Below are 57,671 nucleotides of genomic sequence, written 5' to 3' on the forward strand. Positions count from 1 at the left end.
CGTGTGTCCCATAAAGGGGATGTGGTGGGTAAAGTGATTGAAGGAGCGTATGAGGTACTCGATACGTTTGAGCAGGTCGCTGAAAAACGCGAAAGGATGCAGTCTTTATTGCTACCTCCACCCGCCCAGCAAGCCTTTGCTGAAGCGGCTTTGACCTACCGCTTTGGTGAAGAATTCCAGCCCGTCACGCGAGACTAAATTCTACAGCCTCGACGCTTTGAAGATAAGAAAGAAGACCTTTGGACGGTATACCAGCGTTTACAAGAAAACCTGATTAAAGGAGGATTATCAGGCAGAACCGCAAAAGGAAAACATGCCCGCACTCGTTCGGTGAATGGGATTGATGGCGATATCAAACTCAATAAAGCCCTGTGGGTGATGGCGGATACTTTATTTAACCAACTTGCCCCCCGCCAACCCAACTAATTTTCCCGCCCTGACAGGTTGTGTCATTACGCCTTACTTTCTTATTGTTCAAATAAAAAGCATAACGTTATTTATCAATTAATTACTTATAGTTATTTTTCATTAAAATGCCTAATGAGAATTTTTCCCAACAGACATAACCTGTCAATTCCCTAAGTTAAACTCCCTCACTTCTTAATTTCCTAACGTCTGTTATTGAGAGCAATACGTTATGTTTCAGACCAACCGAAAATATGACCGCATGGCTGTGCGACTCTCTGCGCTGATTGCCCGCTTAATGGCAGGAGAAAGCCTTGTGCTCTCATGTTTAGCCCAAGAGTTCAATGTTTCTGAACGCACGTTACAACGGGATTTACGTGAACGCTTGGCTTATTTGGGTGTAGAAGGTCGGCAAGGTTGTTATCGCTTGCCCATCAATACGCTAAAAGCTTACAGAGACAAAGATGTTCTTACCTTTGTGAAACAGATTGGAATGACGCGATTGTTTCCGGGGCTAGACAGCCGCTTACTGGGATTACTGTTAACCCAACAACCCCATGCGCCTTGTTTGATTTGGCACCACGCCCATAAGATTTCGGCTTTACATGCCGACCATTTCTATCAATTGGTGTATGCCATTACCAGTAAGCAATCTATTAGCTTACTTACGCCTGAGCGTCGCTTTAATCCACTACAACCTTATCAACTGATTTACTGTGAGGGTCAGTGGTATTTACTGGCTGAATACCACCAGCAAGTGCATGTCTTGTTGTTAGAGGATATCCAGCAAGTTCAACCGCTCAATACCCCCTTCACACCGAAACACGCAGTAACGCAACTGTCACAACAAAACAGTTTTATCGCAGCATTACCTCATTTTCGATTGATATCACAATTACTTACCTCTCTTCCATCACACAAAGAAAGGAGCCGACCATGACGTTATTAACCCCACTAGCATCGCATCCAACACATTGCCCTCACTGTTCTTCTGAGCAAGACATCATTGCATGGGGCGCGGGGTGGATGTGCCGCGATTGCGGTCACGAATGGATCATGCCTATTCAAAATCACCCTCATACCGTGAATTCATCATCACATAAGGAAGCTTAAAAATATGAACACCGTTTCACACTTACAACTGGGTTTAGAACGCATCGCTATCGTTATCAGTATCTTGTTATGCCTTTGGATCACAGGGGTATTACTAACACATTTCCAGCTTATCGCCCTCATCATGAACCCATATGGGATCACATTGATGTACTTCGTTTTATATCTTTTGGCTTTGGTTATCCCACAACTCTTGGCGCAATTGGGCTTATGGGTTTTGAGTGCCTTTAAGGGGATTGATTATAAAATCCATTTCAACCCCAAATTAATTGTCATTATCTCGTCCATCATTATCGGATTAGCCCTCTCTAGTCTACTGATTATCATGTCATCCAGTTGGCTATACGGTTTTACTGAAGGTATCGCCACCACGATATTGCTAGTTGATTTGCTGATCGCCACTGGTATTGCCTTTTATCTTCATCGACGAATTCGTCACTGGCTTTCAATGCGACTAAACCGTCAACCATTACATTAAACATGATCAGCAATTCTTGTTGTGGATACCTTATTCACCATTCACCAGATAACCACCGAATACGCCATATCAGGGAAAACCAAGCACCCATTAGACGGTGTTCATCAAGCGTCAATCTGACGTTTCTATTTATGTTGATAGGAATTTATAATGAAAAAATATGTATTTGTAGCTGTATTAGCCTCACTGTGGTTGATGACATCACCCGCCTCTGCCACCAGCCAGCCCCCTAAAAATACTATTTGGGAATATAAAGGCGATGGTGATAAAACTTTATGGCAAGTATGTGGGAGCCAAAACAGCAGCTGTAGGATTGTAGGCTCAACCAAGCATTATGTTGCTGTACTGAATCATAAATCCGCGTCAGGTTGTGCATTTGGTGATTTTTATATCGTGGCAAAAACTGACGGAAACTGGCAACAACGCGATACGGGCACTTGTAGCCCTAACGCCTATATCCAAAAAGGGACGATTAATAATGGTCAGTACTCTTCGGTCGATGTTGGTGTTGGCGGGACGATTGTAGCTCGTTACCCCATTGGGTATTGGAGTATGCAAAAAGAGTTCTCAGGCAAGAACCGACCACGCTGGAAAGAAAAAGACCGTACTAAAGGCGGATTGCAAACCAACCAACAATAAAAAACATTCTCGCTACCGTTACTTGTGGTAGCGAGGACGATACAAGATAACAAAAGGAAATGTAATGAATGAGATAAAAAGTGTATTTGCGATAGGATTATTGGCATTCAGTGCATTTAGCTTGGCTGAAGAACAACAGCGTTATGCAAGCATCACACATACTAGCTCAAATTTTATTAATCAAGGCTACTGTGGTTATTCATTTACCCTCGATAATGGCGGTAACCATATGGTTCTAGACCACGCGGAGTTTGGTGCGCTTGAACTCACGCTGCGAATGAAAGATGGGCAAGGAAAAGTATTAAGAGATACGGTACTGGAAGTGGAACCTTTTGGCGATTCTAGCGCAACTCGTGCCACTTTTGCAGGATTGGAAATTCCGTGTGAGGATGTCGCTGAGTTTGAAGTCGTTAAAGCAGCGGAAGATCAGAACGGGCGTAAGGTTGAATTGCCGCTATCTATCTTTCAAGCCAATAATCCAGAGTTGGCGAAGATGTCGGTACATAAAAGTAAGTAGTGATTTATCGTAAAATAGCCTACTAAAATACCAATTTATAAAGAAAAATCTAAATTTAATAGTAGTGTATACTATTAAATATGGAATCCTTTTACTTTTTGAAATCCTTATAATTTATGGTCTTGTTATGATGTTGCACTTTATTTTGTCTGAACGTATCATTACAGGGCTTTATGTGTAGTCATAAAGGTTTATAACAGATTGTCAATGTATTTGTTCTTCCGTCGGAAGAACACGCACATCGTCATGAAGCGTAAGATTAATAAGGTTATCATAATCATATAATTCTCCTCGCAGATTATATTATAAATCATTTCTAATAGTACGCGGTGAGTGCTCTTTAAGAGCCAGATGATTGGTTAGGCCAGTTAGTTAAAGCCCAAGAGAAAACTACGGAATGGCCGCATATCCACTTCTCTTGGGTTTTGCTAGAGTTATGATGAAAAAATCAGAACTACCATCATGGTACAAAAAAAGAAATTATCTTCATTTTGATGAAGCAATTAGTGCTAAAAAAGCTAGCAGCATAGTAACTAACAAAAAAATTGTAGCATCACATGCTTTTTTCCCTTTTATATCATACGAATTTAGCCTTAATAAATTGGATAGAGATTTAGCTACCGGATGTTTGTATAGAAAACCGAAGCAACGAGAAGTTGCTTATTCATCCCACATTGATAGCCATATTTATGCATATTATTCAGAAAAGTTATCTGAATTATATGAAGAAAAGTTAGTTAAAAAAGGGTTAGATAAATCAATACTTGCTTTTAGAAAACTTGATGGAAAAAGTAATATCCATTTTTCTAATGATGCATTTAATTATATTAGATCTAAAGGTGAATGCACTGCTGTTGCGTTAGACTTCTCAAAATTCTTTGATACTTTAGATCATGAAATTCTTAAACAAGAATGGTGTAATTTATTAGAAGAAAAGTTCCTTCCTAATGATCATTATAATGTATTTAAATCATTAACCAAGTTCACAAAAGTAGATAGAGGATTATTATTTCAGGAGTTCAGTATATCTCCATATACACCAAAAGCTAATGGAAGATGTCGAGTATGCTCATCTCAAGATTTTAGAACAATAGTAAGAAAGAAAGGTTTTATTCAATCAAATCCGAATGGTAAAGCAGGTATACCACAAGGATCTCCAATTAGTGCTTTGCTTTCAAATATCTATATGCTTTCATTTGATGAAAAAATGAAAAATTATGTTGATTCTATTAATGGTATATATTTTCGCTACTGCGATGATATGTTATTTATTGTTCCAAGCTCTGAACGAAATAATGTTGAAATGTATGCAATTAAAGAAATAGGATCTTTGGTTGTTAAAATTAATAATGAAAAGACAGAAATCCGTGATTTCAAATATCAAAATGGAAAACTCTGCTCATATGAAGATGGAAAGATTAAACCACTTCAATACTTAGGTTTTTTATTTGATGGAAATTCTATTTATTTAAGGTCTGCTGCCCTTGCCAGATATTCAGAAAAAATGAAAGGTGGTGTGAAATTAGCTAAAAGCACTATGAATAGAAAAAATAAAATAAGAGCAAAAAATGGCGAATTAGAACAAACTATACTATATAAGCGTAAGCTACATCGGCTTTATTCTTATAGAGGAAAGCGTAATTTTTTATCCTATGGTTATAGGGCTGCAACAATAATGAACTCGAAGAGTATAAAAAAGCAGTTAAAGCCATTATGGGCACGTCTTAAAGATGAAATTGATAAATGATAACATTAGTGTCTTATCTTGAATGAATAGCTTAAAGTAAATTGAACAGAATTTCATTTGTTGGTACATATGTTGGTATAAATAAATTTATACTTTTATATTTTAATTTAGATCATTAGGTTAAGTGTTATGTGCGAGTCCGGCCTTCGCCCCAAAAATCAGACGTTAAAAGCGTCTTTTTTTATGCCTGAAATTTATGGTTTGTGGGGTGTTACCTACCTTCCAGTTATTCAAATTACCTCCATTTGAACGTAAAGTGATATAGGGGATTTAAATATTCTCATTGCAGATCAAAAATGTGTTCCCCCTTCATTTAGTGCCTTTAAGCCGATAAACCATTAAGATCTTAAAACAGGTCTATCAATTCAGCGGTAATCACGATCTGATCTTTATAGGCGATCATAATTCAAGAAAACCAATGAGTGAAAACACGGTAAACAACGCATTACGTGTGATGGGCTATGATACTAAGACGGAAGTTTGTGGGCATGGTTTTAGAACAATGGCGTGTAGTTCGCTGATTGAGTCAGGCTTGTGGTCGAAGGATACTGTAGAAAGGCAGATGGGCCACCAAGAACGTAACTCAGTGCGGGCGGCTTATATTCATAAGGCAGAGCATATTGAGGAAAGAAGATTAATGGTGCAGTGGTGGGCGGATTATTTGGATGTGAATAGGGCGAAAGAGATTTCGCCTTTTAGTTTTGCAAAATTAAATAATTGAGAAAGACCACTTTAGTCTCTTTTACTGAATTGGCTTTGATTAGGCCCTGCGTTTCTTTAGACGAGGTTTTTTGTATAAAAAATAACCATTATGGAATTAATGATATTATTGTTTTATAATCAAAAAGTCATCTAACCTATCATTCTGTTTTATTGGGTTGTATTAGGCTAAGGACTGCCTTTTATTTTTTATGTTGTAGCTGTACATGACCAGTAAATAAAAGTTTATTTTAATAGAATGTTGGTCAGCTATCGAGAGGCTATTTTTTGGTAGTTATGAAATAACTTATTTATAAGCTTGTTAAGTTAATTTATAGCATTAAACTCATCTGAAAAATGTAACCATAGATAGAAAATAAATGGTTCAGGTGCTATTTTTTAATTAAAAATTAGTCAACTGCGCCTGTCTTAACTAGGTTTTTAATGAATGCCAAAATCTATAGTGAGAGAGTTATTGTAAATGTTATGTAATCTTAAAAATAATAAAAAATCATACATAGATCTCTTTTCTGGATGTGGAGGGCTTTCCTTGGGATTAGGGAAAGCCGGCTGGGAGGGCGTTTTTGCTGCCGAAAAAGATGAGATGGCTTTCAAAACCTTTGCGCATAATCTCATTGAAAATGAAACGTCACACTTCAATTGGCCAAAGTGGTTACCGAAAGAAGCAACTACAATACAAGATTTGATTTCTAATTATTCAAAAGAGCTTTTGCAGTTGAAAGGTAGAGTTGATTTAATTGCAGGTGGCCCTCCATGCCAAGGATTTTCATTAGCGGGGCGTCGTAATGTAAAAGATCCTCGTAATATGCTGTTTAATGAATATCTTAAGATGGTAAAGATCATCGAGCCTAAATACGTACTTCTTGAAAATGTTAGAGGCTTTAATTCGTCTTTTAAACCCAGTCATGGCGAAAAGGCTAGGCAACCTTACTCAATGATAGTCAAAAAAAAGTTACAGAAGCTAGGATATATTGTTTATTTTGATTTTGTATGTAGTGCTAAATTTGGGGTCCCACAAAATAGAACTCGATTCATTATGATTGGGATAAAAAAAAATAAAATCAATAAAGAGATGAATAACCCATTTGAATTACTTGCAAATTTACGGGTAGATTTTTTAAGGGAAAACAAGCTACCTTTAGAACCTATTAAAGTGAGTGATGCCATTGATGATCTTCTGCTTAGTAAAAATAACATCATTTATCATTCAGGTACAAAAGAAAAAGGATTTAAGAAAATTGATTATGCTATACCAGATGAACAAAGCTTATATTTGAAGTACCTTAGAAAAGGCGATGAGAGAAAAAAACCGAATAGTCTCAGGCTTGCGAGGCATAAAGCTAAGACTATCGAAAAATTCAAGCTTATACAGAGTATTTGTAAGCCAGGAATAAGTTTGGACGATGAAATGAGACTTTTAGTTGGTACAAAGAAACAGGCTATTACTGTTTTGAATGCGAATGAACCTTCGAAAACATTAACTACTTTACCTGATGATCTATTGCATTATAGTGAACCACGAATATTAACTGTTAGAGAAATGGCTAGGATACAATCATTTCCAGATAGTTTTGATATTTTAGGTAAATATACTACGGGTGGAACTAGACGAACACAGGAATGTCCAAGATATACTCAGGTTGGAAATGCAGTTCCTCCTTTACTTGGTGAAGCTCTTGGATATCTAATAAAAAAAATAGATTCCACAATTAAGGGCTAATTATGATAGGACCTGATAATACGATTGAGCAGGAGCTCATAAAGAATATTAGTGAGGGACTGCATCAGTCTACAAAATTAGAAACTGATGATAAAGTTCTGGCAAGAGTTACAGATGGTATTTATAGGCTTCCAGGTTCAGCAATAAGAGAATTAATCTCAAATGCTTATGATGCTGATGCGGAGAATGTTTATGTTGAAACTGATGTTCCTCGATTTAATTCTATGACTATCAGAGATGATGGAAGCGGAATGTCTATTGATACCTTGGTTAACATGTTACGACATATTGGGGGAAGTGCAAAAAGAACTAATAGGGGTATTACGCTTAAGGTAACTGATAGTGTTGATACATCTATAAGCGCTATTAAAAAAAGAAAATTGATAGGCAAAATTGGTATTGGGCTATTCAGTGTTGCTCAATTGACTAGAGATTTTGAAATCATTACCAAGCAGAAAGGTAACGATTTCTATCTTAGGGCTAAAGTCCAACTCTTTAACTACTCAGATGAAATACCAACACAAGAAAAATTAGATGGAGAAAGAGGGAAAAGTTTTCAAACTGGTAATGTAGATATATGGACTGAAAAAACTGAAAATATTGATGCTCACGGTACAGATATTTTACTACATAATATAAAAAAGAGTGCACGGGATCAATTAAGAAGCGTAGATATTTGGGGCCAAACGGAAAATGAAACCATAGCTGATGAGCATCAAGATGATGTTCTTGATTCATCAAAGGCTATATTACCAGATTTTCATGTCGGATATCTTTCCAATGACAAAGATGGCACTGCAACTTATACCAGTAATTCAGATAGAAAACCTTCACTTCCTTGGGATGAATCAACACACCCAGATACAAAATTTTTAAATCTATATGAAGGGATTTTAAATAAGACAAAAAATGCCGTCAGTCCAAAATTAAATTTTATTTTAGATAATTATCTAAATATGATATGGACTCTTGGATTATCTATTCCTCTAGAATATATTGAGAAACATCCATTTGAATTAAATAAAAATGAAATTTCTGACATCTATGCTTTGAGTAACAAAAATAGAGGTCAGGCAGAAGATTTATTCGATAAAATAGAAGGTAATATATCTATAGGTGACGCACTAGAATTTAAAACACATAAAATAAAATATGATTTTAATGTTTATATTGATGGTCTGAAATTATTTAGACCAATTAAGTATACTGACCTCCCACAATCAAAAGCGATGGTGAAAAAACCAATTATGTTTGTTGGTAAGTATAGACCAAATTTGGGTGGAGTTGATGTAACAGACTCGGGAGGAGACTTAGAATTTGAAGCATATGTTTTTTGGACACCTAAAGTTAGTCCTAGAGATCACAATGGCTCTCTAATAAGAATACACAATGCGTCAGGTATTCTCTTTGATGAAACATTTATGAAACATCAAGTTGCAGAATATACTATAAAAAGTCAATTAATAGCTGAAATATTTGTTAGTAGAGGTTTGGAGTCAGCTTTAAATATTGATAGGGAATCTTTTAATATAGCCCATCCACATTACCAAATAGTAATGAGATGGCTCCATGGTGCCATAAGACAAGTAGTTAATAAGTATAAACAAATTAAAAAAAACACTCAGTCAAATATAAATATAGATATAGAAGATGCTTTTACCTCTTCGCTAAATAAGATTGTTGAACGCTCTTATAAAAGTAATCTTAAGGACCCGCTAGAGAGATCAAACTTAGTATTGATCGATGATGATAATAATATAATAGATGATAGTAATAATATTGAAATTTTGAATAATGAAAATATAGTGGATGAGCAATTTACTCAGTCTTTAGATGAAGTCTATGATAGTTTTATTGTGACTAAATCAAAATTAGATGAAGTGTTATTTCCTATAAAAAAGCAAAAAAGTAAAAAAAGAAATCTTATTTCTAGATCTCAGGCAATACTGCAAATTCTTGAGTCTTATAATTTATTAGAGAACTTAACAGTTGAAAAACAAGAGCGTTTAGTTTTAGATTTGATAGAAGTCCTTAGTGTGGAGATATAATATGAACCTCTTTGATTCTGATGATTCATTATTTGATGTAGAGGATATTACTGGTAAAGTTTCTCACTCCACGAAGAATGAGTTTATGCCTTGGCACAAACCGAGAAAACAATATATTCGAGATAAGCAATGGCTTGAACACTTAATTCGCCTTATTCGTTGCAATCAATTTCGTCATGTTGATACAATTAATTATTTTGGTTTACCCGGTGGGGATCTACTAGATATCAATTTTATACATAAAGGATTGCATCGTACTTCTAAGTATATCGGAAAAAAATTAGGTTTTCATGGGATTATAGATAGTGTTGATGATTATAATAAAGCTCAAGGTGAATTTACGAAACTTTTAGATATGGATGATATATCTAACGAGTCTCGGTTAGATAATTTTAATTTTGAAGACCTTAATAAACTGGACTCTGTAGCATGGGCGAGGATAAAAAATTTTGGAACTTATCATTTTATTAATTTAGATTTTTGTAATAATGTTCTAACAAACAAAACTCTACCTTCGTTGCTCTATCTTCTACAATATCAAATGCAAAAGGCAATAGGAGTACCTTGGCTGCTTTGTATCACAACAAGATTGAATAAAGATAGTGCGAATGCAGATATCATTGGAAAGTTTCAAAGCGTCATTGAAGAGATTGTTCAGGGAGGTGAGCTTAGTGAGAAAATTAAAGCTTGTTTTAACGAAGCATATGAATGTATGTGTACTTTAGATGATTTGAATAACTCAGATGATAAACTGCTAGTGAACCAAATATTGCAAATTTGTTTAGTTTTATGGGTTTTAAAATCAGCAGTTTCTCTGAATAATAAAATTGAATTGAAAAGTAGTTTCAAGTATTCAGTAGATCTCTTTAATAGAGATGCTGATATGCATTCATTTGTATTTTTTTTCGAAAAGCCTGAAGTGTTAATTCCTGATTGTACCGGTATTGTTTCTATAGAAAAAACAAAAAATATTGATATTAATTACGATAATTTAGCTTTATCTGCAATTGACAAACTTAGTGGTACTCTTGACGTTGATGCATACTTAGATTCGAGGCCTGAAGAGCTTGATAAATATGCAAATGAAATGATGGAGTTACTGAGTAACTGTGGTTATAACGTCTCTCAATATAAGAAAACCATGAATGAACATTATGGTTATAATGTTTAGTTTAGTTTGAATGTATTTTTAGGAGTGTTAGAAATTTTATAACTTTCGTAATGTAAGCATTAGCATATGCTAATGCTTACATTAGTGCTTTGGATTATTCTAGATAGCTAAGTTCATCTTTATATGGCATTAGAGGCTCGTATAGTTGATGATAGGCTTTTCCAATAGCCCCTCGAAATTGAATTAATTTAGGCGGTTTTTCACCTATTGAGACAATATGTTGGATAGTGTCCACTTCCCCTAAAATAAGACAGCTATAATTAGATTTTCTGCCCCTAAAATTGCAGAGGTCATCATGAAAAAAGCGCGTTTTACTGAAACTCAAATCGTTAATATTTTAAAGCTCGCCGATTCTGGTATGAAAGTATAAGATATTTGTCGTCAAAATGGGATCAGTAATGCCACTTATTATAATTGGAAATCTAAATAGAGTGGTATGGAAGCCAATGATGTTAAACGATTAAAAGAGTTAGAACAAGAAAATACAAAACTTAAAAAGATGTTTGCGGAAGTGAGTCTTGAAAACCATGCCATGAAGGCGCTTTTCGCAAAAAAGGGTTGGTGATGACCGAGAAAAAATCAAGTGCACTATCGCTTATTCAAGCGGGATTGTCGGTCATAAAAGCGTGCAGATTAACCTCGTTATCTCGAGCTACTTTTTATCGAAAAACGCAAAATTGGCGTGAGAAGGACAAAATCGTCATCGATGCTATTCAAGCGGTGCTCGCTAAATCGCCTCAATCGGACTTCTGGAAATGTTATTTTCGACTACAATATCAAGGCTATCTATTTAATTAAAAACGAGTTTATCGTGTTTATTGTCGCTTAGGGTTAAATTTAAAGCATCGAGTTAAGAAAAGACTTCCAATGCGTGAAAAAAGGCCATTAGACGTTGAGAAAATGCCGAAGATTCAATGGGCATTAGATTTTGTGCATGACAGTTTATATTGCGGTAAGCAATTTAGAACATTGAATATAATTGATGAAGGTACACACGAATGTCTGGCTATTGAAGTCGATACATCGTTGCCAGCAGAGCGCGTGATTAGAGTGCTAGAACGTTTAAAAATAGACAGAGGATTACCAAAACAAATACGGGTGGATAATGGACTGGAGCTAATATCAGTTAATTTATTGAATTACTGTGAAAATAATGACATTAAATTATGCCATATTCAGCCTGGTAAGCCACAACAAAACGGATTTATCGAACGCTTTAATGGGGCTTTTCGCCGAGAGTTTTTAAATGCTTATTTATTTAAATCACTCAGTCAGGTCAGAGAAATGGTGTGGTTTTGGCAGCAAGATTATAACCAAAACCGAACGCACGAAAGTTTAAATAATCTCCCACCTGAGGACTATCGAAAACAGTTAGAAAACTCTAATTTGGTTTGTCTTAATTAATGGGGAGTGGACAGGAGCTATTCATACCCATAAGGCACAACATGTTACGATAATTCTACTTCTACATTTCAACAATTTCTTATTCGGATAAACCCACATTAACAATATAATCCCTACTAAATTCTTTTGAGGCAACAATCATGCTTGGATATGTAGCACCACCAATAGTTATTTTTATCGTTCCAGTATTTGTCGGGGTTCCATATAGTTCCACGCAATTATAATCACGAGTTATAGTGTCAGTATTACCTGCGGTAGAAGATCTCGGGCGTTCACAATTACGAAGGAAAAGGCCTGAATTATTGGGGGAGATAAAGCCAATATTTCTGTGCACACCACCAATAACTGGTCCTCCTAATATAGTAATCTTTTGATAATAAGGTACTCCAACCATGGCGTCATTTAATATCTCATTATCAGGAAGATAAGTTATTTTATTGCCTGATAAACGGCATGAGGTCAGTAAGGGAAAAATTAATATAAAAAATAATCGTCTAATAATCATAGCTATGAAGAAAAATAAGTAAGTTATTGATTAATATATCGTGACATTATAAACCTTGTCGATTTTTTACCTAAATACATAATCTCTAAGGATGAGCTAAATACAGAGATCGTAATAACATCTTTTTATAGACTGTAATATCATGAAAATCGTTATTTTTTAAACTTCATCTCTCCATTTTTAATAAGAAATGTTGATTCACTATAACTATTTGATATGTCAACAATATTATTATCGCTGCATCAACCATTATTACTCATAATCTACGGCCTAAAATCTATATAAAACGTATTTTTATTGCTGATCTTCTTATCTTCTGGAGGTGCAGTAAATATTGTTTCTTTAATAATTTCAATGCCAGCATCACAAAGTGCTTGATCATTTTTTTCATTTCTATCATCTACAACAGCTGAAATTAACTCCCCATCATTAGATAGTGTCACCTTAATCATGCACTCTTTACCTTTATAGCTTTCTGAACCATGAAAATTAGCACTAACTGATTTTTGGGTTTTTTCTACAAAATTTATTATAGGGCTATTATCGATAGAAGAGGCGTTTAAAGATCCAGAGAAAAAGAGACTAAAAAGTAGAATAAGTTTCTTCATATCAATTAACTTCCTTTTAAATTATGTTGTTATCTGTTTTTGGGATTGATTTTATTTTTATAATTATAAGCATCAATTAGAAGATTATATCTAATTAATAACTTGCTTACTGTGTTGCTAATAAAATAACGCCATTAAATCTAATTTAATGGCGTTATTAATCTGTGAGTTTAATTTTTAACTTGGCTTGCTTATCGTGTATTTGTTTAATTAAACTCCAACACAAAGTTTGCAGAAGCACTGAGCTTGCCGGGTTTTACCTCATCGCCATAACGATAATATTCAGCTTTTAACGGAACGTTATTGATACCGCTGGCTAAATCTGCAATTTTTACAAATTCATTATTAATTAACACAGTATCGTTGCTTGCAGGGGCTGAGACGACAAATCCCACCCCTTTGGCATTATTATTATCACCTTCGTTATCAGGTTTGATAATTGTTTTTTGCCCATCGTAACTCGTGGTGTTATGTGCTATTAGCTTAATTTTAGCGGAGGCATTACCTGTACAGTTTATTCTAAGATTATCTTCAGCATATGGGTTATCACGTGGAAATCCGATGCTAGAAAATGCAGTAATAGGCATCTTAGGTAAGTTCATTTCAAGATCCGTATTTTCTGCACTACACGATGTTGGCGCACTGATAATATTCACAGATAGGCGATAACTAAAGCCAACGGCTGTTGTTCCACCACTAGGATTAAAGCGATTAATTAATATTGAGCCAATGTATTGAGTCGTAAAACGGTGTGATTTAGGGTTATCTTTAGTGGCGTAAACAATAACAGTAGCGTCTCTAGTATTAAGCTTGGGAGCATTGACAGGCACCTCTTGTCCTGGCTGACTTCTAAATGAAAGGCCAGACTGATTCTCGATAAGAACATAAGCATAATCGTCTAAGCCTACCGTAGGACCATTGCGTACAACATAATATGCAGGTCTACCATCAATATCTCCATAATATGTTGGCATTACACCACTACCTTCGCTATATGTTGCATAAGCGTAGAACTCTGCACCATCAGGGCAATCAGCAACTGCAACATCAGAGCCATCACGTTTAAAGCTAAAACGTGCAACTTCTTGATTCTTTGTAATCATGCCTTTTAATTCAATTGTGCCACCTCTGGCATCCATCGTTCCATGCTTAATACCGCCGTTATTTACGCAATCAGGTGCGGCTTGGCTATAAAAAGAGAGAGAGGATAAACTAAGAATAAAAATTAGAAATAATAATTTATTCATTTTATTTTTTAAATTAGCCATTTTATTTCCTTATTTACACTCAGTATCTAAAATATATAAGCCATTAACCGGTGCTTTATTGTCACTGTCATAAGTTGCATAACAGGATTTGTGCTCTCCATTTATTATCCACGAAACTTGAATGTGACCTTGAGGTTTATTGGCAACGAAATAGAGTTGATGAAAACTGGCAATTAATTGAGTTTCATCATTATTAATCACGGCTTTAGCGCCCATCGGAATGGTGCTTTTATCAGGTGTTTGTAATGTCAGCAAAAATTTGAATCCTTTTTTAGCCTCGAAATCAGCAAGTACTAATGCACCTTTTGTCGGAATAATATTACTAATAATATTATTCGAAATTTCAGTGTTATCTGGAATAGAGCGAGTATCAATACGGATATTGTTTTTCTGGTAAGGTGACATGCCAGAAACAACGGCTAATCCACTATGATTGGTTTTAATAGACTGACCATTAATCACTTCTACACCTGAGGTATCTTTTGTCAGTATTAATGCATTGGTTTGTTGCAATGAAGGGGTAAACACAGCACCGTATTGTGTTGCAACTAATGCACCACTTACACCGTAGTTAACATTTTGCTTATCTTGAGTATACGAATAACCCGCATTAATAATGGCACTTTGTGCTTTATAAGAGCCATTTAAACCACCATTGTAATTTACACCTTTGTTGCCATATCCTTGGTAAATATCCCAATTAGCTTGGTTTTTATCACCATAGGTTCCACTTAGACGTGCAGTTTGTAATACTTGGTTATCATTGTTTGTTGATATACCGTAATTAGCCCAAACGTAATTTTCATTCCATGAAAATGGAATGCTGATATTCATACTGACATCATGACTGTTTTTATTTTTATCGTTATAACGACTACCATCGTAATAAGTATAATAAACGCTGTAGTTAACTTTATTTATTGCGCTATTAAAACCTGCATTATAGGAATGAACCGTTTTACCATCGACATATTTATAGATAATAGAGTTAACGTTTATTGATGCGGCGTTAGAAAATAAAGGTTGATTTATCGAGAGTGTATATTCATTTTTTAATCCGTTGGCAGGATTGTATTTTTTATCTTTATGCTCCATTGCCTGATTAAAATTAAGAAAATTAGCATCAAAATGACGATAACCAACCAACGAAAGGCTGGTATCTGTGACTGAAATATTTTTAGAATAGTTGACTCTAAATGCATTGCCATGTAATGCGTCATTGCCATTATTAGTCGAAGAGTTTGCATACAGTAAATCGGTTGTGATGGCACCATAGCTACCTAAATTTACGCCAGTACCAATACCGACAGACTGGTATTTTTCACCTGCAAGCACGCCACCATAAAGTGTTACATAATCGGTTAAACCATAGAAAGCTTCAGCTTGAACGACGTAGTTACCATCAGCATTGTTGTTACTGTCATATTTACCAGTTGAAACGCTATATTTTATTTCACCTTTTCTTTCTAGGTTGGCAATAGAAGAAAAAGGCACAATGAAATTCTTTTCAGAGCCATCGGCTTCCGTCACAGTGACATATAAGTTACCGCCACTGTTCATTGGGTAATAATCGGTGATATTAAAAGGCCCCGCAGGTACACTGCGCTTATAAATGACTTGTCCATTTTGGGTAATCGTAACAATAGATTCTGAGTTTGCGATACCCGAAACGCTTGGGGCATACGTTCTATTTTGTGTTGGTGTCATTAGTCTATCAGTAACTAATTTAATACCTCTAAACTTTACTGAATCAAAGAGTTGTGAAGAAGAATAGAGATCACCAATCATTAATTCACTATTAATTTGAGTTATTGCTCTGGAAAGCACATTGCTTAATGTGTTCCATTTTTTATCACCATTTTCATTTTTAGACCATGTTGAATAGTTATTGAAACGCCAAGGTCCTAAATTAACTTGGGTTTGAATGTTGCCATAATAACTATCAGTCGTATTACCGTGACTACGACTATTAAATGAAGATAATGCGTAATTAACGAGTAATGCTGGAATACCTGAATCCCAGTTTTTTATTTCATTTTCTTTAAGTCGGTCTTCATTTACATATAACTGTGGTAAGGTTAAAACATACTGCTTTCTATTTAAATCTAAATAACCACTCGCATTATCGATATCGTTGAGATTAATAAAATCATTATTTTTGTTTTTATTAATCACATCATAAGGAAGATCAACTCCTGCGTTATACCACTCTTCAGGCGAAAGACGAGGCGCTAATATATTATTATTATCCCCATCTTTCATTAAAATAAAGTCGAATTCACGAGTCAATACTCGATTGTCGTTGATAAAAAGTGCAACTGTATAGATGCCGGGTGCAATAGTATTTTCTCTAAAGACATTAAGATCTTCATTAGTGACTTGCTGAGAGCTTCCTTCAATAGTTAATAAATTAGCAGGATAATAATCATTTGCTGATATATTGAATGAAGTAAATAAAGCGCCAGCAATAAATAAATAAAGTGGCGATTTATTGAAGTAATTATCCATTTTCTTTTTCATATTGAATAACAACGCTTATTATAATGAGAATTCAATTGGAAGGCTTTTACCAAAGTCGTCGATATAAAATAATTTTATCTTTTCTTTACCAGAAAACGTTTTATTTATATTGATGGTTGTTTCTGATTTTGGTGAAAGAAAACTAGGTACTTTTTCAATCTCTTTTTCATCAATAATCAGTTTTCCAATGTTAATAAAATAAGGTGAGTTATTTGATACCATAAGGCTATTGTTTTTTACATTCCACTTTAACTCTTTGATTTTATCTTCAATGTTGGTGTTATTTAAAGATTGTGGTCTGTAAATAAGTTTGATTCTATTAGTCATGGAATAGCGAAGAACATTTTCTAAATTTTCATTACTTGGTGAGACAAACTTAACGTTGACCCAATACATAGATTCGATATCATTGGGCAAAGTTGTGTTTTTAGTCACTTGTAAGGTATTTTTTTGTTGTGCAATTAATTTAATTAATGGAGGCGTAATAACAAAATCTTGGGTCAGTTTTCCATTGAGATCTTCAACCCAAGATTGTAATAAGTAATTGGTGTTTTTATCACTATTAAATGCAACAAAACCTTCATTATTATTTGTTTCATTATATATAACACGCGTTGTTTCTAAACCAAATCCAGCAAAGCTTGATGTGATTGAGCTAATTATTAAGCCTAATCCTAAAAGTGTTTTTTTTAAAATCATCAGAAATCACCTTGTTAATAGATGCAGGTTAAATAAATATTAACCTGCATTTTTTATTATTGATAAGTCAGAGTATAATTCAGTGTTGCATCAGCACGACCTGCTTCAACTTCATCATCAGTACTGACATACTTAGCAATAAAAGAAAGTGTTTTTGATTTGATATCACCAGTATCTTTAATTTCATATTCTTCAGTAAAATTTATTGTATAAGGTGTTTCTAAATCATACTCATCATAAATATGGATACCGACATTTTTTGCCGTATTTGAATCATTAGGATTATCTAGCGCTAAAATTTGATTAGAACTACTGTCTGTTTTGCCTTCTAATTTTAATTTAACTTTACCTTGAGGTGGGCAATTAATTAAAGAGATATCTAACTTTCCATTACCGCTACTACCACCGACTTCACTACCTGAACCACTAAATTCACTGGTTGCATAGCGTCCCATATTAACGTTACCGTCAGAGCCGGTACCATTAATATCAATAGTGCATGTTGATGAATAAATTAAACCTGTAAAAGAAATTTGTCCTGTTTGTTCTTCAGCTGAAACAGTGGTACTTGCCGTTATTGCAGAAATAACGAAAGCTAATGGAAGTAATTTTTTTGTTAAAGTAGGCATGTTGACCCCTAGATATTGATATAAATAATTTTTTAATGAGAAAGAATTAAGGCTATTTACTTTGGTATATGTTTGTTATTCCTATCGGAAAATTAGTTTAAATGATTAACCTCTATCAGCACTTAAAATAGATAAACCAAATAACAAAATAAATCTTAGATAAAATAGCTCGTTAGTATTAATCATAAAAATAGGTAGTCACTTTGTACTATTCTATTTTTTATGATTAATGCTAATTTTCACATAGCAATTGGTTTTACTTTTGCGTGAATGGATTTTATGCAGTTTATTTCTTTGTGTCCTATGTACTGTGTTACAAAATTTCCTTATGAAATATAATAATTTCATTAATAAGATAATGAAAATTAAATAATTTATTCTTTCTTTTCAATTGGTTAATTTCTGGTGTGGTATAAGGAAGAAGAAGAGATAGTTTAAATTTACTTTATGGAAAATATATTTTGTTACAAATAGCATTAAATTTAAAATATCATAATGACAATACTTTATAAAAAACCATCATTAAAAGAAGCGTTTCTAATAATCTAGATAAAATAATGAGTAGAAATAATTCTTATTAAAGTTTTTGTATCAATTTAAATCTATTGATTAAATTATTAATATTTAAAAATACATCTTAAATACTCTTTATTGTGCTTTCATTTTTCTATATAAGGTAGCGATACTTATCCCTAAAATTTCTGCCGCTTTTTTCTTTCCTTCTAATGTTGTTCCTGTTTTTTCTAATACACCGATAATGGTTTGATATTCGGATGTTAGGCTCAGAGTTTTTAATCGCTCTCGTGTGCCTAAGGATTGAGTTTGATGCTCATTATTTATTTTGGTTTCTACATAGAGACTATTGAAATTTTCTTTTTCTAACAGTTCATAATGCGGCGCTTCTAACAGATAGGGTGGAAGGTGGCTAAGGTTTAAATCGACGGTATCGCCTTGCATAACATACATATATTCAATCACATTGCGTAACTCTCTGATATTGCCGGGCCAATCATAAGAATATAAGTAATTAATAATAACGTTGGGGATCTTTGTGGAAGGTCTTTGATAGGTTAAAGCCAGATCATCAGCAAAGAATTGTGCAAGCTCTGCAATATCTTCTCGGTGATCACGCAAAGCGGGGGCATGAATAGGCACCACATTAAGGCGATAAAAAAGATCTTCTCGAAACAGCCCTTTATTCACCATTTCGCGCAGATCTTTATTTGTGGCGGCAATAATGCGTACATCAATATTAATTATGTTATTAGAGCCAACACGGGTAATGCTTTTTTCTTGAAGTACACGTAAAAGCTTGGCTTGTAAATGTAATGGCATATCACCAATCTCATCAAGAAATAAGCTACCACTATGTGCTAATTCAAATTTACCAATACGCCCTTTAGGATCCGCGCCACTAAAGGCACCGCGAACATAACCAAAAAGCTCGCTTTCTAGTAGTTGCTCAGGAATAGCTGCGCAGTTAATGGTAATAAAAGGCTGTTTTGCTCGTAGGCTTTGTTGGTGAATAGTGTAAGCAACCACCTCTTTACCTGAACCACTTTCTCCTGTAATGAGAACACTGGCATGGCTAACAGCCACTTTACTTAACATGCTTTTTAATTGAAGCATATTTTGTGAATTACCAATTAAAGGTGAGTGAGGATTTTCATCAACAGATAAGGTATTTACCTGTGTCATATAATCGCGGGCATCATGAAAAATAACCATTGTCAGTTGATCATTATCAACCGATGAAAAAGTAATTTTTTTACATAACACATGATAGCGTTGTTGATTTAGTATTAACCATGCTTCTTCATCACCATAAAGAATATCCCCCGTCATATCGATATCGAGAGATTGCCCAATCAATTCACAATCAAAAAAGCGCAAAGCAGAAAGATTGGCGTGCCAAATCTTACCTTGGCGATCAACCGCAATAACACCTCTGTCCATCACATCAATTAAATTTCGAAAAGTACCAAATCGCTCTTGTTCTTTAAGCCTTTCAAGGCACTCAAAAATACGACTTGAAATCATCTCTGAAAATTGTTCGATAAAGGTGATAAAAGCTTGTTTTTGTTTCATCAAAAACATTTTTTGCTCTCGGTTAGAACAGATAATTCCAATGACACCAATAACTTGGTTATTCAGAAAAATAGGGGCATTAAGATCAAGCTCTTCCGTACAAGTTAAGCGATTTTGACAGAGTTGGCAGAGGCTATTTTCTTTCGGATCTTCAATCAAAATCGTTTTTTGTACTTGCAGTACATGGCGATAAATATGCCCATTATTAGAGACATCTTGATTAAGCATATAACGGTAACGGCCCGTACCCGCAATACGAATTAAGTTGTTATCAATAATTTCAACATCGGTACCTGTGATGCCTGCAATAGCGTCAGTGTATTTGCTTATTTCATCTTGTAGCGTACTAAGTAACGAGTGCATCACATTCTCACCTTGGAATTATCAATATTGATAATAAATTATCATTATCTATTTTTAATTAAATATTTAATTGTTATTTATTAGTTAGTTATTTGTTTTTTGTATAAAGCTCACACAGTTTCTTATTATTGATAATTTATCACTTAAATAAAACCGACGTGATCACAGCTTTTCTACATGATTCATTTCTTCTTTTCGTTTTCATTAAAATAAATAGATTTAAAATCAGTTTGTTATGTGTCTTTTAATTCATTTTTTTGGGAGTTGGCATACATATTGCCCTATAGGGGATAACCCTATGTGTTCCGATTCATCGCGATATTGGGTTATCGCGAATTTTAAAGTGTGATTAAGAGGTAATTCCATGCAGGAGCAATTGCAGTATCTGATTAACCAAAGTTCATTTACACGAAAACCAACCGCGTCGCTGGCTCCTTTTCGTTATGAAGAGTTAGCCAAAGCGTTAGATTTTCACCGAACTATTCCAGGATACGCACCTACACCGTTATTCCATTTATCCCAACTGGCTAAAACGTTAGGGGTTGGCGAGTTATATCTCAAAGATGAGTCTTTCCGTTTTGGTTTAAAAGCATTTAAAGCGTTAGGTGGAGCTTATGCGATGGCGCGCCATATTGCTGATTTCCTCGAAATGGACATAAGTGAATTACCTTATGAGGTAATTCACAGTGATGAGATCAGGAAAAAGTTAAATGGTGTCACTTTTGCGACAACCACTGACGGGAATCATGGACGTGGCGTTGCTTGGATGGCAAGACAGTTAAAGCAAAAAGCGGTGGTCTATATGCCAAAAGGATCTTCACAAGAACGTTTGGATGCTATTTTGCGTGAAGGTGCCGTGGCTGAAATTGTGGATATGAATTACGACGATGCGGTAAGAATGACCGCTGAAATGGCTGAAAAATATGGCTGGATCGTGGTTCAAGATACTGCATGGGATGGCTATGAAGAGATCCCGCTTTGGATCATGCAAGGCTATGGCACCTTGATGCTGGAATCACTCGCACAATTACACGAAGTCCCCCCGACGCATATTTTTGTGCAAGCCGGTGTGGGCTCTTTTGCGGGTATGGTGCAAGGCATGGTAACCGCTGCTTATGGTAAACAAGCCCCAAAAGTGATTGTGGCAGAAGCACGTATTGCCGACTGTTTATATCAATCTGCTGTATCAGGAAAAGCGGATGCTATTCCTGTTGGCGGTGATTTACAAACAGTGATGGCGGGGCTTGCTTGTGGTGAAGCGAACAGTATTGGTTGGAATTTATTACGTGATTATTCAGCGGCATTTTTCTCTTGCCCTGATGCTGTTGCGACGAGGGGAATGCGGATTTTAGGGAACCCTTTACCTGGTGATCCGCACATTATTTCTGGTGAATCTGGCGCCGTGACAACCGGGTTGCTTTCTATTTTGATGCAATCACCTGTTTATCAGAGCGTGAGAGAAGCGCTGGAATTAAATGAAAATGCAAGAGTGCTTGTGATAAGCACGGAAGGTGACACTGATCCTGAGCGCTATCGCGATATTGTGTGGGATGGTGAGTTGCCTAGCTTCAAACAATTTTAAAAAACAAATAAGTCTTTTGGAGTGAAAAAATGTTATCAGCAAACCGATTTGATGAAGTTATTAAGAATTGCCAATTATTAATCCAACAAAAAAGCTATTCAGGTGAAGAAGGTAACGTTGTTAAAGTCATAGAAGAAATGATGAAAAACTATGATTTTGATGACATTCATATTGATAAATACGGCAATATTATTGGTGGAATAATAGGTCAACACCCAGGGAAAACGCTTGTTTTTGATGGTCATATCGACACCGTACCTGTCAGTGAGCGTGATTGGAAAGAAAAACCTTATGGCGCAGAAATAAAAGACGGCAAGATTTATGGTCGTGGCACCAGTGATATGAAAGGTGCTGTGGCTGCGATGATTTCGGCCATTGGTTTTTATGGTCAAGATAATCAGCGTAATTTTGCGGGTCGTATTTATGTCTCTTGTATTGTGCATGAAGAGTGTTTTGAAGGTGTTGCTGCAAGGCTCGTTTCAGAACGCTATAAACCTGATTATGTGGTAATTGGCGAAGCTTCGGAATTAAACCTCAAAATTGGGCAACGTGGTCGAGCTGAAATTGTGGTTGAAACCTTTGGTAAGCCTGCTCACTCTGCTAATCCTGATGCGGGGATCAACTCTGTTTATAAAATGGCAAAACTGATCGAGAAGATCAGAACGTTAACGCCATCCGTTCACCCTGTATTAGGAAAAGGGATCTTAGAGCTTACTGATATTAAGTCATCACCTTATCCGGGAGCTTCTGTCGTCCCTGAATATTGCCGGGCCACTTACGACCGCCGTTTGTTAGTGGGGGAAACTAAAGAGGCTGTACTGGCTCCATTACAAAAAGCGATTGATGAACTCTCTGCACAAGACAATGATTTTAAAGCTAAAGTTTCGTACGCGTATGGCACTGAAAAATGTTACACCGGCGCCACTATTGAAGGTGAACGCTTCTTCCCAGGTTGGGTATTAGAAGAGAGTGATCCTTATGTTCAACGCGTTTTAAAAGGACTGCGTGAGTCAGGCTTTAAACCTACTGTCACACAATACTCTTTCTGTACTAACGGCAGCCATTATGCTGGCGAAGCAGGTATTAAAACCATTGGCTTTGGCCCATCTCGTGAAAACTTAGCGCACACCATTGATGAATATATCGAAATTGAGCAACTAAAAGGTGCTGCAAGTGGTTATTACAGCATGATGAACAGTATTTATCACGATTAATACTTACTCAATAAATCCTTACTAAAAGAGTATCTGACAACATGGCTTGTTAGATACTTTTTGGAGAAATAACAGAATGAAAACAATATTTAAAAATGCCACTGTTATTGATGGAACAGGGGCTAGTGCATTTCAAGCTGATGTTGTCGTTAATGAAGGAAAAATAACAAAAATCGGTCAGTTTGAAGCCAATATTAATGATCAGATTATTGATGCAACAGGGAAAATAGTCTGTCCCGGTTTTATTGATACTCACACTCACTCTGATCTTTCAGCACTGCTTAATCCTGCCTTATCTGCCAAAATTCGCCAAGGGATCACTACGGAATTGCTAGGACAAGATGGTGTCGCGTTAGCACCCTTACCAGAGCAATATATTTCAGCATGGCGCAAGAATATTGCAGGTTTAGATGGTGATTCTGACAGCATTGATTGGCATTTTAAAAATACCGAAGGTTACTTGGGGATGTTGGAAGCCAGAGGCTCTGCTACCAATCTTGCTTACCTTGTACCGCATGGCAATATCCGAATGGAAGCAATGGGATTAGAAGGTAATCCTTCTACGCGTGAAGATGTCGCCAAGATGTGTGAGATCTTAGAACGTGAATTAAAAGCAGGGGCATTTGGTTTATCAACAGGATTGATTTATATGCCTTGTGCCTTTGGTGATACCGCTGAAATGATTGAGCTTTGTAAGGTTACAGCAAAACACAATGGTATTTTTGTCGTTCACCAGCGCAGTGAAGCTGACGATATTATTCAATCAACTCAAGAGCTTATTGATATTGCTAAAGCATCGGGTGTTTGGTTGCATATTTCCCATATGAAGGTTTGTGGTAAGAAAAACTGGGGATTAATCGACGAAATGCTCGGTATGTTAGAGCAAGCACAAAAAGAGGGCATCCGTATCTCTTTTGACCAATATCCGTATGTGGCAGGCAGTACCATGCTTGGGGTGATTTTACCGCCTTGGGTACATGCGGGAGGAACAGAGAAATTATTAGAGCGCTTAGCGTCTCCTGAACTGCGTAAAAAGATGATTGAAGATATCGAAAAAGGCATTCCGGGTTGGGATAATTTCATTGATTTCGCAGGGTTAGAAAATATTTATGTCACCAGTTCTAAAACAGAAAAAAACCAAGATGCCGTTGGACTTAGCCTTGTAGAGTTAGGCAAATTAAGAGGAAAAGATCCGTATAACGCGACCTTCGATCTGCTATATGAAGAAGAAAATGCAGTAGGGATGGTGGATTTTTACGGCACAGAAGAACACGTTATCAAATTCTTATGTCGTCCTGAACAAAATGTCTGTACCGACGGATTAATGGGAGCAGGTAAACCGCATCCTCGTGTATTTGGTGCATTCCCGCGCGTTTTGGGGAAATACGTCAGAGAAGAAAAATGCCTCACTTGGGAACAGGCTATTCGCAAAATGACAGGCAAACCTGCCGAAGTGCTTCGATTAACCGATAGAGGATTAATTAAAGAAGGCTACGCCGCAGATATTGTGATGTTCAACCCCGAAACCATTATTGATAAAGGCACGTTTGTTGAACCAAACCAATACCCAGAAGGGATCGAGTTGGTGATGGTCAATGGGCGTATCGCTTTAATTAATGGTGTCGAAAGTTACGCCTGTAGTGGTCATGTTCTAAGAGCATAACAACACAATAACGCTCTTAAACGTCAAATATTATCTCTGTTTATCACGGTTGTTTTTCAACCGTGATGGTTTCCCCTTACCTGAGGAACAGGAAAATGAGTTCAAATATTATTCCAGACATTCATCAGAAAAAAACATGGAAAGCGCGTTACACCGTTTTATCCTTGATTTGGTTAGCATGGTTACTTTCATTTTTAGATAGAATGGTGATGAGTGTTTCATTACCCTTTATTGGGCGTGATCTTAATCTTGATACCACCCAGCAAGGCTTAATTATCAGTGCATTCTTTGTTGGTTATGCGGCATTCCAAATACCCGGTGGTTTCTTAGCTGACCGCTTTGGTGCTCGAAAAATTATGGCTATAGGGATTGCATGGTGGTCTGTTTTTACCAGCTTAACGGGTATGGTATTTACGTTACCGTTGCTACTTGCTGTGCGATTTTTATTTGGTATTGGTGAAGGCTGTTTTCCCTCTGCCTCTTGGAAAATGATCTCCACTTACTTTCCTTCTAAAGAGCGGGGTCGTGCAACCGCCATTCAATCAACAGTAAATACCTTAGGGCCAGCATTAGCGGTGATTGTCGCTGCCAGTATTATTGGTGCGTTTGGCTGGCATATGGTGTTTATTGTTTTAGGTATTCCGGGTTTATTAATTGCCGCAGGTATTTACTTTTTTACTCGTGATAACCCGAAAGATCACCCCAGTATTACTCAAGAAGATCTCGATGAGCTGGCAGCCGATGGCACATTAACGGACAAACCGGTTGACGCTGTTCCTTTTAAAGATGTCTTAAAAATGCCAGTGTTATGGCAAATGGCTGCGATTTGGTTTCTGTTTGATATTACCTTTTGGGGATTTTCAACATGGTTACCCAGTTATTTAATTACTGTACGTGAATTCTCTTTAGCGAAAACTGGGGTAATGGCGGCTATTCCATTCTTATTTGGTGCGGGTGGGACATTATTAGGGGGTTATGTTTCTGATAAATGTAAAGCTCAGCGTAAATGGCTTTATATGCTGACAGCCGTTATTGCCGCAGGTTTTTTATATATGACATACACAGTTGAGAGTGCCGATATGGCGGTAGTTTATCAGTGTATTTCTGCATTATTTATGTTCTTTGCTATGGCAATGTTCTGGGGGATTTTGATGGATACTATCCCAAATAAAATCATGGGACGTGCTTCAGGTATTGTTAATTTCGGCGGACAAATGGCGGGTGTTGTTTCCGCACCAGTGATGGGTTTCTTAATTAAAGCCAGTGGTGGCAGTTATGACAGTGCATTTATGTTTATGATAATTGCATTAGTGGCATCTGCTGTGGTGACATTCACAGTTAAAATGCGAAATACACCTGCAGAAATTTAATTAATCAGCATTAATAACATTTATATTTAAATAAATGTGATGCTATTAAAAGAATTAAGATTCACTCAATAAAATAGATGTATTAACGGTAAGATTAATTTATTAAAACTCATTATATGCTTTATTTGTGTTTTAATTTAAAGTGTCTTATTGCAGGGTATTTTTGTCTTAAAAAAGCCACGATTAAAAAATCGTGGCTTTGCTTTTGTTAGATTAATAACATTATTTGCTTACCAGAACAAAGTCATTACCACTAAAACAGAGTGTGGCATCACCGCGAATAACACGGTGGTGAGCAATATGGCGTTGGCTATTTAATGAGGCGTGTTGCTTCATCATATAAGTTTCTAAATGCCATGCAATAAGTTGCTTAGCGAGCCTTTTATTGGCGTGCTGGCTACGTTCTGACTGTACTTTTACACTAATGCCCGTGGCAATGTGTGTTGCTCTGACCGCAGATTCTGTTTTGTTAACATGCTGACCACCGGGGCCATTGGAACGCATGGTTTCAAAGACAATTTCGGTGTCATTTATTTCATTCGGTTGTTCAAAACAAGCGATACCTATAAACCAGTTTTTACGCTTATGTCGTGGTCGTAACGTGCTTGCACACTGCCATTGTACAGAGCCTGCCCACTGTTGTGCGATAGCGTGTGCATCAGCACCTTCAAGAGATACTAATGCTGATTTTAAGCCATGACGCGAAGGCTCTTTTTCAAGAACAGTAATATTAACTTGCTGTTTTATCGTTGATTTTAAAAAATAATTTAAGGCTTTTTCAACGGCTAAACAGCACTCTTCAGGGCCTTGTGCGGAGGTGAATTGTAATAACATTACGCCATCTCTCCACTTGTTTTGTAGGTGATCACGGGTTTTAAACGTGCGATAACGTCGATTAATCCAATGCTGACCATACTTTCAATGACAGTCTCAATTGATTTATAAGATTGAGGTGCTTCTTCATAAATCAGTTGTTTATTGGCACAAATAATACGGCTACCTAATGCAGTTCGTGAAAGTTGTAAGGGGGTAAAACGGTGTGATAAACGACCTTTACACTCTGTACGCATCCATTTTCTACCCGCACCATGAGGTAATGAATGCAGGCTTAATTCAGACACAATGGGTTTAACAATATAGCTGTAATCACCGCGTGATCCCGGAATAACGACCATCTCGTGATGAGCGGGTGTTGCCCCTTTACGATGTAACCAGCCTTGTTGACCATGCAATTTACAAGGCTCTACAATGTTATGATTTACATCAGAAATAACTTCACCTTGAGTGCGAATTTGGCGCATCATTCTTTCACCAATAAGGCGACGATTAATCTTTGCATAATCAAGTGCTTTATTGTGAGCTTGCAAATATTCATTTGCCTCTTCGGTATTTTCAATCAACCCTTTGTGACCAAATTGTTCAGTGTGGGCACGTAAAATAGATTGCCCTAAACCCCGAGAACCGCTGTGAACTAATAGCAATAATTGTTTTTGATTAATGCCACTTTCAGCGAAAAGCGTTTCATTAATCACTTGGTCAATTTGCTGGAATTCAGCAAAGTGATTACCGCCCCCAATAGAGCCCAAAGAGCCGGCAAAAGGATGATTTTGCATCTCAGTCGGTAGATGTGCTTCTAGCCATTCTGACGGCGCGATATCACTCATTTCGCTCAATTGTTTCTCTGCTTTATCTAAGTTGAGTTTGCTGTTTTTAAACTCAGTTTGAAAAAGTGTCATGCCACAGCCAATATCATTACCGACCAGAGCAGGGTAAAAACGATTAACCGAAAAAAAAGCAGCTCCAATAGGATAACCACGACCAGGGTGTAGGTCTGGCATACCTGCCACATAAGCCATATCAGGAAGTTGAGCGGTTGTTTCTAATTGTTGGATTGCTTTGCTTTCAATCCAGGTATTATCCGATGCGATATAACAAACGCTATCAGATAAATAATGAACACATTTGTCCATATACCAATCCATATAATATAAAGGATAAAAAAATAAATTGATTGGCGGACAGCAAAAAGAAGGAAAAAAGGATTACTTCTGAGATTGTCCGCAAAGAGTATTCATATTTGTAGTTGTCATGGGATACCTCCTTGCAGTTAAGTGAAATGGATAAGAAATAATAAATCGCGGGCATAGTAACCACTTTTTTTTGCTTTAGCAATTAAAAAGTGGTGTGCTTTTTCTTTATTTTAAAAAAGAGAATAAAAATAATTTATTTAATTTAAAACTTATCGTTATAACGTTTTTATTTTACTTAACGAGCTATTCTTAATTAATAAATGACTTTTACTGAGTTTCTTCGACAGTAATTTTCGTAGTCATCTGTTAATTTTCTATCAGTGATAACAACATCGAATTGCGCTAAATCGCCCATATTGCCTGTCGCTGTTTCATCAAAATAGTGATATTTCGTTAATAAAATTTTACGAATAGATTTATCCATCGCTTTTTTCTTCATATGAAGGTCGTCGATGTTATAACAGGTAACACCAAAATCAAGATGAACGCCTTCAGCAGAAATAAAGGCTTTTTTGGGATTAATGCTATCAAGATAAGAAGATTGAGTAGGGTTATAAAAAGAGTCGCTTTTAGGGCGATATTCTCCGCCACAGAGTAAAACAGTGGCATTTTTTTTCTGGCTTAATGCAAGAAATACACGGTGAGAATAACAAATACCCGTGAAATGTAAGTTATCAGGAATAAGCTCAATCAGTGTGGGAATAAATTGCCCATTATCGAAAAAGAGCACATCACCGTCAGATACCATTCCTGCAGCAAGGTTGGGTATATGAAGTTCTTCGGTTTGGTCGGGTGTAATAATGTCAGAGGATGTTGAGATTAACCCAGAATGTGGTTGGGCTAAGGCAACAACATAACCCCCGAGTAATGACATTGGAAACGGGTTTTCTACATCAGAACTGAGGTCTCGTCTGATAGTCATTTCTGAAACTTCAAGGATCCTTGCGGCGTCTTTAAGATGTATGCGACCTGAGCGTTTAATACATTCACTGAGGCGGCGCAAACGTTCGTGCTGTTTGGTCTCTATCACCGAAGGATCCTTGTGTTATCGAATAGCGTACTCCAAAAAAATATACGCTAAATAATTAGTAGTTTGATTCAGGTGCATCTGAATCTGTTGCAATTGCAACACTTGCGCTAGCACCGATACGAGTTGCACCTGCTTTGATCATGTTTAATGCAGTTTGACGATCACGAACACCACCTGACGCTTTCACACCAACTTCGTCACCGACTGTTTTACGCATTAAAGCAACATGATGTTCTGTTGCGCCCATTGTACTGTATCCTGTTGATGTTTTCACAAAATCAACGCGGATCTCACGACACATTTCACAAACTAAACGTACTTCGTCATCAGTTAATAAGCAAGCTTCAAGGATAACTTTCAGTGTTGTGTTTCCACAAGCCGCTTTTACTGCTTCGATATCTTGTTTCACAAAGTCTAAACGATCGCTTTTTAACATACCGATGTTGATAACCATATCGACTTCTTGTGCGCCTTGGCGAATAGCTTCTGCAGCTTCAAAGGCTTTAGTTGCAGTTAAACCTGCGCCAAATGGGAAGTCGATAACACAACATACTTTTACATCACTTCCATCAAGGCAAGTTCTTGCTAAAGGGATATAAGAAGTGTTAATACAAACAGAGAAGAAACCATGTTCTACTGCTTCAGAACACAATTTCTTGATTTGTGCTTCAGTTGTATCTGCAGCAAGAAGGGTATGATCGATATAATTAGCTAATGGACGCATTGTATATTCCTTAATAAGAAGATTGTTATTTATCACTCATGTTAGTTTGGCAACATATTAGTGCCGTTTTAACAAGATAACAATCACAAATGATATTTAAATAACATGATACTGTTATACATCTATCATAATGTCACTATTTTCACATTTATAAATTTCACATAAGAGTAAGAGGCGCTATGGATATCGCAGTGATTGGTTCAAATATGGTGGATTTGATCACCTATATAGATAGGATGCCAAAAGAGGGAGAAACCCTTGAGGCGCCGGCATTTAAGATTGGTTGTGGTGGCAAAGGCGCAAATCAAGCGGTTGCTGCGGCTAAATTAAATTCAAAAGTGATGATGCTAACCAAAGTCGGCGACGATATTTTTGCTGATAACACCATCATGAATTTAGAATCTTATGGCATTAATACACGTTATGTTGAAAAAGTACCGGGTACAACAAGTGGTGTTGCGCCCATTTTTGTGACTTCTCAATCATCAAATAGTATTTTGATTGTTAAGGGGGCTAATCAGCATTTATCGCCAGAAGATATTGATAGAGCGGCAGAAAGCCTGAAAAAATGCAAAATAATTGTACTGCAATTAGAAATTCCGCTTGAAACGGTGTATCACGCGATTGAGTTTGGTAACAAACACCATATTCCCGTATTATTTAACCCTGCACCTGCTTCAAAAATGTTAGATCTTAATATTGCAGCGCGTTGTGATTTTTTTGTTCCTAACGAGACAGAACTGGAAATTTTAACCGGTATGCCAATTACTACGATGGATGAAATTCGTGAAGCCGCTTGTTCTTTGCTGCAAAAAGGTTTTAAAAACGTCATCGTCACATTAGGTGAAAAAGGCGCGCTATGGATGAATGGTGAAATTGAAAAATATATTCCCGCCATTGAAGTAGACGCAATAGATACCAGTGGTGCGGGGGATGCCTTTATTGGCTGTTTCTCTCATTATTATGTTCATACTAATAATATTGAAGAAGCCTTAAATAAAGCGGTGATGTTTTCAGGCTTAAGCGTTGCCGGCAAAGGCACACAATCTTCTTACCCAAGTATTGAAGAATTTGGGCAGTTTTTAGGTCAAACCAAGTAATACACATCGCGACTACCCTGTCTTTTATATTCTCCTAATTATTTTAATAACAATATAATTGGGAGAATACCTTTAAAATCAATTAATTATTCTATAAATATTATTGTGTTGATGTTTCCATAGAGAAAATAGGGAACATAATGTGATTAATTTCACAATTTCATGATAAATAGAATTGAAATAAAATTTCATTAGATGTAGTTTTATATGAAATTTAGTTTCACTGAGGTTGTTGTGATGAAAGAAGATGCATTGAGTGAATGTCTTAAAAATGAAAGTAACCAAGAAACAACCCAGTTTTCTGAGTTGAGTGCATTGGAATTGGTCACACTTATCAATAATGCCGACATGACCGTTGCTTATGCGGTACAAAAAGAGTTACCTGCGATTGCTAAAACTGTGGAGAAAATAACTGAACGCTTACAAAAAGGCGGTCGTATTTTTTATGTGGGCGCAGGAACAAGTGGTCGATTAGCGGTGTTAGACAGTGCGGAATGTCCTCCTACTTTTGGAGTCTCCCCCACACTAGTGCAGGCCATTATTGCGGGCGGGCATGATGCAATGCTAAAGGCGGTTGAAAATATTGAAGATAGCCAAGAAGCAGCGATTGAAGAGCTTCAGCGCCGTCATGTTAGTGCCAAAGATGTGGTTATTGGTATTGCGGCGAGTGGTCGTACTCCCTTTACCGTCGCAGCTTTGCAATATGGTAAAAAGATCAACGCATTAACGGTATCTATTACCACACGAGGTCAAAGCATAATGAGCGAGATTGCTGATCTCTCTATTGCGCCAGATGTGGGCGCAGAGGTGTTAACAGGCTCTACAAGAATGAAAAGTGGTACTGCTCAAAAAATGATTTTAGGTATGTTAAGTACCAGTGTTATGACCAAACTGGGAAAAGTGCATAAAAACTTAATGGTCGATGTGATTGCAAGTAATGAAAAACTGCAACGTCGTGCTGAGGGTATTGTCAGTGACGTATGTGGTATCTCTGTTGAAAAAGCGAGAACATTGTTAGACATGGTCAACTATCATCCTAGAAAAGCGATTTTGATGTATGAACTTCACCTTAGTGTGGAAAGTGTCGATCAAATTACACAGCAACACCCTTATTACTCACTACAGCAGCAACTTGCCCTATTTAACTCATAACAATATGCGTAAGCATCTTGAACGCTAGCAGGCACATTTATGGCTAATAAAATAGAACATCTCGATACGTTAGCGCTAGAAATAGAAAAACACGTGGGCGGGTTTCAAAATGTGGTTACCCTAACACATTGTATGACCCGTATTCGTTTGATTTTAAAAGACAGTTCATTATTTAATACAGACGCTTTAAAGCAAGTCGAAGGCGTTAAAGGTGTTGTATTTAATGGTGAGCAGCATCAAGTGATTGTAGGAATGGGAACAGCCGCAAAAGTGTATTCCATTATGAATAAGCGTATGCAAGCAGGCTCAGAAAATAACGAAGAAACCCCAGCGTCAACACCAGTGAAAAAAGGGTTTTCTATTCGTCGCATGCTCAATACATTAGCGGCTATTTTTGTTCCTACGATCCCTGCATTAATTGGTTGTGGTTTGATCATGGGGCTGATTAATATTATTCGTTTAATAGCGCCGGGCTTGGTTGAGCAATTCCCTGAATTATTTAAGTTATTAAAATTAATGGGGAGTACGGTGTTTGTGTATCTTTCTATTATGATAGGGATAAATACCGCGAAAGAGTTAGGTGCTTCAACCTCGATTGGTGCAGTAATGGCAGGATTATTAGCCATGCCAGGGCTTGCCGATATCACTTTATTGGGTGAGAAATTACAGCCAAATAGTGGCGGGATCTTTGCTGTATTAATGGTGGTGGTGTTCTCTTCAAAATTAGAATTATGGTTTCGTAGTATCGTTAAAGAGAGCCTCGATCTTATCTTAACGCCGTTTGTAACGATTTTAGTCTCTTCACTTGTGGCGATTATGATATTCCAACCAATTGGTCATTACCTTAATCAGTTATTAGCGCAAGGCGTATCATTATCACTTTTAAACCAAGGGGGTGGCGCAGTTGTAACAGGTGCGGCGTTAGGGGGAAGTTTCTTATTTTTACTCTTAACGGGATTACATCAAGGGTTAATTCCTATTCATACCGAAATCTTAAATACTTTTGGTTTAAATTATCTGTTCCCTATTTTAGCCATGGGCGGAATGGGGCAAGTAGGCTCTTGTTTTTGGGTTTACTTACGTACTAAAAACCAACGTTTAAAGAAAACATTAATGGGCGCATTGCCTGTGGGTATTTTCGGTGTTGGTGAGCCGTTACTATTTGGTGTTTCTCTTCCATTAGGAAAACCTTTTGTGGCGGGATGTATTGGTGGTGCTGCTGGTGGTGCATTAATGGCCTATTTCCAAGTTGGGATCATTATTCCATTTGGTACTGCTGGGTTATCATTAATTCCATTAGTGGGTGATGGGCAAATTATTAAGTTCTTGATCGCGGTATTAGGTGCATGGATTGTCGGTTTTATTGCCAGTATGCTGATGGGTTTTACCGATCCAGAGAAATAAATAAGAAATCAAAAGGATAACAAAATGTCTACGCTGACCAAAAAGTTGGAAAGTTTGCTAATACAAGGCAAAGGTACAGAACAACGTATTGCTCATTATCTATTAGAGAATAGTGAGAATATTGCCAGTATGAATGCGGCTGATCTGGCACTTAAAGCAGGTGTAAGCAGTGCTTCTGTTATCCGTTTTTCTCGTCAAATGGGATATCGCGGTTACCCCGAATTTAAAATTGATTATCTTTCAGAAGAAAAGCAACAAAAAAGCAGTGGCGATATTCTTTACGGTAATTTAGCGAAAACAGACCCGACGGAACTAATTATTTCAAAAACAGGGCATCTATTTACTAGCGCTATTCAGGATTCATTGGCTTTACTAGATCCCAAGAGTATTGATCTACTGGCTGAAAAAATGGTATCTGCAAAGCGTATCGTATTATTTGGTATTGGTGCCTCTGCGGTTGTTGCGAGTGATATTTTTCATAAACTCATTCGAGTCAATAAGAACGCATTATTCAGCTCAGACCTTCATGCTCAACTGGCTTATTCTGCAAACGTATCGGCAGATGATTTTGCAATTGCAGTCACTGCGCGTGGCAATACTGCTGATATTAATCGGATGTTGAAATCAGCAAAAAATGAAGGTTGTTTAACAATGGCATTAACGCGTTTTGGACAAGATGAAGCAACTCGATTATCCGATTATACATTGCCTTATTTTTATGATGAGCAACATTCACAATTAGGCGTGATTACACCACAGGTTCTGCAAATGGTGGCTTTTGATGTTCTGTTTTTTAAATATATGACATTAGCCAATGAGTCAGCAGAAAAAGCTTTATTAAAAGGGCGTGAAGCTGTTATGCAAGGAAATCAATAATGTTACTTATCACCACATTAGCGGTGGGGGCGGTTATTGGTTTAATTATTAGCACAACAGGCGTGGGTGGTGGTGTTATTGTTTTACCTGTGTTGACGTATTTCTTTGGCATGAATGCATTAATGGCAGTGGCAACCGCCAATTTATTATCCATGTTGATGAAAATCACCTCATCTTATATGCATTTTCGTCTTGGCAATATTCCCTTTAAAAGAGCGCTAATTGTATTAGGAATAATGCTACCAAGTACCTTTTTAGCCAGTATTTTGGTTAATTATTTAGGTTCATTAGAGCAGTATCAGCAACAAGTTGAATGGGGAATTAATGCGCTTGTGGTTGCTGCCATAGTTTTTTCTCTGTTTCTCTTTATTCAGAGGATGTTTTTCTCATTACCTCCCGTTGTGGTTGAAAATACAGCATTAGCGCCTTTAAATATAAAAGCACTATTACTTCCAGCAATTGCTGCGGGGGTTATTTTAGGTGCGACAGGGGTGGGTGGTGGTGTAGTTGTATTACCGTTATTGCTACGTTATGCGAACCTTTCTATTAAGCAAGCTATTGGTACTTCTATATTTACCACAACATTGTTATCAGGATCTTCTGCACTGGCTTATATGCAAGATGGGCATACCGATATTCATTTGGCCTTGTTGTTATTTTTAGGATCGCTGATCACTATTCCGCTGTCTAAGTGGTTGTTGATCAGAATGCCTGACAGAGTGTTTCAGTATGCGACTTTGATTTTGATTATTTGTAGTGCTGTAATGATGTTAGCTAAATTATTTTAGTTATTCTGTATAATGATATTAATCTAGTTTTTTATGCTGTTATCGAGGTTGTTTTTTAAACTTCTAGAGAGGTGATCTAGCTCTCATTTTTAGTGGCGATAAAAAATAAACTGAAAAAAAGGTTGTTAATTTGTAGAAGTTATGTTTTTTTAAATACAGATAACACGTAAACACATCATTAAATTACTTGATAGGTAACCCATGATCATCACTACTCTACTACAAAGCCTACGACTAACAGCGCACCTTGCGGCTGTGGTTGTCGTGCGTGTGGTGGTGGTCGTCGGCAAAGCGCCGTAACGGGTCCGAATCAACACAGTTTCGAAACCCCGCCGGCGCACTAACCGGGCGGGGTTTTTCTTTTCTACCCGCCCATCAAGTCCGGCTTAAAACAAAGGACAGATAAAAATGGGTGATCAACAAGAAAACGCCACAAGCAGAACGTTTACAGGCGCACAATTAATTGTTTATTTATTGGAACGGCAAGGGATTACCACAATTGCTGGGCTTCCCGGAGGCGCTGCACTTCCTCTGTATGATGCTTTAAGTCAAAGCCAATCTATTCGCCATATTTTAACCCGCCATGAGCAAGGGGCCGGTTTTATTGCACAAGGAATGGCAAGAACAAATGGTAAACCTGCAGTGTGTATCGCCTCAAGTGGTCCTGGTGCAACGAACTTAGTGACGGCCATTGCGGATGCTAAACTGGATTCCATTCCTTTAGTTTGTATTACAGGGCAAGTCTCTTCAGCGATGATCGGAACGGATGCTTTCCAAGAAGTTGATACCTATGGCATGTCCATTCCTATCACTAAGCATAATTATTTAGTGCGTGATATTGCTGAGTTACCTGACATTATTTGTGATGCGTTTCGTTTAGCAATGTCGGGTAGACCAGGCCCTGTTTGGGTTGACGTGCCAAAAGATATTCAACAAGCTACAATTACGTTAGACGCATTACCCCCTATTCCACAAAAAGATCCTGTTCCCGCATTTAATACTGATTTAGTGATACAAGCGGCGCAAATGATTAATCAGGCTAAAAAACCCGTTTTATACTTAGGGGGAGGGATCATTAGCTCTGAGGCATGTAAAGAAGCGATTGAATTAGCAGAAAAAAATAACCTACCTACCACAATGACCTTAATGGGATTAGGATTAATGCCACCTTCGCATCCTCTGTATTTGGGGATGTTGGGTATGCATGCAACTCGTAGTACCAATTTTATTTTAGAAGAAGCGGATCTGTTAATTGTGTTAGGAGCTCGATTTGACGACCGAGCAATTGGTAAAGCAGAAAAATTTTGTCCTAATGCCAAAATTATCCATGTTGATATTGATCGAGCTGAAATTAGTAAGATCAAACGCCCTGATATTGCGATCCACGCGGATGCAAAATCGGTGTTGTCACTATTATTGCCATTAATCAATACAAATAAGCGCAATGACTGGATTGAGAAAACGACAACATTAAAACAAGAATTTCCATTGGAAATGAAGAATTCAGACAATATTCTTAGTGGTTATGGCATTGTATTAGCGGCTGCAAATTGTGTGGATGATGATGCAATTATTACGACTGATGTAGGACAACACCAGATGTGGGTGGCGCAAGCTTATCCGTTAAATCGACCTCGACAATGGTTAACGTCTGGCGGCTTAGGCACGATGGGATTCGGTTTACCAGCAGCAATTGGTGCCGCATTAGCTGAACCAGATAAGAAAATCCTCTGCTTTTCAGGGGATGGCAGTATTATGATGAATATTCAAGAGCTTGCTACTGCGGCTGAACACCAATTAGATATTAAGATTATTGTGATCAATAATCAGGCGTTGGGATTAGTTCATCAACAACAAACGCTCTTTTTTGATAAGCGTATTTATGCTGCAGCTTATCCTTATCAAACTGATTTTATTCGAATCGCACAAGGTTTTGGTTTAGATACCTGTGACTTAAATCAAGAAGCTGATCCCGCGGCAGCACTACAAGCCGCAATTGATAAGCCGGGCCCGTGTTTAATTCATGTCATGATTGATATTCATGAAAAAGTATTTCCAATGGTTCCGCCAGGGGCGGCAAATATCGAGATGATAGGAGCATAATGTTATGACACTACAATCACAACCTATCGCGCTGGAATTGATTGTTCGTAATCATCCTGGTGTTATGACCCATATTTGTGGGTTATTTGCTCGTCGCGCATTTAACGTTGATGGCATTTTGTGTTTGCCAATGAAAAATAGCGATAAAAGCCGTATTTGGCTATTAGTTCAAAAAGATGATCGTCTAATGCAGATGGTGAGTCAGGTAGAAAAGCTTGAAGATGTAAAAGAGGTGAGATTCAGCGATGACTTACGTGTTTTTGAACAAATGGAAAGTTATTTAAATTAATTAATGCAGATTGGCTCTCTCTTTGTGATTAAGAGCGAGCCAATATAGCGCTTAAGGGCGATGGTGGTAGTGCTGTTGATTTGGGCTCGACATAATTACAGAGGCGCGTAAATGCCCTTCAACACAAATGTAAGAGTGGGGCGCATTACCATGAAAAGCGTAAAAGTCACCCGTTTCTAACAAGACCGTTTCATCATTATCAAAACGCATCATTAATTTGCCAGAATAGATCATGATATGTTCTTGAGTACCATCAGCATGAGCAGGGCTATTGATAATTGCGCCATGCTTCATCTCAATATGCCAAATTTCAGTAATATTACCGATACCGATGCGAAATTTAAATTCTTGGGCATAATCACCCACGATAGGTTTATGTCGTTCTAAACGAGGGTATTCTTCGCGTGTAAAACTAAATAAATCGCCTAAAGGAAAGCCAAGTGCTATCGCGATAGCCTCTAGGGTATCGATTCTAGGATTAGAATCACCAGATTCTAATTTTGACAATGCGGCCTTGGATATTCCCGATTTTCTTGATAACTCATTAAGTGACAAGTTTCGAGATTGTCTTAATTGTTTGACTTTATTACCAAGGTATTCATTTGTTTTTTTAGGAGGTTGTGGGTTCATTGCCAATTCAAAATAGTGTTAGTTTAAAAGTGTCATTCCGATTAGATAATAACACTAATTAATCGTATTCGGAAAAATGAGATCCTGTTTCTGCTGTATTTTGTGAATAGTCTTACGATAGCTATTCGATTTTTACTTATTACGCTAATATCTCTCTATAAATGATAACTATTCAAGGCTTTTTATGGTGGACTTACTGAGTTGGTCTGATATTTTTATTTGCCTACTGACCTTATTTTTTGCTTACGTTATTTTCGGTATGGCAGGATTTGGATCTGCGTTAATTGCGGGCCCCGTATTAGCGCTTTATTTGCCTCTTTCGATGATAGTGCCTTTATTGGCATTAATTGATTTAAGTGCTGCCATAGTGAATGTATTAAGAGATGGGAAACAGGCTGATTTTAAAGAGATACGCTATCTTATTCCGCTTATTATTATTGGTAGTCTTGTCGGTGCGACAATTTTATTAACCACACGACCTGATTTACTCTCTCTTCTTTTAGGTATCTTCGCTGCTTGCTATGCAATCTATGCACTATTTTGGAAAAAACAAGAAAGCCAATTTTCTCAACGCTTGGTTTATCCTTTTGGGTTAATTGGTGGGGTATTTAGCGCATTGTTTGGTAGTGGTGGTTTTTTATATGCGATTTATTTATCAGGCAGAATTGCAGACAAAAATAAGTTTCGCATCACACAAACGACATTGATTGGCTTTAGTACATTAACGCGAGTGGTAATTTTCTTATTTGCAGGTATTTATTGGCAATTGGATATTCTTAAGTTAGCGGTTATTTTCTTACCTGCTATGTTTGCTGGTGTGTGGTTAGGGCGAAATTTAACATTACGGATGTCGAAAGCACGATTTATGAGTGTGATTTATACCATTGTATTGGCATCGGGTACTGTGCTTATCTACCGTTATTTTTCTTAAGCGTTGTAGGACAAATGACGGTGAAGTGAGAATATTGTGAAAGGCAAAGATCTTCGTGAGTCAAACGGAGATCTTTCTCTGATTAACATTACTTTTTAAGCATGTTTATCTATTTCTTATCCCCTATAATACAACAATATTTTATTTAACCCCCTTTCTTCTATAACTGAGGTTTCTGTTATCCGCAGAAACAAAATAACATGTCATATCAAAACTATCGCCAGTCTGACGTTTTTGCGATAACAACCATCACGGTAAGCATTGGTGTTATCGGGATTGTTATTGGATTAACGATCCCTATGGTTGCACTGCGCCTTAACTTGGCCGGTATTAGTGAATCTATTATTGGACTTATTTCTGCAGCTCCTGCTATTGGGATGTTAATTATTTCACCGTTTGCTCGGCGAATTGTGCAATGGATTGGTAAACGCTTTGCCATGCTATTGGCAACGATTTTGTCGGCGATAAGTTTATTGCCCTTAATGGGAAGTTTGTCTTTAGAGCTTTTGTTTCCTCTGCGACTTATAACGGGTATTGCTAGTGGTGTAATGATTTGTTTAGGTGAAACCTGGATTAACGAGCTTTCACCTGATAATAAACGAGGCCGGATTTTAGCGGTATATACCACAGTATTTACTATTAGCCAGTTATTAGGGCCTTCAATTATTGCGCTTTATGGCGTCGCAGATAAGACACCTATTTTAATTAGTGTCTTTATTCATATTATTTCTATTGTCCTGTTTTTAATGATGGATCAGAAAACAGGAGATAAATTACCAAAAGATACACAAGAGCCTAATTTTTCAATTATACGATTTATTAAAGTTGCCCCTGCGATTTGTGGCGGTATTGTATTCTTTGCTTTTTTTGATGGTACTGTGCTGTCAATGTTTCCTATTTATGGCCTAAGCTTAGGTCATACTGAAGCGATTGCGGCAATGATGATAAGCGCTATTCTTGCGGGTGATGCGATTATGCAGATGCCTTTTGGTTGGCTTGCTGATCATATGAACAGAACACGGTTATATCGAATTTGCGGTGTGGTGACATTACTCGCAAGCTTATTATTACCCATTACAATGTCTCATACACTGTTGATTTGGCCTCTATTGTTGGTGCTGGGTGCTACAGCAGGTGCGATATACACTATTGCGTTAGTACAAATAGGGCAATATTTCTCAGGTAATGATCTGATGGTTGCTAATGCGTCTGCGGCGATGTTATGGGGAATTGGTAATCTAGCTGGGCCTTTGCTGGCTGGCGCGATGTCAGAAATTTCTTCATCTTCACTACCATTTTTATTGGTTGCCATGACAGGTTTATTCTTAGTATCAACAATGGAACGTTGGAATATAGGCGTTGAAGCACTCAATAGTAGCTCATCTTAATATCATTTCTTCTCTATCGTATTTCATTTAGGGTGATAGGAATACGATAGAGGAACGCTCTCTTTTCCCGATTTCCAAATGTTCAAATTTTATCTTATTGTTTTTTATAAATGATTATAATTATATTTCGTAATTATACTTATTTTGAAATTTATTAAGAATAATCTAGAAATGCTTATATTGAACAGAAGGTCATTTGCTAAAACAAGGTTTATTCATCTAATGTTAGAAGTAGAAGATAACACTATCTTCAGATAAAAATAACGAATACTGCAAACCACTAATCGCCACACATTGGGAATGGGAGGTATTATTTATCTAGGCAACTGATTAAAGTGACTAATAATAGATAAATATACCTAGTTATTATCTTATTTAAAATAAGTTAAATAAAAACAATTAATTATTTTGTTTTTCTACTGTGAGATAAGCATGATATTGGATGATTGTACAAAAGTAGAATGATGAGGAAAGTAAATAGTTGCTTTCCTCTTTTTCTTTTTTTATGACTTTAAATTATCTTTTTATGACATTTTTATTAAAAATGTGTTTTTTCGCTTGATTCTTACCCTAAAAGCACCAGATAATCGTTTGCGTCGAATTCTCTCACTTAATCCACATAAAAAACCAAACGTTTGCTTTTGACTCCCTCTTAAGATTTTTCATCGATAAGAGGTCATTTTAATTGATACGTAATCGTTTTCGTTTTTTGGAGAGTGAACCGTTTTTATGTCAGAGGAATGTAATGTCTGCTAATCAATCAGCAACCACAGGTAAACTGGATAGCTATTTTAAACTTACAGCTCGCGGTACCACTGTTCGCAAAGAAATGATCGCCGGTTTGACGACATTTTTGGCGATGGTGTATTCCGTGGTTGTTGTTCCTAGCATGTTAGGACAAGCCGGTTTTCCACATACCGCGGTTTTTATCGCAACCTGTTTAGTCGCGGGATTAGGCTCTCTTCTAATGGGATTGTGGGCGAATCTTCCTATGGCGATTGGGTGTGCCATCTCATTAACGGCATTTACCGCTTTTAGCTTGGTCTTAGGACAAAACATCTCTGTGCCTGTTGCTTTAGGTGCCGTGTTTTTAATGGGGTGTTTATTCACCGTATTTTCATTAACCGGCATTCGTACTTGGATCTTAAAAAATATTCCGACAGGTATTGCTCATGGTGCAGGAATAGGGATAGGTTTATTTTTACTTTTAATTGCCGCCAATAGTGTTGGGCTTGTCGTTAAAAACCCATTTGATGGTTTACCTGTGGCAATGGGTAAATTCACATCTTTTTCTGTATTAATGTCATTGGCAGGTTTAGCTGCTATTTTCGGATTAGAAAAACGTAAAGTACCCGGTGGCGTGTTATTGGTAATTGTTGCTATTTCTATTTTAGGACTGATTTTTGATCCCAATGTGAAATATCAGGGTGTTTTTAAAATGCCTCAATTAGGTGAAGAAGGGCTTTCTTTATTATTCGCAATGGATATTAAAGGAGCATTACAACCGTTAGTTTTACCTAGCGTATTAGCATTAGTAATGACTGCTATTTTTGATGCAACAGGGACGATTCGCGCTGTAGCAGGGCAAGCTAATTTATTAGATAAGCGTGGGCAAATTATCAATGGAGGCAAGGCACTTACCTCCGACTCCGTGAGCAGTATTTTTGCGGGTGTGATTGGCGCGGCACCGGCCGCCGTTTATGTTGAATCAGCCGCGGGTACTGCTGCTGGTGGTAAAACAGGATTAACGGCGACCGTAGTCGGTATTTTATTTTTACTGATCCTGTTCTTATCACCTCTTTCTTATTTAGTTCCAGCTTACGCGACTGCGCCTGCATTAATGTATGTCGGATTATTGATGTTAGGTAATGTGACAAAATTAGATTTTAGTGATTTTGTTGATGCTATGTCAGGTATGGTGTGTGCCGTCTTTATTGTTTTAACCTGTAATATCGTCACGGGTATTATGCTTGGTTTTGGTTGTTTAGTGATTGGCCGTGTATTTGCAGGCGAATGGCGTAAACTCAATATTGGTACCGTCTTAATTACGGTTGCTCTAGTGGCATTTTATGCGGGTGAGTGGGCAATTTAATTAAAATAATCGGCTTTAAAGACAAAAGGCGGAATATATCTATATTCCGCCTTTTTGCTATTTATTTATCTACTTTAATTCGCTATTGTCGAAATTAAGTCTAGTGGTTAAACATTTGGTAGAATATATGCAAGAAATAAAAATACGGCACGGTGAACCAGACGACGCAGCCGCAATTCAACAGTTATATACTCATCCTGATTTATATCTTTGTACTTGCCAATTTCCTTACCCTTCTGTGACGATGTGGAAAAAAAGACTACTTGAGTTTGCAGAACAAAATATTCCTCATTTTGTGGCAACCATTGAAGGCCAAGTCGCTGGGCATTTAGCACTGATAATTGATAATCATCCTCGTCGTCGCCACATTGTGAGTTTTGGTATTGGTGTTGGTGCTGAATATTCAGGAAAAGGCGTGGGTAAGTTACTTATCAATACAGCAATTGATTATGCTTTCAATTGGTTAGCAGCTACACGATTAGAATTGGAAGTGTATTCAGATAACGAAAGAGGCTTACATCTCTATAAAAAATTAGGTTTTGAAGTTGAAGGTGTACGTCGTAAAGCCGCCTTTAGAGAGGGTAAATATTGTGATGTTGTCATGATGTCTATGTTAAGAACAATTGAATAACAGGTTTGTATTACGGCATTGCTCTCAAAAATAATAAGAACTTCACTTTATTTGCCCGTTTTTATTTAGTAATACGGTATTTTACGTTTTTATACGGTCTATTACATCGCTTAGACTGAAAAAGAGAAATAAAAACGTATGCTTTCTATGTTTAATGCCGTTAATAAATAAAAGGCATATATTGAGAATGCAATTTGCTATGTGAGATACGATTAATCTTAATTTTAAATAATCACTCAGGAGTCTGAGTAGGATCTGTTTAAAATAAGAAAAGGTAAAGATAGGCATGATGCACAAACTTTACATGATGTGTTTCTTTATCATTCGGCAGGGTTTTCTTCTCTAAGGAAAAGATGACAGATTTTCAGGATAAAAAATAAGCATGTAAGGGTAACATGGAAATTTTCTTTACTATTTTGATTTTAATACTGGTGGTTTCAGTGTCGGGAGTTATCACAAAATTAATTCCCTTTCGTATTCCGTTACCATTAATACAGATTGTTATCGGGGCTTTGTTGGCATGGCCTCAGTTTGGTTTGCATGTCACCTTTGATCCTGAATTATTCCTCGTTTTACTGATCCCGCCTTTACTGTTTGTTGATGGTTGGAAAACACCGACACGAGAATTTATTCAAAATGGGCGCGAGATTTTTATTCTTGTACTGGTTTTGGTGATGGTCACCGTTGTTGGTATTGGCTATTTAATTTATTGGATGATGCCAAGCATCCCTCTAATTTCTGCGTTTGCATTAGCGGCGGTGCTTTCGCCGACGGATGCGGTAGCACTTTCCTCTATTGTGGGAAAAGGGCGAATACCTAAGCGAATAATGGGTATTTTAGAAGGTGAAGCATTAATGAATGATGCTTCGGGTCTGGTTGCCTTAAAATTTGCAGTCGCCGTGGCGATGGGAACGATGGTGTTTACTGTTGGCGGTGCCACACTGGAATTCTTTAAAGTCGCGGGCGGAGGATTGCTGGCTGGTATTGGTGTCACTTTAATTTACAGTAAATCACTGCGATTAATGAGCCGCTGGAGCGGTGACGATCCTGCCACACAAATTGTCTTTATGTTGTTGTTGCCTTTTGCTTCTTATTTAATTGCAGAACATATTGGTTTCTCGGGCATTTTGGCCGCGGTTGCTGCGGGTATGACTATCAGTAAATCAGGCGTTATCCGTAATGCACCTCTTGCGATGCGCTTACGTGCTGATAGCGTATGGTCAATGCTTGAATTTGTCTTTAATGGCCTTGTCTTTATTATGCTTGGCTTACAACTTCCTATTATCTGGACAAGCTCTGTTATTCAAGCGGATCTTGATCCTGAAGTTGAAGTTTGGATGCTATTTGCTGCTGTTTTCATTATCTATTTCGCACTGCTGATTTTGCGCTTTACGTGGTTATGGCTAATGAAAAAAATTAGTCAGATCTTTATGAAAAAACATCCACTTGATTTCGCTAACTATACAACACGTGAACTGTGGCTTTCGTCATTTGCTGGTGTTCGTGGTGCAATTACGCTAGCGGGTGCACTTTCTATTCCTCTCTTTTTAACCGATGGCAGTACCTTTCCTGGGCGTTATCAAATTATTTTTATTGCTGCGGGGGTTATTTTGCTGTCGATCCTCGTGGGGATTATTTCGCTTCCTTTCTTGTTGAAAGGTGTAAAAATTACCGATAAAGAAGCAGATAAAAACGAAGTTCGTTATGCGCGTAAGGTCATGGCAGAAGTAGCGATTGTCAGCCTGAATAAAATGGAAGAACGTTTAGCCGCAAGCACTGAAGAGCAACTTGATGCTGAAGAAATTAATGAAGTTGCTTCTCGTGTTACGGGTTATTTAAGACGACAAACAGCAACGCAAGATGAGATGGTTCATAACATGTTAGAAGAAGATCTCGAAAGACGTTTTCGTCTAACGGCATTGCGTGCTGAACGTGGTGAGCTTTACCATTTACGTGCAACGCGAAAAATCAGTAATGAAACACTTCAATTATTGCTGCATGAATTGGATTTAATGGAAGCGTTACTTGTTGAGAAAGACAGTTAATTATGTGGTTGCTCGTTATTACAACACTGTTATGGGCAGCCTCTTTTAGCCTGATTGGCGAGTATCTCGCGGGTCAGGTTGATAGTTGGCTTTCTGTTCTTATTCGCGTTTCTTTAGCGGCATTAGTTTTTTTACCTTTCTTACGTTGGAAGGGAGTTCGTTTTAAGGTGATTTTGCTTTATATGAGTGTGGGGGCTTGCCAATTAGGTGTGATGTATCTGTTTGTTTTCCACGCTTATAACTATTTAACGGTGGCAGAATTTTTACTGTTTACTGTATTGACACCGCTTTATGTCACTCTGATTTATGATTTATTAGAACGTCAACGATTACGTTGGGGTTATGTTTTTAGCTCATTATTAGCAGTATTAGGTGCCGCTATTATCCGTTATGACCATCTCAGTGATGATTTTTGGTATGGATTGTTATTAGTGCAATTAGCAAATATTTTCTTTGCTATTGGTCAAGTGGGATATAAGCGATTAATGGAAGTTCATCCTATCCCACAACACCATGCGTTTTCTTGGTTTTATCTTGGTGCGGTTGTCGTTGCACTGATAGGCGCACTGTGTTTCGCTGATTGGCAGAAAATACCAACGACATCACTACAATGGGGTGTTTTACTCTGGCTAGGAATTGGCGCTTCTGGAATAGGGTATTTCATGTGGAATTATGGTGCCACACAAGTGGATGCTGGAACCTTAGCAATTATGAATAATATGATGGTTCCAGCAGGATTATTAGTGAATTTTTCTATTTGGCAACAACATCCAAATTGGCCAAGTTTCATCATAGGCGCGGGCCTGATTGTTGCATCACTTTGGATCCATCGACGCTGGATACGCCGACCTGCTTTACAAAAGGAAGATTATTAACTGCGTGCTGGCCTGATAAACGTATAAATTCACGAATTGCCGGTTGATGTTGCTCTCCACTGCGGTTAGCCGCATATAACCGGCTCCATAATCCCTCGCCTAATGTTTTTGTTACCACTAACCCTTGTTTTTCAAAATTTTCAACCGCCCAATGGGGTAATGCTGCAATTCCCATACCTGCTGCAACCATTTGAATTAACAGTAATGTATTATCAACATGTTTAAAGTGTGGGGTAATGCCTGCCGGTTGTAAAAAATGTCGCCACACATCAAAACGTTCTCTTTGCACCGGGTAAATAAATAAGGTTTCTGCGATCAAATCTTGTGGCTGAATATGTAAGCGATTAGCAAGAGGGTGGTCGGGCGATAAAATCAGTTTAACTTCATAGTCAAACATTGGGGTGTAGTGTAAACGTGCATCATCCAAAATATCAGAGGTTAACACGACATCGAGTTCACGTTGTAATAATGCGGGTTGCGGATCAAACGTAACACCCGAATGAAAATCGACATTTACCTCAGGCCAAGTTTGACGATATTGCTGTAATGCGGGTGTTAACCATTGAATACAACTATGACATTCGATAGCAATATTTAAATTTGCACTCCCCGGTTCATTACACGCTTCAATGGCTCTACGCACGATAGGCAGAACCTCTTCCGCTAATTTTAATAACACTTCGCCTTGTGAGGTAAACCGCAGTGGCTGGCTTTTGCGTACAAAAATTCGATAACCTAGGCGATGTTCTAACTCACTAAATTGATGTGAAAGAGCCGATTGCGTTTGATGTAGTTGATTGGCAGCGTTGGCAAGAGAGCCAGAGTGCTTAAGTGCCAAGATCGTTTTTAAATGTTTTATTTCTATCATGAGAAACCTTCAGGTTGTGGATGAAAAATTTGCGCTTGTGATTTATACACTACCTGTAGATTATGGATGTGTAAACATCTAGACGGCTAAATATAGGATTTTAATAATGACAATTCGCAATCACACACTGGGTTTCCCTCGTATTGGCTTGGATAGAGAGCTAAAAAAGGCGCAAGAAAATTATTGGGCAGGTAAGATTTCACAAGAAGAACTTATTGCAGTAGGCAAAGCGCTTCGTGCTCGTCACTGGCAGCAGCAAGCTGATGCGGGTGTTGAATTATTGCCTGTTGGTGATTTTGCTTGGTATGACCAAGTATTGGGCACAAGTTTACTGTTAGGTAACGTACCGCCTCGTCATCGTAATGAAGAGGGCTCATTAGATCTCGATACCTTATTTAGGGTTGCTCGGGGTAGAGCGCCGACGGGTAAACCTGCGGCTGCGTCTGAAATGACGAAATGGTTTAATACTAACTATCACTATATCGTACCCGAGTTCCAACAAGGCCAATCATTTTCTTTCGCTTGGAAAGAATTATTAGAAGAAGTCGATGAAGCATTAGCATTAGGCCATAAAGTAAAACCTGTTTTACTTGGCCCTGTGACTTACTTATGGTTAGGCAAAGTGAAAGGCCCTGAATTTGATCGATTAACGCTACTGAAAGATATTCTACCTATTTATCAGGAAGTTATTTCTTCTTTAAAAGAGAAAGGGATTGAGTGGGTACAAATTGATGAACCTGCTTTGGTGCTGGATTTACCTATTGAATGGCAAAATGCATACCAAGTGGCTTACCAAGCATTGACTGGGCAAGCTAAATTATTGCTGACAACCTATTTTGATGGTATTTCTCATCATCTTGATGTGATTAAAAACCTCCCTGTTGATGGACTTCATGTGGATATTTCTGCAGGGCAAGATAATTTGCAACATTTACACCAAACCTTACCGAAAGAGTGGGTGCTGTCATTAGGTGTGATTAATGGTCGAAATGTTTGGAAAGCAGATTTAAGCACACGTTATCAGCAAGTTGTTGCACTAAAAGGTGAACGGCCATTGTGGATTGGGACTTCATGTTCATTACTGCATAGCCCAATTGATTTAAAGGCAGAAACTAAACTTGATGATGAGGTAAAAAGCTGGTTTGCCTTTGCAGTTCAAAAATGTGAAGAAGTGGCTTTGTTAACGAAAGCGTTGAATGCACCACAAGGCGAGTATGATGATCAACTAGCACAATACAGTGCCCCCATTCGTCAGCGTGAGCATTCTACTCGTGTACATAATGCAAAAGTGGCGGCTCGTCTACACGCCATTAAAGCACAAGACAGTGAGAGACATTCACCTTATACCCAACGAGCAGAAGTACAACGTACACGATTTAATCTGCCATTATGGCCCACCACGACGATTGGGTCCTTCCCACAAACAACAGAAATTCGTACTGTGCGCCTCGATTTTAAAAAAGGAAATATTGATACTGCGGCTTATCGTACAAATATTAGTGAACATATTAAGCAAGCAATATCAGAGCAGGAAACTCTAGGTCTTGATGTATTAGTGCATGGCGAAGCTGAACGAAATGACATGGTGGAATATTTTGGTGAGCACTTTGATGGCTATGTGTTTACACAAAATGGTTGGGTACAAAGTTATGGTTCACGTTGTGTAAAACCCCCCGTGATTATTGGTGATATTAGCCGTCCTGAAGCCATTACGGTGGATTGGGCTACTTACGCACAATCATTAACTGAAAAACCCGTCAAGGGCATGTTAACAGGGCCGGTGACTATCTTATGTTGGTCTTTCCCTCGTGAAGATGTCACTCGTGAAACTATTGCAAAACAAATTGCGTTAGCACTGCGTGATGAAGTAGACGATTTACAAAAAGCGGGTATTGGCATTATTCAAATTGATGAGCCAGCATTACGTGAAGGGTTACCACTACGCCGTGATGAATGGCAGGCTTACCTTGATTGGGCGGTGGATGCTTTTAAATTAAGTGCTGCTATTGCTGATGATGAAACACAGATCCACACGCATATGTGTTATTGCGAATTTAATGACATCATGGATTCTATTGCAGCGCTGGATGCAGACGTGATTACTATTGAAACATCACGTTCAGATATGGAGCTTTTAGAGGCCTTTGAACACTTTGATTATCCGAATGAAATTGGGCCGGGTGTTTATGATATTCACTCACCAAATGTGCCAAATGTAGAATGGATTGTTGGATTATTAAGAAAAGCACAATCACGCATTCCAGCTGAGCGTTTATGGGTAAATCCAGACTGCGGATTAAAAACACGCGGTTGGCCTGAAACCCGCGCAGCATTAGCAAATATGGTTGAAGCTGCTAAATATTTACGTCAAAACGTGTAATAAAATAATTAACCTCGCTTATTAGCCTACTTTTTTTGACCAGTAACTTTTAATAAGTGCACTATCAAAATAGTAGGCTAATTTTATTTAAAATAAAAAATAAAAGTATTATTTAAAACTCAGAGCAAATCTTATTATTGATATTCTTGAGAGTTGCTATACTGCGAAAACTCTCTAATTGTATGGATATTATTATTGTGCAAAGTAGCATTAAACTTTCGGATAAAGTATTAGATGCTTTTCCAACACGAGCGTTAAAATTAGTTCCACTAAAAGGAGATGGCGGGCTATTTCGCACCTTATTTTTAGTAATTGTTATGTTAGCGTTGACCGTATTTAGTGCTTATCAAATTCCTAATATTCTTTATGATTATAAAATCAGTGAGAATGCAGTGCCTGTTGATGCTACGGTGAAGGGCTCTTGTCGCTCTCAACTCTTTGTTTTGACTAACTGTAGTGTTGATTTACGTTATAAAGGCAATGAAGTTTCGCGTAATTTTACGTTCTTAGATATCGGTTCAAAAGATGTACTTGTTGAACCTGTCGCTGATGGGAATGATCTCAGTAAAATGACCGTTGATGTGGCGATAGATAATATTTGGCTTCGTTTAATTAGCACTATTATTTTTATCGGCTTATTTGGCTTTAGTGTGTTCTTTTTTATTTATCGTCAAATATTGACGAGTAAAGTAAGAAAAGCACTCTTATCAGTAGACGCTCAGCCTCTAAAATTAATCGCAATTCCAGCAAAAATGGTGGTGAGTAATAAACAATTCATTGCGACTTATCATATTAATTTGGAAGGTAAAGATATTCGTATCGCTTATTCAGGAAACAAGAAAACACCGCCTATTGTGATTGAGCAAAATGGTAATACTTATGTATTAGCTGTTTATTCACCACAACAAAATATTCCTTACGCATTAGATGTGCCTTTAGCGCGTATTCAAGCAACACAAGAAGAGAAACAACGTTTTCATGACGTGTTAATTGAAGAAGGTTTATTGTAATTAAATATTGTTATTAACAGCTCTTATTAAGAACGTAATGAGTTCTCTCTTATGGGATGTAAGAGAAAACTCATTAAATACATGCTATCAAAGCTATGTATTTAGCCACCAAAAATCTTCGCTTTTAAAATATCCATTCCAGCGCTAACTAAATCTAAATCTTGTGGCACAACGCCATCGGGTGTCACTTTATCGATTAATTTAGGTAAGTATTGTGCAGCCATTTCCGAGGCTTCTGCTGCACTCAAATTAATTTTTGCAGCAAGATCATTAATGACTGGAGATGAAAAAACAGCAGTAATTTGCTCAGCACTAATCGGTAAATTGGTATTGGTACTTATCCATGATTGAATCAGTTCGCTTAAACCTGCGGTATTAAATTGTTTTATTAAGCCTTCAATACCACCTTGAGACTCAACCCAGTCAAGGACGGTTTTATATTGATTGATTTTTTCGCCACCCAGTAGGCTCGCAATTTGGTTAAATAAGCTCATGCACACTCCAGTGACAATGTATTCGCCACATATTTAGATGTTAATTTTAAGGGCGGTAGTGTACTCGCTATGTTCGTCATACTTCAAGCTACTCGTTATACTTCAAGCCGTAGCGTTGTTGACTTCATTCTCTCGCACTAGTCACATACTCTTGTATGCTCCTAACGACTCGTTCTTTTGTCGCCTAGCTACATCTTGAATTATTTAGAGTATTTACTCGTTATACTTCAAGCCGTAGCGTTGTTGACTTCATTCTCTCGCACTAGTCACATACTCTTGTATGCTCCTAGCGACTCGTTCTTTTGTCGCTTAGCTACATCTTGAATTATTTAGAGTATTTACTCGTTATACTTCAAGCCGTAGCGTTGTTGACTTCATTCTCTCGCGCTAGTCACATACTCTTGTATGCTCCTAGCGACTCGTTCTTTTGTCGCCTAGCTACATCTTGAATTATTTAGAGTATGTATTTGGGTATTTATATTCGCTAGGGTTTTTATTGCATCTATACTAGTAATTAGGTTGGATGTATGAGTATCGTGAATGATTGAAGTAAGCGAATATGGGTGATGTATTCGCTGAAAATGTATTTCGAATGCCATTTTTCGTGATTATGGTCACAATTTTATGAAATTGTTGCTTTGTTTGGTGCCTTTTAAGTGATGTTTGTCACTAAAAAGGTCTGTAAAACTGATACAGTAACTTTTAATTTAATGATCATTGGTTTTGTCCCATTGAGGAGTCCGATATGTCTGATGTATTTCACTTAGGTTTAACCAAAAATGACCTACAGGGTGCCACTTTAGCAATTGTTCCAGGTGATCCTAAGCGTGTTGAAAAAATTGCAAAATTAATGGATAACCCCGTTCATCTGGCCTCTTTACGTGAATACACGTCATGGCGTGGCGAAATTGATGGTAAAGCTGTCATTGTTTGCTCGACAGGTATTGGTGGTCCATCAACGTCTATTGCTGTTGAAGAATTAGCACAGTTAGGTATTCGTACCTTCTTACGTATTGGTACAACAGGTGCTATTCAAGAACACATCAATGTTGGTGATATTCTTGTTACCACTGCGGCAGTGCGTTTAGATGGCGCAAGTTTACACTTTGCTCCAATGGAATACCCAGCCGTCTCTGACTTTGAATGTATGAATGCGCTGTACAAAGCGGCTAAAGACAATGGCTCAACAGTACACGTAGGTGTTACTGCATCGTCTGATACCTTCTACCCAGGCCAAGAACGTTACGATACTTATACTGGTCGTGTTATTCGCCGTTTCAAAGGCTCTATGAAAGAGTGGCAAGAAATGGGCGTTATGAACTATGAAATGGAATCTGCAACATTATTGACAATGTGTGCAAGCCAAGGTTTACGTGCAGGTATGGTTGCGGGGGTTATCGTAAACCGTACTCAGCAAGAAATTCCAGATGCGGAATTACTGAAGAAAACTGAAAATAATGCATTGGGCATCGTTATCGAAGCTGCTCGCATTTTAATGAAATAAGTTTTTTTTAATCAAATATGAAAGCCCTTAATACATAAGTATTGAGGGCTTTTTTTGTATGGTAATTCATCATGTTAATGTATTAACAGACGCTGATTTCTGTTAAGGTCTTGGAGGTCTTAACAATACAACAATGAGAAGAGGCCTTATGACTGATATCTTACAAACACATCCTTCGGTATTGCCTTTAGTTGGCGGAATTAACTTTCGTGATTTAGGCGGTAAAAAACTGAGTAATGGCGGTATTATTAAACCCGGTGTGCTCTTTCGTTCGGGCTCATTAGATAGATTAACCCATACAGACCAATCTCTTCTTATTGATAAAAATCTTTTTCAAATCATTGATTATCGCGATACTGGTGAAATAGTTGATAAACCAGACCGTGTTTGGGATGGTGCGCAATATTACCATGCACCTGCGAATCCATTATCGAAAGAAGTTTCTGCTAACCTTGAAAAGCTGACACCTGAAATACTAGAGCAATTTGATGCTAAAGCATTTATGTTCCAGCTATATAAATTATTACCTATTAACAATCCTGCATATAAACAACTGGCTACATTATTAAAGCAACCAGAAAAAGGGGGGATAGTACAACACTGTGCTGTGGGTAAAGACAGAACGGGTGTTGGTTCTGCTTTAGTTTTATTTGCATTAGGGGCTTCTTTAGAGGTGGTAATGGAAGATTATTTACTGACTAATGAAACATTAGCGCCTTATCGTGCTTACCTTTTAGAAGAACATGCCAAAACCATGAGTAAGAGTATTGTTGATAAATTTGCTTATGTTTATTCTGTGCAAGAAGAGTTTCTACAAACCGCATTAACCAGCATTCATCAGCATTATGGTAGTGTGGATGCATGGTTAGAAAAAGACATTGGTTTAGATGCTGCAAGTCGAGATACCTTACAAAACTATTTTCTAGAATAATAAAGTGATTTATATTCGGTTAATCAGTCTCTTTTTATTTTACTTAAGTTAATCGAATTTAAGGCCTCTATTTTGACAGTACAAGATATCATTCATACCATTACACTCTTTGTTAAAGAGCACGAAATATGGGCTATCCCAATCGTGTTCTTTCTTGCCTTTGGCGAATCCCTTGCTTTTATTTCTTTGTTGATCCCTGCTACCGTCATTCTATTAGGATTAGGCGCTTTAATTGGTGAAAGTGGCTTGTTTTTTTGGCCAATTTGGCTTGCCGCTGCATTAGGTGCTTTTTTCGGCGATTGGGTTTCGTACTGGATAGGCTTCCACTACAAAGATGGCGTGAGAAATTTATGGCCAATTTCGCGATCACCACAAACGCTTGTTAGAGGCCATCAATTCTTTAATCGTTGGGGAATTTGGGGGGTATTTATTGGACGATTTTTTGGGCCTTTTCGAGCCATAGTACCGTTAGTTGCGGGTATTTGTGCAATGCCACAGCGTTATTTTCAAATTGCTAATTTAACATCAGCTATGATTTGGGCATTTGGTATTCTGGCACCTGGTGCTTTTGGTTTGCAATGGCTTGCGAAATGGGTGGGATAACTGCGTCCTTTATCGCAAATCAAGTCACGATATAAATTGTTGCTAGACAATATTACCTATGCGTTTTAACGTAGCCCGCTGGAAAGTAAAAAGGTCACTTTAGTGGATATTCAGTTGTTATATGGGATCATTGGTTTATTAGGCGGTGTACTGGTCGGTGGCGCACTTGTTTGGTGGTCTATCCAACAACGATTAGCGGATAAAGACGCTATGCTACGTGAAAATTACACTCAACTTGCTGTCGCCCAAGAAAAAACAGTGATTATTCCTTCTTTACAGCAACAAATAGAGCAACTAGAGCAAGAATTACGCGCTCAACGAGAAGTGATTACCTCTCAAGAAGCAGAATTAAGAGAAGTGACAACACGTTGGGAAGAAAGCCGTTTATCTGCTGAAGAAAAACAACGATTATTAGTCAACAGTGAGCAACGGCTGGCAACACAATTTGAAAATTTAGCCAATCGAATTTTTGAGCAAAGTGGACGTAAAGCCGAAGAATTGAATCGGCAAGGTTTAACACATTTATTGTCCCCTTTTCGCGAGCAACTCGAAAGTTTTCGACGACAAGTTCAAGACGGCTTTGGACAAGAAGCAAGAGAACGGCACACTTTAGTTCATGAAATACGCCAACTCCAACAATTAAATATAAAAATGGCGCAAGATGCCGTTAACTTAACAAATGCCCTAAAAGGGGATAATAAAGTTCAAGGTAACTGGGGCGAAACTGTATTAGCGCGTATATTAGAGTCTTCAGGATTACGTGAAGGCCATGAGTTTGAAACACAGGTAAGTATTCGCCATGAAAATGGTGGACGTTATCAACCTGATGTAATCGTGCATTTACCTCATGGTCGAGATGTTATTATTGACGCTAAAATGTCGCTGGTGGCGTATGAAAAGTATTTTAGTAGTCATGATGATAATGAACGTAAGCAGGCGCTTTGTGCGCATGTGAACTCAATTAAAGCACATATTAAAGGATTGAGTGTCAAAGATTATCATAAACTACCGGGTGTGACGTCTTTAGACTATGTTTTAATGTTTATACCGATAGAGCCCGCTTACCTTGTTGCAATAGGCCATTCGCCTGAGTTACTAGAAGAAGCATTGAAGAATAATATTATGTTAGTCGGGCCATCTACTTTACTTGTTGCTTTGCGTACAATAGCTGCATTGTGGCGTTATGAATATCAAAGCCAAAATGCGCAAGAAATTGCGGACAGGGCGGCTAAAATGTATGACAAATTAAGACTTTTCGTTGATGATATGCAAGGACTAGGAAACAGTATTCAAAAAGCGCAGTCCGGCTATCTATTAGCGATGAAAAAACTCTCTGAAGGTCGCGGAAATCTTATCAGTCAAGCGGAAGGCTTCAAATCCTTAGGGGTTGAGATAAAAAAAACGATTGATAATGATCTCATTGAAAAATCGTCATCTGATTGATTTTAAAAATAAAGAGATAACGATTTCTAAAATAAGACCAGTACTGAATTTACTAAATTTTGATTAATTAGCGGGCAAATAATATGACTCAACAAACTAAGGAAACAACAGATTTTGGTTTCCAAACCGTTGACAAAGATGATAAACAAACCATGGTTGCAAGGGTTTTTCACTCTGTCGCGTCTAAATATGATTTAATGAATGACTTGATGTCTTTTGGTGTTCACCGTATCTGGAAACGCTATACCATTGAAGCAAGTGGTGTAAGACGCAATCAACGTGTTCTTGACCTTGCAGGAGGAACGGGTGATTTAACGGCTAAGTTCTCTCGCCTTGTTGGTGAAAATGGTGAGGTTGTTCTGGCAGATATTAACGACTCTATGCTGAAAATGGGGCGTGAAAAACTACGTGACCATGGCATTGTTGGTAATGTTAATTATGTACAAGCAAATGCCGAAGAATTACCTTTTCCTGATAACCATTTTGATTGTATTACTATCTCTTTTGGCTTACGTAATGTAACGGATAAAAACAAAGCACTACGCTCAATGTTCCGTGTATTAAAACCAGGTGGACGTTTATTAGTTCTTGAATTTTCTAAACCGGTACTGGCACCTTTAAGCAAGATTTATGACGCGTATTCTTTCCATATCTTACCGAAGATTGGCCAAGTGATTGTGAATGATGCTGATAGTTATCGTTATTTAACAGAATCTATTCGTATGCATCCTGACCAAGAAACGTTAAAAGGTATGATGGAAGATGCTGGATTTGACCAAGTGACCTATACCAATATGACGGGTGGTGTAGTTGCTTTACACAAAGGATTTAAATTCTGATATGGAAAAAGTCACTTTTTCTCATGATATTGCTTCTCAAGTGCTATATCCGCTGCTAACAGCATCAATGGAAACGGCGCTGAATCATGTTTTATATCAGGAAAATGTACTTAAACCTGCCCGCAATCGTCTTGCGGGCAAAGTCTTGGCGCTTTCTATCAATGAGTTTCCTCGTTCCATCTACTTAGTTTTTAGTGAACAACAAGTTGATGTATTAAGTCAGTGGGATGATGAAACTGATTGTTTGATAAAAACAAAATTACTCACTCTGATTAAACTACGTGATCGCCAAAAAATGTCAGAGCTTATCAACCGTGGTGATATTACTATTGATGGTGATATGCAGGTTGTTCAAAACTGGTCTGCATTATTAGACATGGCGCAGTGGGATCCGGCGCAATATTTAGCACCTTATATGGGTGATATTGCGGCGCAAAGTTTGACTGTGGTTGCAGGAAAGGGCATTCAACTATTTTCCTCACTTTTGAGTCACCAAAAAGACTATTTACGTGACACATTAATTGAAGAGTGGAAAACCGCACCTAGTGCATTAGAAACAGTCCATTTTTATGATGAAATAGAACAACTTGCACAGCAAACAGCCGAACTAGAAAAACGGTTAGGCACATTGGAGAAAAAATAATGCTCCTTAGTGAGTTAAAGCGCCTCTATTATATTATTCAGGTATTTTTATCTTATGGACTTGATGAATTAATTCCTAAACATCGAATTACTTTACCTGCAAGATTAGGATGCCGAGCATTTTTTTGGATTAAAAATACCCATTCAGAAAAACCATTAGGTGAACGCTTACGACTCGCATTGCAAACATTAGGACCCGTTTGGATTAAACTAGGTCAAATGTTATCAACTCGACGTGATCTTTTTCCGCCTCAAATTGCTGACCAACTTGCGCTATTACAAGATAAAGTTGCGCCTTTTGACGGTAAACAAGCACGACAATATATTGAAAACTCATTTGGTTGCCCTATTGACCAATGGTTTGATGATTTTGATGAAACGCCACTGGCATCAGCATC

At 37.5% G+C, this 57,671-nt stretch carries 50 protein-coding genes and 3 pseudogenes (2 of these 53 cut by a window edge); 39 read left to right on the forward strand and 14 right to left on the reverse strand.

Annotated features, from left to right (window positions below; all coding sequences use genetic code 11):
- From INT04_RS08595 to INT04_RS08650, 12 genes and pseudogenes are all read left to right on the forward strand, one after another.
- A pseudogene (locus tag INT04_RS08595) lies at positions 1-426 on the forward strand (DUF932 domain-containing protein) (it extends 411 nt beyond the left edge of the window).
- A gap of 211 nt (positions 427-637) precedes the next feature.
- Positions 638-1,345 carry a helix-turn-helix transcriptional regulator gene (locus INT04_RS08600; protein ID WP_193015721.1) on the forward strand — a complete coding sequence of 236 codons (708 nt, stop codon included), beginning with the start codon at positions 638-640 and terminating at the stop codon, positions 1,343-1,345.
- Positions 1,342-1,518 (forward strand): hypothetical protein, encoded by a 177-nt coding sequence (locus INT04_RS08605; RefSeq protein WP_193015722.1) that lies wholly within the window; start codon positions 1,342-1,344, stop codon positions 1,516-1,518. Before INT04_RS08600 ends, INT04_RS08605 begins: the two co-directional genes overlap by 4 nt.
- Positions 1,519-1,522: 4 nt before the next feature.
- Entirely contained in the window at positions 1,523-1,996 is a 474-nt protein-coding gene (locus INT04_RS08610; protein ID WP_193015723.1) for a hypothetical protein, read from the forward strand.
- Positions 1,997-2,146: 150 nt separating this feature from the next.
- Positions 2,147-2,635, forward strand: a complete 489-nt coding sequence (locus INT04_RS08615; protein WP_193015724.1) for a hypothetical protein — start codon at positions 2,147-2,149, stop codon at positions 2,633-2,635.
- Between the two features lie 64 nt (positions 2,636-2,699).
- Positions 2,700-3,152 (forward strand): IrmA family protein, encoded by a 453-nt coding sequence (locus tag INT04_RS08620; RefSeq protein ID WP_193015725.1) that lies wholly within the window; start codon positions 2,700-2,702, stop codon positions 3,150-3,152.
- 397 nt (positions 3,153-3,549) lie between these two features.
- Positions 3,550-4,899 carry an antiviral reverse transcriptase Drt2 gene (gene drt2, locus INT04_RS08625; protein WP_226894034.1) on the forward strand — a complete coding sequence of 450 codons (1,350 nt, stop codon included), beginning with the start codon at positions 3,550-3,552 and terminating at the stop codon, positions 4,897-4,899.
- A gap of 266 nt (positions 4,900-5,165) precedes the next feature.
- Positions 5,166-5,620, forward strand: a pseudogene (locus INT04_RS08630) (tyrosine-type recombinase/integrase); the annotation flags it as partial.
- Positions 5,621-6,079: 459 nt separating this feature from the next.
- Positions 6,080-7,339, forward strand: coding sequence for a DNA cytosine methyltransferase (locus INT04_RS08635; RefSeq protein WP_193015726.1), 1,260 nt, complete (start codon positions 6,080-6,082; stop codon positions 7,337-7,339).
- Between the two features lie 2 nt (positions 7,340-7,341).
- Positions 7,342-9,387, forward strand: coding sequence for an ATP-binding protein (locus tag INT04_RS08640; RefSeq protein ID WP_193015727.1), 2,046 nt, complete (start codon positions 7,342-7,344; stop codon positions 9,385-9,387).
- Between the two features lies 1 nt (position 9,388).
- On the forward strand, positions 9,389-10,558 hold the full coding sequence (locus INT04_RS08645) for a PP_RS20740 family protein (RefSeq protein WP_193015728.1): 1,170 nt from the start codon (positions 9,389-9,391) through the stop codon (positions 10,556-10,558).
- Positions 10,559-10,853: 295 nt separating this feature from the next.
- Positions 10,854-11,962: pseudogene (locus tag INT04_RS08650) on the forward strand (IS3 family transposase).
- A gap of 79 nt (positions 11,963-12,041) precedes the next feature.
- Here INT04_RS08650 and INT04_RS08655 read toward each other — a convergent pair.
- From INT04_RS08655 to INT04_RS08685, 7 genes are all read right to left on the reverse strand, one after another.
- A complete protein-coding gene (locus INT04_RS08655; RefSeq protein WP_193015729.1) occupies positions 12,042-12,467 on the reverse strand; it encodes a hypothetical protein in 426 nt (141 codons plus the stop codon).
- A gap of 263 nt (positions 12,468-12,730) precedes the next feature.
- Positions 12,731-13,075: a cell envelope integrity TolA C-terminal domain-containing protein gene (locus INT04_RS08660; RefSeq protein ID WP_193015730.1), complete on the reverse strand. Its 345-nt coding sequence runs from the start codon at positions 13,073-13,075 to the stop codon at positions 12,731-12,733.
- Positions 13,076-13,281: 206 nt separating this feature from the next.
- Entirely contained in the window at positions 13,282-14,343 is a 1,062-nt protein-coding gene (locus INT04_RS08665) for a fimbrial protein (protein ID WP_226894035.1), read from the reverse strand.
- Positions 14,344-14,352: 9 nt separating this feature from the next.
- Positions 14,353-16,863 (reverse strand): fimbria/pilus outer membrane usher protein, encoded by a 2,511-nt coding sequence (locus INT04_RS08670; RefSeq protein ID WP_226894036.1) that lies wholly within the window; start codon positions 16,861-16,863, stop codon positions 14,353-14,355.
- Positions 16,864-16,881: 18 nt separating this feature from the next.
- On the reverse strand, positions 16,882-17,562 hold the full coding sequence (locus INT04_RS08675) for a molecular chaperone (protein WP_193015731.1): 681 nt from the start codon (positions 17,560-17,562) through the stop codon (positions 16,882-16,884).
- A 56-nt stretch (positions 17,563-17,618) separates the two neighbouring features.
- Complete coding sequence (locus tag INT04_RS08680) at positions 17,619-18,191, reverse strand: fimbrial protein (protein ID WP_193015732.1); 573 nt, start codon at positions 18,189-18,191, stop codon at positions 17,619-17,621.
- A 648-nt stretch (positions 18,192-18,839) separates the two neighbouring features.
- A complete protein-coding gene (locus tag INT04_RS08685) occupies positions 18,840-20,642 on the reverse strand; it encodes a sigma-54 interaction domain-containing protein (RefSeq protein ID WP_193015733.1) in 1,803 nt (600 codons plus the stop codon).
- A 364-nt stretch (positions 20,643-21,006) separates the two neighbouring features.
- Here INT04_RS08685 and dpaL point away from each other — a divergent pair, with 364 nt between their 5' ends.
- From dpaL to INT04_RS08705, 4 genes are all read left to right on the forward strand, one after another.
- Positions 21,007-22,224 (forward strand): diaminopropionate ammonia-lyase, encoded by a 1,218-nt coding sequence (gene dpaL / locus INT04_RS08690; protein WP_193015734.1) that lies wholly within the window; start codon positions 21,007-21,009, stop codon positions 22,222-22,224.
- A gap of 29 nt (positions 22,225-22,253) precedes the next feature.
- Positions 22,254-23,438 (forward strand): YgeY family selenium metabolism-linked hydrolase, encoded by a 1,185-nt coding sequence (locus tag INT04_RS08695; RefSeq protein ID WP_193015735.1) that lies wholly within the window; start codon positions 22,254-22,256, stop codon positions 23,436-23,438.
- Between the two features lie 76 nt (positions 23,439-23,514).
- Complete coding sequence (locus tag INT04_RS08700; protein ID WP_193015736.1) at positions 23,515-25,101, forward strand: N-acyl-D-amino-acid deacylase family protein; 1,587 nt, start codon at positions 23,515-23,517, stop codon at positions 25,099-25,101.
- 95 nt (positions 25,102-25,196) lie between these two features.
- Positions 25,197-26,471 carry an MFS transporter gene (locus INT04_RS08705; protein WP_193015737.1) on the forward strand — a complete coding sequence of 425 codons (1,275 nt, stop codon included), beginning with the start codon at positions 25,197-25,199 and terminating at the stop codon, positions 26,469-26,471.
- 222 nt (positions 26,472-26,693) lie between these two features.
- On the opposite strand, the gene prfH is transcribed toward INT04_RS08705, so the two are convergent.
- The 4 genes from prfH to deoC form a co-directional block, all read right to left on the reverse strand.
- Positions 26,694-27,305: a peptide chain release factor H gene (gene prfH / locus INT04_RS08710; protein WP_193015738.1), complete on the reverse strand. Its 612-nt coding sequence runs from the start codon at positions 27,303-27,305 to the stop codon at positions 26,694-26,696.
- Positions 27,305-28,441 carry an RNA ligase RtcB family protein gene (locus tag INT04_RS08715; RefSeq protein ID WP_226894037.1) on the reverse strand — a complete coding sequence of 379 codons (1,137 nt, stop codon included), beginning with the start codon at positions 28,439-28,441 and terminating at the stop codon, positions 27,305-27,307. Before INT04_RS08715 ends, prfH begins: the two co-directional genes overlap by 1 nt.
- A 313-nt stretch (positions 28,442-28,754) precedes the next feature.
- Positions 28,755-29,531: a DeoR family transcriptional regulator gene (locus INT04_RS08720; protein WP_193015740.1), complete on the reverse strand. Its 777-nt coding sequence runs from the start codon at positions 29,529-29,531 to the stop codon at positions 28,755-28,757.
- 55 nt (positions 29,532-29,586) lie between these two features.
- Positions 29,587-30,255 (reverse strand): deoxyribose-phosphate aldolase, encoded by a 669-nt coding sequence (gene deoC / locus INT04_RS08725; protein ID WP_193015741.1) that lies wholly within the window; start codon positions 30,253-30,255, stop codon positions 29,587-29,589.
- Positions 30,256-30,434: 179 nt separating this feature from the next.
- Between deoC and rbsK the strand changes: the two genes are divergently transcribed.
- The 8 genes from rbsK to ilvN all read left to right on the forward strand — a co-directional run bounded on the left by rbsK (position 30,435) and on the right by ilvN (position 37,967).
- On the forward strand, positions 30,435-31,355 hold the full coding sequence (rbsK, locus tag INT04_RS08730) for a ribokinase (protein ID WP_193015742.1): 921 nt from the start codon (positions 30,435-30,437) through the stop codon (positions 31,353-31,355).
- A gap of 237 nt (positions 31,356-31,592) precedes the next feature.
- The gene (murQ, locus tag INT04_RS08735; RefSeq protein WP_193015785.1) at positions 31,593-32,507 is read left to right on the forward strand and encodes an N-acetylmuramic acid 6-phosphate etherase; all 915 of its coding nucleotides are present in this window, start codon (positions 31,593-31,595) and stop codon (positions 32,505-32,507) included.
- 39 nt (positions 32,508-32,546) lie between these two features.
- Positions 32,547-33,911 carry a PTS transporter subunit EIIC gene (locus INT04_RS08740; RefSeq protein WP_193015743.1) on the forward strand — a complete coding sequence of 455 codons (1,365 nt, stop codon included), beginning with the start codon at positions 32,547-32,549 and terminating at the stop codon, positions 33,909-33,911.
- Positions 33,912-33,935: 24 nt separating this feature from the next.
- Positions 33,936-34,787 carry a MurR/RpiR family transcriptional regulator gene (locus tag INT04_RS08745; protein ID WP_193015744.1) on the forward strand — a complete coding sequence of 284 codons (852 nt, stop codon included), beginning with the start codon at positions 33,936-33,938 and terminating at the stop codon, positions 34,785-34,787.
- Positions 34,787-35,575 carry a sulfite exporter TauE/SafE family protein gene (locus INT04_RS08750; protein ID WP_193015745.1) on the forward strand — a complete coding sequence of 263 codons (789 nt, stop codon included), beginning with the start codon at positions 34,787-34,789 and terminating at the stop codon, positions 35,573-35,575. The genes INT04_RS08745 and INT04_RS08750 overlap by 1 nt, the downstream gene beginning before the upstream one ends.
- A gap of 201 nt (positions 35,576-35,776) precedes the next feature.
- Positions 35,777-35,875 carry an ilvB operon leader peptide IvbL gene (gene ivbL / locus INT04_RS08755; protein ID WP_165121764.1) on the forward strand — a complete coding sequence of 33 codons (99 nt, stop codon included), beginning with the start codon at positions 35,777-35,779 and terminating at the stop codon, positions 35,873-35,875.
- 108 nt (positions 35,876-35,983) lie between these two features.
- Complete coding sequence (gene ilvB, locus INT04_RS08760) at positions 35,984-37,678, forward strand: acetolactate synthase large subunit (RefSeq protein WP_193015746.1); 1,695 nt, start codon at positions 35,984-35,986, stop codon at positions 37,676-37,678.
- A gap of 4 nt (positions 37,679-37,682) precedes the next feature.
- On the forward strand, positions 37,683-37,967 hold the full coding sequence (ilvN, locus tag INT04_RS08765; protein ID WP_193015747.1) for an acetolactate synthase small subunit: 285 nt from the start codon (positions 37,683-37,685) through the stop codon (positions 37,965-37,967).
- Between the two features lie 51 nt (positions 37,968-38,018).
- Here the strand turns inward: ilvN and INT04_RS08770 are convergent, their stop codons facing one another.
- Entirely contained in the window at positions 38,019-38,597 is a 579-nt protein-coding gene (locus INT04_RS08770) for a helix-turn-helix domain-containing protein (protein WP_193015748.1), read from the reverse strand.
- Between the two features lie 184 nt (positions 38,598-38,781).
- On the opposite strand from INT04_RS08770, the gene INT04_RS08775 reads away from it, so the two are divergent.
- The 6 genes from INT04_RS08775 (at position 38,782) to INT04_RS08800 (ending at position 46,559) form a co-directional block, all read left to right on the forward strand.
- Positions 38,782-39,528 carry a sulfite exporter TauE/SafE family protein gene (locus INT04_RS08775; protein WP_193015749.1) on the forward strand — a complete coding sequence of 249 codons (747 nt, stop codon included), beginning with the start codon at positions 38,782-38,784 and terminating at the stop codon, positions 39,526-39,528.
- Between the two features lie 200 nt (positions 39,529-39,728).
- On the forward strand, positions 39,729-40,916 hold the full coding sequence (locus INT04_RS08780; RefSeq protein ID WP_193015750.1) for an MFS transporter: 1,188 nt from the start codon (positions 39,729-39,731) through the stop codon (positions 40,914-40,916).
- Positions 40,917-41,661: 745 nt separating this feature from the next.
- Positions 41,662-43,008 carry an NCS2 family permease gene (locus tag INT04_RS08785; RefSeq protein WP_193015751.1) on the forward strand — a complete coding sequence of 449 codons (1,347 nt, stop codon included), beginning with the start codon at positions 41,662-41,664 and terminating at the stop codon, positions 43,006-43,008.
- Between the two features lie 127 nt (positions 43,009-43,135).
- Positions 43,136-43,639 (forward strand): GNAT family N-acetyltransferase, encoded by a 504-nt coding sequence (locus INT04_RS08790; protein WP_193015752.1) that lies wholly within the window; start codon positions 43,136-43,138, stop codon positions 43,637-43,639.
- 395 nt (positions 43,640-44,034) lie between these two features.
- Positions 44,035-45,684: a Na+/H+ antiporter gene (locus INT04_RS08795; protein ID WP_193015753.1), complete on the forward strand. Its 1,650-nt coding sequence runs from the start codon at positions 44,035-44,037 to the stop codon at positions 45,682-45,684.
- A gap of 2 nt (positions 45,685-45,686) precedes the next feature.
- On the forward strand, positions 45,687-46,559 hold the full coding sequence (locus tag INT04_RS08800) for a carboxylate/amino acid/amine transporter (protein WP_193015754.1): 873 nt from the start codon (positions 45,687-45,689) through the stop codon (positions 46,557-46,559).
- On the opposite strand, the gene metR is transcribed toward INT04_RS08800, so the two are convergent.
- Complete coding sequence (gene metR / locus INT04_RS08805; protein ID WP_193015755.1) at positions 46,474-47,427, reverse strand: HTH-type transcriptional regulator MetR; 954 nt, start codon at positions 47,425-47,427, stop codon at positions 46,474-46,476. The genes INT04_RS08800 and metR overlap by 86 nt on opposite strands.
- Before the next feature lie 106 nt (positions 47,428-47,533).
- Here metR and metE point away from each other — a divergent pair, with 106 nt between their 5' ends.
- Together metE and INT04_RS08815 are read left to right on the forward strand one after the other, a co-directional pair.
- Positions 47,534-49,807, forward strand: a complete 2,274-nt coding sequence (metE, locus tag INT04_RS08810; protein ID WP_193015756.1) for a 5-methyltetrahydropteroyltriglutamate--homocysteine S-methyltransferase — start codon at positions 47,534-47,536, stop codon at positions 49,805-49,807.
- A 182-nt stretch (positions 49,808-49,989) separates the two neighbouring features.
- The gene (locus INT04_RS08815; protein ID WP_193015757.1) at positions 49,990-50,817 is read left to right on the forward strand and encodes a hypothetical protein; all 828 of its coding nucleotides are present in this window, start codon (positions 49,990-49,992) and stop codon (positions 50,815-50,817) included.
- Positions 50,818-50,918: 101 nt separating this feature from the next.
- Here the strand turns inward: INT04_RS08815 and INT04_RS08820 are convergent, their stop codons facing one another.
- Positions 50,919-51,311 (reverse strand): YidB family protein, encoded by a 393-nt coding sequence (locus INT04_RS08820; protein ID WP_193015758.1) that lies wholly within the window; start codon positions 51,309-51,311, stop codon positions 50,919-50,921.
- A gap of 745 nt (positions 51,312-52,056) precedes the next feature.
- Between INT04_RS08820 and udp the strand changes: the two genes are divergently transcribed.
- The 7 genes from udp to ubiB form a co-directional block, all read left to right on the forward strand.
- On the forward strand, positions 52,057-52,815 hold the full coding sequence (gene udp, locus INT04_RS08825; protein WP_193015759.1) for a uridine phosphorylase: 759 nt from the start codon (positions 52,057-52,059) through the stop codon (positions 52,813-52,815).
- Between the two features lie 148 nt (positions 52,816-52,963).
- The gene (locus INT04_RS08830; protein ID WP_193015760.1) at positions 52,964-53,746 is read left to right on the forward strand and encodes a tyrosine-protein phosphatase; all 783 of its coding nucleotides are present in this window, start codon (positions 52,964-52,966) and stop codon (positions 53,744-53,746) included.
- 72 nt (positions 53,747-53,818) lie between these two features.
- Positions 53,819-54,349 (forward strand): DedA family protein, encoded by a 531-nt coding sequence (locus INT04_RS08835; RefSeq protein WP_193015761.1) that lies wholly within the window; start codon positions 53,819-53,821, stop codon positions 54,347-54,349.
- A gap of 102 nt (positions 54,350-54,451) precedes the next feature.
- Positions 54,452-55,792, forward strand: coding sequence for a DNA recombination protein RmuC (rmuC, locus tag INT04_RS08840; protein ID WP_193015762.1), 1,341 nt, complete (start codon positions 54,452-54,454; stop codon positions 55,790-55,792).
- Positions 55,793-55,875: 83 nt separating this feature from the next.
- Complete coding sequence (gene ubiE / locus INT04_RS08845; protein ID WP_193015763.1) at positions 55,876-56,631, forward strand: bifunctional demethylmenaquinone methyltransferase/2-methoxy-6-polyprenyl-1,4-benzoquinol methylase UbiE; 756 nt, start codon at positions 55,876-55,878, stop codon at positions 56,629-56,631.
- A gap of 1 nt (position 56,632) precedes the next feature.
- Positions 56,633-57,274 carry an SCP2 domain-containing protein gene (locus tag INT04_RS08850; protein WP_193015764.1) on the forward strand — a complete coding sequence of 214 codons (642 nt, stop codon included), beginning with the start codon at positions 56,633-56,635 and terminating at the stop codon, positions 57,272-57,274.
- Positions 57,274-57,671, forward strand: the beginning of a protein-coding gene (gene ubiB, locus INT04_RS08855; protein ID WP_193015765.1) for a ubiquinone biosynthesis regulatory protein kinase UbiB. It continues 1,240 nt past the right edge of the window; only the first 398 of its 1,638 coding nucleotides appear in the window; its start codon is at positions 57,274-57,276; the stop codon falls past the right edge of the window. The genes INT04_RS08850 and ubiB overlap by 1 nt, the downstream gene beginning before the upstream one ends.

Source organism: Proteus sp. FME41, from assembly GCF_014897315.1.
Lineage (GTDB): Bacteria > Pseudomonadota > Gammaproteobacteria > Enterobacterales > Enterobacteriaceae > Proteus.

Bases quoted from the DNA above. Each gene is read 5' to 3' on its own strand.
- ivbL (WP_165121764.1), top strand. From the start codon at position 35,777: ATGATCATCACTACTCTACTACAAAGCCTACGACTAACAGCGCACCTT.
- INT04_RS08750 (WP_193015745.1), top strand. From the start codon at position 34,787: ATGTTACTTATCACCACATTAGCGGTGGGGGCGGTTATTGGTTTAATT.
- INT04_RS08785 (WP_193015751.1), top strand. From the start codon at position 41,662: ATGTCTGCTAATCAATCAGCAACCACAGGTAAACTGGATAGCTATTTT.
- rbsK (WP_193015742.1), top strand. From the start codon at position 30,435: ATGGATATCGCAGTGATTGGTTCAAATATGGTGGATTTGATCACCTAT.
- INT04_RS08645 (WP_193015728.1), top strand. From the start codon at position 9,389: ATGAACCTCTTTGATTCTGATGATTCATTATTTGATGTAGAGGATATT.
- INT04_RS08620 (WP_193015725.1), top strand. From the start codon at position 2,700: ATGAATGAGATAAAAAGTGTATTTGCGATAGGATTATTGGCATTCAGT.
- drt2 (WP_226894034.1), top strand. From the start codon at position 3,550: ATGGCCGCATATCCACTTCTCTTGGGTTTTGCTAGAGTTATGATGAAA.
- metE (WP_193015756.1), top strand. From the start codon at position 47,534: ATGACAATTCGCAATCACACACTGGGTTTCCCTCGTATTGGCTTGGAT.
- INT04_RS08775 (WP_193015749.1), top strand. From the start codon at position 38,782: ATGGTGGACTTACTGAGTTGGTCTGATATTTTTATTTGCCTACTGACC.
- INT04_RS08795 (WP_193015753.1), top strand. From the start codon at position 44,035: ATGGAAATTTTCTTTACTATTTTGATTTTAATACTGGTGGTTTCAGTG.
- INT04_RS08815 (WP_193015757.1), top strand. From the start codon at position 49,990: ATGGATATTATTATTGTGCAAAGTAGCATTAAACTTTCGGATAAAGTA.
- INT04_RS08640 (WP_193015727.1), top strand. From the start codon at position 7,342: ATGATAGGACCTGATAATACGATTGAGCAGGAGCTCATAAAGAATATT.
- INT04_RS08780 (WP_193015750.1), top strand. From the start codon at position 39,729: ATGTCATATCAAAACTATCGCCAGTCTGACGTTTTTGCGATAACAACC.
- INT04_RS08655 (WP_193015729.1), bottom strand. From the start codon at position 12,467: ATGATTATTAGACGATTATTTTTTATATTAATTTTTCCCTTACTGACC.
- ilvB (WP_193015746.1), top strand. From the start codon at position 35,984: ATGGGTGATCAACAAGAAAACGCCACAAGCAGAACGTTTACAGGCGCA.
- ilvN (WP_193015747.1), top strand. From the start codon at position 37,683: ATGACACTACAATCACAACCTATCGCGCTGGAATTGATTGTTCGTAAT.
- INT04_RS08615 (WP_193015724.1), top strand. From the start codon at position 2,147: ATGAAAAAATATGTATTTGTAGCTGTATTAGCCTCACTGTGGTTGATG.
- INT04_RS08770 (WP_193015748.1), bottom strand. From the start codon at position 38,597: ATGAACCCACAACCTCCTAAAAAAACAAATGAATACCTTGGTAATAAA.
- metR (WP_193015755.1), bottom strand. From the start codon at position 47,427: ATGATAGAAATAAAACATTTAAAAACGATCTTGGCACTTAAGCACTCT.
- INT04_RS08700 (WP_193015736.1), top strand. From the start codon at position 23,515: ATGAAAACAATATTTAAAAATGCCACTGTTATTGATGGAACAGGGGCT.
- INT04_RS08680 (WP_193015732.1), bottom strand. From the start codon at position 18,191: ATGCCTACTTTAACAAAAAAATTACTTCCATTAGCTTTCGTTATTTCT.
- INT04_RS08715 (WP_226894037.1), bottom strand. From the start codon at position 28,441: ATGGACAAATGTGTTCATTATTTATCTGATAGCGTTTGTTATATCGCA.
- INT04_RS08740 (WP_193015743.1), top strand. From the start codon at position 32,547: ATGGCTAATAAAATAGAACATCTCGATACGTTAGCGCTAGAAATAGAA.
- INT04_RS08685 (WP_193015733.1), bottom strand. From the start codon at position 20,642: ATGCACTCGTTACTTAGTACGCTACAAGATGAAATAAGCAAATACACT.
- INT04_RS08745 (WP_193015744.1), top strand. From the start codon at position 33,936: ATGTCTACGCTGACCAAAAAGTTGGAAAGTTTGCTAATACAAGGCAAA.
- INT04_RS08610 (WP_193015723.1), top strand. From the start codon at position 1,523: ATGAACACCGTTTCACACTTACAACTGGGTTTAGAACGCATCGCTATC.
- INT04_RS08665 (WP_226894035.1), bottom strand. From the start codon at position 14,343: ATGGCTAATTTAAAAAATAAAATGAATAAATTATTATTTCTAATTTTT.
- INT04_RS08705 (WP_193015737.1), top strand. From the start codon at position 25,197: ATGAGTTCAAATATTATTCCAGACATTCATCAGAAAAAAACATGGAAA.
- prfH (WP_193015738.1), bottom strand. From the start codon at position 27,305: ATGTTATTACAATTCACCTCCGCACAAGGCCCTGAAGAGTGCTGTTTA.
- INT04_RS08675 (WP_193015731.1), bottom strand. From the start codon at position 17,562: ATGATTTTAAAAAAAACACTTTTAGGATTAGGCTTAATAATTAGCTCA.
- INT04_RS08635 (WP_193015726.1), top strand. From the start codon at position 6,080: ATGTTATGTAATCTTAAAAATAATAAAAAATCATACATAGATCTCTTT.
- INT04_RS08670 (WP_226894036.1), bottom strand. From the start codon at position 16,863: ATGAAAAAGAAAATGGATAATTACTTCAATAAATCGCCACTTTATTTA.
- INT04_RS08605 (WP_193015722.1), top strand. From the start codon at position 1,342: ATGACGTTATTAACCCCACTAGCATCGCATCCAACACATTGCCCTCAC.
- dpaL (WP_193015734.1), top strand. From the start codon at position 21,007: ATGCAGGAGCAATTGCAGTATCTGATTAACCAAAGTTCATTTACACGA.
- INT04_RS08790 (WP_193015752.1), top strand. From the start codon at position 43,136: ATGCAAGAAATAAAAATACGGCACGGTGAACCAGACGACGCAGCCGCA.
- INT04_RS08600 (WP_193015721.1), top strand. From the start codon at position 638: ATGTTTCAGACCAACCGAAAATATGACCGCATGGCTGTGCGACTCTCT.
- INT04_RS08660 (WP_193015730.1), bottom strand. From the start codon at position 13,075: ATGAAGAAACTTATTCTACTTTTTAGTCTCTTTTTCTCTGGATCTTTA.
- INT04_RS08830 (WP_193015760.1), top strand. From the start codon at position 52,964: ATGACTGATATCTTACAAACACATCCTTCGGTATTGCCTTTAGTTGGC.
- ubiE (WP_193015763.1), top strand. From the start codon at position 55,876: ATGACTCAACAAACTAAGGAAACAACAGATTTTGGTTTCCAAACCGTT.
- INT04_RS08695 (WP_193015735.1), top strand. From the start codon at position 22,254: ATGTTATCAGCAAACCGATTTGATGAAGTTATTAAGAATTGCCAATTA.
- INT04_RS08820 (WP_193015758.1), bottom strand. From the start codon at position 51,311: ATGAGCTTATTTAACCAAATTGCGAGCCTACTGGGTGGCGAAAAAATC.
- INT04_RS08850 (WP_193015764.1), top strand. From the start codon at position 56,633: ATGGAAAAAGTCACTTTTTCTCATGATATTGCTTCTCAAGTGCTATAT.
- deoC (WP_193015741.1), bottom strand. From the start codon at position 30,255: ATGCGTCCATTAGCTAATTATATCGATCATACCCTTCTTGCTGCAGAT.
- murQ (WP_193015785.1), top strand. From the start codon at position 31,593: ATGAAAGAAGATGCATTGAGTGAATGTCTTAAAAATGAAAGTAACCAA.
- INT04_RS08800 (WP_193015754.1), top strand. From the start codon at position 45,687: ATGTGGTTGCTCGTTATTACAACACTGTTATGGGCAGCCTCTTTTAGC.
- udp (WP_193015759.1), top strand. From the start codon at position 52,057: ATGTCTGATGTATTTCACTTAGGTTTAACCAAAAATGACCTACAGGGT.